The sequence below is a fragment of the Pseudomonas sp. Fl4BN1 genome (assembly GCF_009908285.1).
GTDB lineage: Bacteria > Pseudomonadota > Gammaproteobacteria > Pseudomonadales > Pseudomonadaceae > Aquipseudomonas.
This window is the reverse complement of record NZ_JAAARM010000020.1, coordinates 1-57,671: the sequence shown is the minus strand read 5'-3', so window position 1 is coordinate 57,671 and position 57,671 is coordinate 1. Positions and strand designations below refer to the sequence as shown.

41 protein-coding genes and 1 pseudogene (1 of these 42 running past the window's edge) are annotated in these 57,671 nt (G+C 64.8%); 23 read left to right on the top strand and 19 right to left on the bottom strand.

Annotated features, from left to right (window positions below):
* From GV818_RS21590 to GV818_RS21580, 3 genes are all read left to right on the top strand, one after another.
* Positions 1–2,595, top strand: the 3' portion of a protein-coding gene (locus tag GV818_RS21590) for an autotransporter domain-containing protein (protein ID WP_161777496.1). Its footprint begins 405 nt before the window's first position; the window shows 2,595 of its 3,000 coding nt (coding positions 406–3,000); its start codon lies beyond the left edge, outside the window; the stop codon is at positions 2,593–2,595.
* A 108-nt stretch (positions 2,596–2,703) separates the two neighbouring features.
* Complete coding sequence (locus tag GV818_RS21585; protein ID WP_161756383.1) at positions 2,704–4,557, top strand: polyurethane esterase; 1,854 nt, start codon at positions 2,704–2,706, stop codon at positions 4,555–4,557.
* 212 nt (positions 4,558–4,769) lie between these two features.
* The gene (locus GV818_RS21580) at positions 4,770–5,150 is read left to right on the top strand and encodes a hypothetical protein (protein ID WP_161756384.1); all 381 of its coding nucleotides are present in this window, start codon (positions 4,770–4,772) and stop codon (positions 5,148–5,150) included.
* A 14-nt stretch (positions 5,151–5,164) separates the two neighbouring features.
* On the opposite strand, the gene GV818_RS21575 is transcribed toward GV818_RS21580, so the two are convergent.
* Complete coding sequence (locus tag GV818_RS21575) at positions 5,165–5,389, bottom strand: YgdI/YgdR family lipoprotein (protein ID WP_161777468.1); 225 nt, start codon at positions 5,387–5,389, stop codon at positions 5,165–5,167.
* A gap of 202 nt (positions 5,390–5,591) precedes the next feature.
* On the opposite strand from GV818_RS21575, the gene GV818_RS21570 reads away from it, so the two are divergent.
* Entirely contained in the window at positions 5,592–7,244 is a 1,653-nt protein-coding gene (locus GV818_RS21570) for a VRR-NUC domain-containing protein (RefSeq protein ID WP_161777467.1), read from the top strand.
* Complete coding sequence (locus GV818_RS21565; protein ID WP_161777466.1) at positions 7,241–9,526, top strand: ATP-dependent DNA helicase; 2,286 nt, start codon at positions 7,241–7,243, stop codon at positions 9,524–9,526. The genes GV818_RS21570 and GV818_RS21565 overlap by 4 nt, the downstream gene beginning before the upstream one ends.
* Before the next feature lie 73 nt (positions 9,527–9,599).
* Here GV818_RS21565 and GV818_RS21560 read toward each other — a convergent pair whose 3' ends face one another.
* From GV818_RS21560 to GV818_RS21535, 6 genes are all read right to left on the bottom strand, one after another.
* Positions 9,600–10,013 (bottom strand): TIGR03067 domain-containing protein, encoded by a 414-nt coding sequence (locus GV818_RS21560; protein WP_161777465.1) that lies wholly within the window; start codon positions 10,011–10,013, stop codon positions 9,600–9,602.
* 26 nt (positions 10,014–10,039) lie between these two features.
* Positions 10,040–10,687: a response regulator gene (locus GV818_RS21555; protein WP_161756388.1), complete on the bottom strand. Its 648-nt coding sequence runs from the start codon at positions 10,685–10,687 to the stop codon at positions 10,040–10,042.
* A 75-nt stretch (positions 10,688–10,762) separates the two neighbouring features.
* The gene (locus tag GV818_RS21550; RefSeq protein WP_161777464.1) at positions 10,763–14,017 is read right to left on the bottom strand and encodes a hybrid sensor histidine kinase/response regulator; all 3,255 of its coding nucleotides are present in this window, start codon (positions 14,015–14,017) and stop codon (positions 10,763–10,765) included.
* Between the two features lie 109 nt (positions 14,018–14,126).
* Positions 14,127–15,317 (bottom strand): EAL domain-containing response regulator, encoded by a 1,191-nt coding sequence (locus GV818_RS21545; RefSeq protein WP_161777463.1) that lies wholly within the window; start codon positions 15,315–15,317, stop codon positions 14,127–14,129.
* Entirely contained in the window at positions 15,304–18,150 is a 2,847-nt protein-coding gene (locus tag GV818_RS21540; RefSeq protein ID WP_161756391.1) for an ATP-binding protein, read from the bottom strand. The genes GV818_RS21545 and GV818_RS21540 overlap by 14 nt, the downstream gene beginning before the upstream one ends.
* A 213-nt stretch (positions 18,151–18,363) precedes the next feature.
* Positions 18,364–19,185: an aldo/keto reductase gene (locus GV818_RS21535; RefSeq protein ID WP_161756392.1), complete on the bottom strand. Its 822-nt coding sequence runs from the start codon at positions 19,183–19,185 to the stop codon at positions 18,364–18,366.
* A gap of 243 nt (positions 19,186–19,428) precedes the next feature.
* Between GV818_RS21535 and GV818_RS21530 the strand changes: the two genes are divergently transcribed.
* The 5 genes from GV818_RS21530 to GV818_RS21510 are packed head-to-tail and all read left to right on the top strand — an operon-like array spanning position 19,429 to position 23,204.
* Positions 19,429–19,644, top strand: a complete 216-nt coding sequence (locus GV818_RS21530) for a TOBE domain-containing protein (RefSeq protein ID WP_009049200.1) — start codon at positions 19,429–19,431, stop codon at positions 19,642–19,644.
* 42 nt (positions 19,645–19,686) lie between these two features.
* Positions 19,687–20,724: an isopenicillin N synthase family dioxygenase gene (locus tag GV818_RS21525; RefSeq protein ID WP_161777461.1), complete on the top strand. Its 1,038-nt coding sequence runs from the start codon at positions 19,687–19,689 to the stop codon at positions 20,722–20,724.
* A 28-nt stretch (positions 20,725–20,752) separates the two neighbouring features.
* On the top strand, positions 20,753–21,562 hold the full coding sequence (locus GV818_RS21520; protein ID WP_161777460.1) for a MetQ/NlpA family ABC transporter substrate-binding protein: 810 nt from the start codon (positions 20,753–20,755) through the stop codon (positions 21,560–21,562).
* On the top strand, positions 21,559–22,536 hold the full coding sequence (locus tag GV818_RS21515) for a methionine ABC transporter ATP-binding protein (protein WP_161777458.1): 978 nt from the start codon (positions 21,559–21,561) through the stop codon (positions 22,534–22,536). Before GV818_RS21520 ends, GV818_RS21515 begins: the two co-directional genes overlap by 4 nt.
* Positions 22,533–23,204 (top strand): methionine ABC transporter permease, encoded by a 672-nt coding sequence (locus tag GV818_RS21510; protein ID WP_161756396.1) that lies wholly within the window; start codon positions 22,533–22,535, stop codon positions 23,202–23,204. The genes GV818_RS21515 and GV818_RS21510 overlap by 4 nt, the downstream gene beginning before the upstream one ends.
* Before the next feature lie 18 nt (positions 23,205–23,222).
* Here GV818_RS21510 and GV818_RS21505 read toward each other — a convergent pair whose 3' ends face one another.
* On the bottom strand, positions 23,223–24,134 hold the full coding sequence (locus GV818_RS21505; protein ID WP_161756397.1) for an AraC family transcriptional regulator: 912 nt from the start codon (positions 24,132–24,134) through the stop codon (positions 23,223–23,225).
* 104 nt (positions 24,135–24,238) lie between these two features.
* On the opposite strand from GV818_RS21505, the gene GV818_RS21500 reads away from it, so the two are divergent.
* The 5 genes from GV818_RS21500 to GV818_RS21480 are packed head-to-tail and all read left to right on the top strand — an operon-like array spanning position 24,239 to position 28,670.
* Positions 24,239–24,799: a carboxymuconolactone decarboxylase family protein gene (locus GV818_RS21500; RefSeq protein WP_161756398.1), complete on the top strand. Its 561-nt coding sequence runs from the start codon at positions 24,239–24,241 to the stop codon at positions 24,797–24,799.
* Between the two features lie 35 nt (positions 24,800–24,834).
* Entirely contained in the window at positions 24,835–25,905 is a 1,071-nt protein-coding gene (locus GV818_RS21495) for an acyl-CoA dehydrogenase family protein (RefSeq protein ID WP_161777457.1), read from the top strand.
* Positions 25,902–26,741 (top strand): ABC transporter ATP-binding protein, encoded by an 840-nt coding sequence (locus tag GV818_RS21490; protein ID WP_161777455.1) that lies wholly within the window; start codon positions 25,902–25,904, stop codon positions 26,739–26,741. The genes GV818_RS21495 and GV818_RS21490 overlap by 4 nt, the downstream gene beginning before the upstream one ends.
* Entirely contained in the window at positions 26,707–27,906 is a 1,200-nt protein-coding gene (locus GV818_RS21485; protein WP_161777453.1) for an ABC transporter substrate-binding protein, read from the top strand. Before GV818_RS21490 ends, GV818_RS21485 begins: the two co-directional genes overlap by 35 nt.
* The gene (locus GV818_RS21480; protein WP_161777451.1) at positions 27,906–28,670 is read left to right on the top strand and encodes an ABC transporter permease; all 765 of its coding nucleotides are present in this window, start codon (positions 27,906–27,908) and stop codon (positions 28,668–28,670) included. Before GV818_RS21485 ends, GV818_RS21480 begins: the two co-directional genes overlap by 1 nt.
* A gap of 483 nt (positions 28,671–29,153) precedes the next feature.
* Here GV818_RS21480 and GV818_RS21475 read toward each other — a convergent pair whose 3' ends face one another.
* From GV818_RS21475 to GV818_RS21425, 11 genes are all read right to left on the bottom strand, one after another.
* Positions 29,154–29,951 carry an ABC transporter ATP-binding protein gene (locus tag GV818_RS21475; protein ID WP_161777449.1) on the bottom strand — a complete coding sequence of 266 codons (798 nt, stop codon included), beginning with the start codon at positions 29,949–29,951 and terminating at the stop codon, positions 29,154–29,156.
* Between the two features lie 10 nt (positions 29,952–29,961).
* On the bottom strand, positions 29,962–30,723 hold the full coding sequence (locus GV818_RS21470; RefSeq protein ID WP_161756404.1) for an ABC transporter permease: 762 nt from the start codon (positions 30,721–30,723) through the stop codon (positions 29,962–29,964).
* 11 nt (positions 30,724–30,734) lie between these two features.
* The gene (locus GV818_RS21465) at positions 30,735–31,502 is read right to left on the bottom strand and encodes an ABC transporter permease (RefSeq protein WP_161777447.1); all 768 of its coding nucleotides are present in this window, start codon (positions 31,500–31,502) and stop codon (positions 30,735–30,737) included.
* A gap of 580 nt (positions 31,503–32,082) precedes the next feature.
* The gene (locus tag GV818_RS21460) at positions 32,083–34,554 is read right to left on the bottom strand and encodes a TonB-dependent receptor plug domain-containing protein (RefSeq protein ID WP_161777446.1); all 2,472 of its coding nucleotides are present in this window, start codon (positions 34,552–34,554) and stop codon (positions 32,083–32,085) included.
* A 620-nt stretch (positions 34,555–35,174) separates the two neighbouring features.
* Positions 35,175–37,445 (bottom strand): TonB-dependent receptor, encoded by a 2,271-nt coding sequence (locus GV818_RS21455; RefSeq protein WP_161777445.1) that lies wholly within the window; start codon positions 37,443–37,445, stop codon positions 35,175–35,177.
* Positions 37,446–38,072: 627 nt separating this feature from the next.
* On the bottom strand, positions 38,073–39,131 hold the full coding sequence (locus GV818_RS21450; RefSeq protein WP_161756408.1) for an ABC transporter substrate-binding protein: 1,059 nt from the start codon (positions 39,129–39,131) through the stop codon (positions 38,073–38,075).
* A 37-nt stretch (positions 39,132–39,168) separates the two neighbouring features.
* Positions 39,169–40,221 carry an ABC transporter substrate-binding protein gene (locus GV818_RS21445; RefSeq protein ID WP_161777444.1) on the bottom strand — a complete coding sequence of 351 codons (1,053 nt, stop codon included), beginning with the start codon at positions 40,219–40,221 and terminating at the stop codon, positions 39,169–39,171.
* A 19-nt stretch (positions 40,222–40,240) separates the two neighbouring features.
* On the bottom strand, positions 40,241–41,398 hold the full coding sequence (locus GV818_RS21440) for an LLM class flavin-dependent oxidoreductase (RefSeq protein ID WP_161756410.1): 1,158 nt from the start codon (positions 41,396–41,398) through the stop codon (positions 40,241–40,243).
* 452 nt (positions 41,399–41,850) lie between these two features.
* Positions 41,851–43,689, bottom strand: coding sequence for an ABC transporter ATP-binding protein (locus GV818_RS21435; protein ID WP_161777443.1), 1,839 nt, complete (start codon positions 43,687–43,689; stop codon positions 41,851–41,853).
* Complete coding sequence (locus GV818_RS21430; protein ID WP_161777442.1) at positions 43,682–45,463, bottom strand: ABC transporter ATP-binding protein; 1,782 nt, start codon at positions 45,461–45,463, stop codon at positions 43,682–43,684. Before GV818_RS21430 ends, GV818_RS21435 begins: the two co-directional genes overlap by 8 nt.
* A 568-nt stretch (positions 45,464–46,031) precedes the next feature.
* On the bottom strand, positions 46,032–47,279 hold the full coding sequence (locus GV818_RS21425; RefSeq protein WP_161777441.1) for an acyl-CoA dehydrogenase family protein: 1,248 nt from the start codon (positions 47,277–47,279) through the stop codon (positions 46,032–46,034).
* A gap of 866 nt (positions 47,280–48,145) precedes the next feature.
* On the opposite strand from GV818_RS21425, the gene GV818_RS21420 reads away from it, so the two are divergent.
* The 8 genes and pseudogenes from GV818_RS21420 to GV818_RS21385 form a co-directional block, all read left to right on the top strand.
* Entirely contained in the window at positions 48,146–49,201 is a 1,056-nt protein-coding gene (locus tag GV818_RS21420; protein ID WP_161777440.1) for an ABC transporter substrate-binding protein, read from the top strand.
* A gap of 15 nt (positions 49,202–49,216) precedes the next feature.
* Entirely contained in the window at positions 49,217–49,948 is a 732-nt protein-coding gene (locus tag GV818_RS21415; RefSeq protein WP_161777439.1) for a class II aldolase/adducin family protein, read from the top strand.
* Positions 49,949–50,317: 369 nt separating this feature from the next.
* On the top strand, positions 50,318–51,517 hold the full coding sequence (locus GV818_RS21410; protein ID WP_161777437.1) for an LLM class flavin-dependent oxidoreductase: 1,200 nt from the start codon (positions 50,318–50,320) through the stop codon (positions 51,515–51,517).
* A 10-nt stretch (positions 51,518–51,527) separates the two neighbouring features.
* Complete coding sequence (locus tag GV818_RS21405; protein WP_161777436.1) at positions 51,528–53,099, top strand: ABC transporter substrate-binding protein; 1,572 nt, start codon at positions 51,528–51,530, stop codon at positions 53,097–53,099.
* Positions 53,092–54,153, top strand: coding sequence for an ABC transporter permease (locus tag GV818_RS21400; RefSeq protein ID WP_161777435.1), 1,062 nt, complete (start codon positions 53,092–53,094; stop codon positions 54,151–54,153). Before GV818_RS21405 ends, GV818_RS21400 begins: the two co-directional genes overlap by 8 nt.
* Before the next feature lie 23 nt (positions 54,154–54,176).
* Entirely contained in the window at positions 54,177–55,022 is an 846-nt protein-coding gene (locus GV818_RS21395) for an ABC transporter permease (protein WP_161777434.1), read from the top strand.
* Complete coding sequence (locus GV818_RS21390; RefSeq protein ID WP_161777433.1) at positions 55,019–56,809, top strand: dipeptide ABC transporter ATP-binding protein; 1,791 nt, start codon at positions 55,019–55,021, stop codon at positions 56,807–56,809. The genes GV818_RS21395 and GV818_RS21390 overlap by 4 nt, the downstream gene beginning before the upstream one ends.
* Before the next feature lie 190 nt (positions 56,810–56,999).
* Positions 57,000–57,455, top strand: a pseudogene (locus GV818_RS21385) (REP-associated tyrosine transposase); the annotation flags it as partial.
* Positions 57,456–57,671 lie beyond the last annotated feature (216 nt).

Sequence of the window (57,671 nt, the reverse complement as noted above, 5' to 3'; positions counted from 1 at the left end):
GATGCGCAGATCATCAGCGCCGACAACGGTGACCCGGGCCCGGAGGATGGCATCGTCCTGGGCAATGATGGCGCGGTATACAAGGCGGGTTGGGACGGCCTGGTGGCCAGCGGCGCGCGAATCATCAACAACAGCTGGGGCATCGGCATTACTGACCGTTTCAGCCGGGACGGCCATAACCTGGCGCTCGCGCACTTCACCCTGGATGACGCGCGCGCCCAGTTTACCCAGATCCAGCCCTTGCTCGGGACCTTGCCGGGGGGCGCCTACGACGGCGCCATCGCCGCCGCCCGCGGCGGTGTGATGACGATTTTCGCTGCCGGCAACGACTACAACCTGAACAACCCGGACGCCATCGCCGGCCTGGCCTATTTCGTCCCGGACATCGCGCCCAGCTGGTTGACCGTGGCCGCCTTGCAACAGAATCCTGATAGCGCCAGTGCCGATCCCTACGTCATCAGCAGCTTTTCCTCACGCTGTGGCTACACCGCCAGCTTCTGCGTCTCGGCCCCCGGCACGCGGATCTACAGCTCGGTGATTGGCGGTACCAGCCTTGAGAACATGACCCTGGGTTATGCCAACAAGAACGGTACCTCGATGGCCGCGCCCCACGCCGCCGGCGCCGCCGCGGTGTTGATGCAGCGCTTTCCCTACATGAACAGCGCACAGATCGCCAGCGTGCTGCGCACCACCGCCACCGACCTCGGCGCCCCCGGCATCGACTCGCTGTACGGCTGGGGCATGATCAACCTGGACAAGGGCATCCATGGCCCGGGGATGCTGGTCACCGAGCAGGATATTCCCGAGGCGTTGCGGGTTGCGGGCGCTTATGGCACGACCCAGTTCGTCGCCGAGCTACCGGGGGTCGGCGCCCTGGTGGATGCGGGCAAGCCGACCGAGCGCCGCTGCAACGACATCAGTTGCGGCCTGGACTTCTGGAACAACGACATCAGTGGCCACGGCGGCCTGACCAAGCAGGGCATCGGCACCCTGGTGCTTGGCGGCAGCAACAGCTATTCCGGCCCGACCCTGGTCAACCAGGGGCGCTTGGCGGTCAACGGTTCGCTGGTGTCGGCGGTGACGGTCAACGCCGGCGGGATTCTCGGTGGTACCGGGCGGGTCGGCGGACTCACCGTCAACGCGGGTGCGACCGTGGCCCCGGGCAACTCGATCGGCACCCTGTACGTCAGTTCGGACGTGACCTTCCTGCCGGGTTCGACCTACGCGGTCGAACTGTCACCGAGCGCCAGCGACCGCCTGGTCACCGATGGCCAGGCGCAGCTCGGCGGGGCCACGCTGTCCCTGGTGCTGGAGAGTGGCCCCGGCCTGCTGAGTCAGCAACGGGTGCCGAGCCTGTTGGGGCATCAGTTCGAGATCATTGATGCTGTCGGTGGCATCCAGGGCAGTTTTGGCGTGGTCCAGGCCAACTCGCTGTTCCTTGGCGGCAACCTGGACTACACGGCCGCCGGCGTGCAACTGGCGGTGGTGCGCAACGCCACCTCCTTCAGCAGCCTCGGCCTGACGCCGAACCAGCGTTCAGTGGCCGCCGCTACCGAGCAACTGGGGGCCGGCAACCCGGTGTATGAAAGCCTGCTGCTGGTGGACTCGGCCACCAGTGCCCAGCAAGCCTTCCAGCAGTTGTCTGGAGAAATTCACCCAGCCATTGGCAGCCTGCTGCTCAACGACAGCCGCTACTTGCGCGATGCCGTGGGTGAGCGCCTGCGACAGCAGCCCGTGGCACTCACACGTGGCGCGCAAGGCCAGGATAACGGCGTCTGGCTCAAGACCCTGGGGGCCTGGGGCAAGGCTGATGGCGACGCCGCTCACGCGCGCTACAGCACCTCGATTGGCGGTTTGCTGGTCGGGGTCGATGGCGCCCTGGACGACGACACGCGCCTGGGGCTGTTCAGCGGCTACAGTGACAGTTCGCTGAACATGGGCGATGGCACTCATTCCTCGGCCAAGGTCGACAGCTATCACCTGGGGGCTTACCTGGGCCAGCAACTCGATGCGTTGCGCTTGGGCCTGGGCGGCAGCTACAGCTGGCACCGGATCGAGAGCAAGCGTGAGTTGCAGTACGACACAGTCGCCGATCGGCAGAAGGCCAAGCGCGATGCTCGCAGCGCCCAGTTGTTCGGTGAGGCAGCGTGGCAGTGGCAACTGGCCCCGGTGCTGTTGGAGCCCTTTGCCAATCTGGCCTATGTGCATGTCAGCAGTGACAGTTTCAAGGAACGCGGCGGCGCCACGGCGCTCAAAGGCTCTGACGATCAACGTGAGGCCTGGCTTTCGACCCTGGGGATGCGCGCCGGCCAGCGCCTGCCGCTGGCGAACGGGCAAGCGCTGGAGCTGTCCGCAACCCTGGGCTGGCAGCACAACCTGAGTGCCACCGGGTCCGATCAGCACTTGGCCTTTGCCGCTGGAGGAGGGGAATACAACGTACAGAGTCTGTCCCTGGAGCGTGACGCCGCAGTGATCGGTGCACGAGCAGGGGTTGCCCTGGGTCGCGGGGCCCGGGTCAATCTGGATTACAACGGCGTGTTGGGCAGCAAGGACAAGAGCCATGGGGTCGGGTTGACCCTGGACTGGGCGTTCTGAATCCAGCGCAACCGCTGAAAGGTGTTGTACCGCGTCACCCACGCTCGGCAACGGACGTGGGTGGCCGGAGCTATCTCTGACAATTCCAACAAATAGAGAGGCAATACCATGGGTGTGTTTGACTACAAGAACTTCACTGCAGATGACTCCAAGGCGCTGTTTTCCGACGCCATGGCAATCACCCTGTACTCCTACCACAACCTCGACAACGGCTTTGCCGAGGGCTACCAGCACAATGGCTTCGGCCTTGGCTTGCCGGCAACCCTGGTCACTGCACTGATCGGCAGCACCAGCTCCCAGGGGGTGATTCCAGGTATTCCCTGGAATCCCGACTCGGAGAAGGCCGCCCAGGACGCCCTGCATCAGGCTGGCTGGTCGACCCTCAGTGCCCAGCAACTGGGCTACACCGGCAAGGTGGATGCCCGGGGCACTTTTTTCGGCGAGCAGGCCGGTTACGGCACGGCCCAGGTGGAGATCCTCGGCAAGTACGATGCCCAGGGCCACCTGAGCTCCATTGGCATCGCCTTTCGTGGCACCAGCGGGCCGCGGGAATCGCTGATCAGCGACTCCATCGGTGATGTGATCAACGACCTGCTGGCAGCCCTGGGACCCAAGGACTACGCGAAGAACTATGCCGGTGAGGCTTTCGGCAAGCTGCTCGGGGATGTTGCCGCCTTTGCCCAGGCCAATGGCCTGTCCGGCAAGGACATCCTGGTCAGCGGCCACAGCCTGGGCGGGATCGCAGTCAACAGCCTGGCGGACCTGAGCACTGAGCGCTGGTCCGGGTTCTACAAGGACTCCAACTACATCGCCTACGCTTCGCCGACCCAGAGCGCCAGCGACAAGGTGCTGAATATCGGTTATGAAAATGACCCGGTGTTCCGCGCCCTCGACGGCTCCACCTTCAACCTGTCGTCGCTGCTGGTCCACGATGCCCATCAGGACTCGGCGACCAATAACATCGTCAACTTCAACGACCATTACGCCTCGACGTTGTGGAACGTGCTGCCCTTTTCGATCCTCAACATCCCTACCTGGATTTCCCACCTGCCCACCGGCTACGGCGACGGCCTGACTCGGGTGTTGGAGTCGAAGTTCTACGACTTCACCAGCAAGGATTCGACCATCGTCGTCGCTAACCTGTCAGATCCGGCCCGGGCCAGTACCTGGGTCCAGGACCTGAACCGCAATGCCGACCCTCACAAGGGCAGCACCTTCATCATTGGCAGCGACGGCAATGACTTGATCCAGGGCGGACGCGGCAATGACTACCTGGAGGGCCGTGACGGCAATGACACTTTCCGCGACGACGGCGGCTACAACATCATCCTTGGCGGCAAGGGCAGCAATACCCTGGACCTGCAGCAGTCAGTGAAGAACTACAGCTTTGCCAGCGATGGCGCCGGGACCCTGTATGTACGCGACGCCAACGGCGGGATCAGCATTACCCGCGACATCGGGGCGATCCAGAGCAAGGAACCGGGGTTCCTCTGGGGCCTGTTCAAGGACGATGTACTGCATCAAGTCACTGACCAGGGGTTGAAGGTTGGCAACCAACTGACCCAGTACGCCTCTTCGGTGAAAGGCGATGGCGGCGACAATGTGCTCAGGGCCCATGCCGGCGGTGACTGGCTGTTTGGCCTGGACGGCAACGATCACCTGATTGGTGGCAAGGGCAATGATGTGTTTGTCGGCGGCGCCGGCAATGACCTGATGGAGTCAGGAGGTGGCAACGATACCTTCCTGTTCAACGGGCATTTTGGCCAGGACCGGATCCTCGGCTACCAGAGCGGTGACAAGCTGGTGTTCATGGGCGTGACCGGCGTCCTGCCAGGCCAGGACTATCGGGCCCATGCCAGCAGCAGTGGCAATGACACGGTCCTGACCTTCGGTCAGGATTCGGTAACCCTGGTGGGCGTCAGCCTCGAGCATCTCAACGGCTCGGGCATCATCCTCGCCTGATGCACCCGTGGCGTGGGGCTCGCAATGGGCCTCGCGTCATCCATCGGGAAAAAAAGTGACCATTTGGTCAATTAAGGACTCCAATCCCCGTAAAGCTGAAGCCGGTCAGCGCGTTACTACAGGTACGCAAGATTCTGTAGCCGCTGCCTGCGGCAGTGGCGACAAGGATTCAGTAACAGTCGATTCAAAGTAATGGCAGGAGAGTATTGACAGTGAGTAATAGCAAGAGGTGTGCGAGCGGTCTGATGCTGGCCCTGTGGGCATTCATGGCATCCGCCGATGAGCTGCCTCACAGCTCGATTTTGAAACGTTATGGGATCACCGCGGATCAGTTACCGCAGGGCTTGCCCGCGCCAGCCATTACCGAGGAGCCGGCCCCCAGTCGTTTCCAGGTGGGGCCGGAACAACCCTGGGCGCAGTTTCGCCTGAAGGACGGCGAGGCGCCGGACCTCACTGGCAACATCAGCATCGACAACGCCAATGCTCGCGAGCGCCAGCGCTGCCACCAGGTGCGTGACGAGCTGTCAAAGCGTGGCCAGTTGCAGGGCTTTTTCTGTGAACCAGGGCAGGGGGCCTCTTCCTGGATGCACTGAAGCGCGTTGTTCAGTCATTTTCCCGGGCGGACGGTAGCCACATCGTCCGCCTTGACCCGGATGGTCTTGCCGGAGATGTCCTGGAATTCATAGAAACCATCCGCACTCTTGGTCTTGGGCTGGTCCCGGGTCAGGTACTGAGTACCGTTCTGCAGGGTCACCACGGTCGGTGAGGCACAGCCGGCCAAGGCCAGGGCGCCGAGCGTGGCCAGGAGCAATCCCAGGTTCTTCACATTCATACAGACCTCTTGTCGGTGGGGGTATCCGCGTTAGCCGGACACTATAGTCATGGCCCCTTGGTGTAGTGAAGACGACGAAAGTTCGCCAGGTCATTGGAAAAATCTTCTCCCCGCCATTTATCCAATAGTGTTTGCCAGGGCGGGTGCCGGCTGTTATCTGTACGCATAACCAGTATTGATCCAGCCGTGGCGTCTTCGTTCAGTGACTTCCAACCCTCTCGAAAATCCCCTCTATTACCTGCACAACTTCCAGCAAGTGCTGAACTGGCTGAAGCAGCGCTATGCCGATGTATTGAGCGCCGAAGAGCAGAGCTTTATCGACGAATTCGCGCTTCTGCCCCAGCCGTCCCAGGCATTGCTGGTGCGCATGGTGATGCGCAAGGGACGGCATTTTCGCCTGGGCAAGCTCAGCTACCCGGAGATCGGCGACAGCGCCCAGGCGCTGCAACCGCTGCTGCAACTGGGCTGGGTCGACGAGCAGGCGCCACTGACCCTGGAGGAGTTGTTCGGCCTGCTGCAGAAAGCCGAGATCCTCCAGAGCTTCAAGGCCGCAGGACTCCAGGCCAAGGCCAAGAAGAACCAGTGGCTGGAGTCGCTGCAGGCGCTGTATCCGATGCCGCAGGCTTTCTCCCAATGGTGCCCCGAGCTTGCAGACCGGCTCCTGAGCCTGACGCTGATGCCGTTGTGTGATCGCCTGCGGCTGATGTTTTTCGGCAACCTCTACCAGGACTGGTCGGAGTTCGTGCTGGCGGACCTGGGGATCTACAGCTACGAAACCGTCGAGATCAGCGCCGACGCCCGGGGCCTGCGCAGTCGGGACGACGTTGAAGGCTTCTGCTACTTGCATGAGTGCCAGGAAGCGTTCGAGGCCGGTACTGAACTGCCCCGAGTGCTGGAGCGCATCGCAGCGTTCAGGAGCGCCAACCCCTGGCTGGAAAAACGCCGTGGCAAGCTGCTGTTCCTGCTGGGCCAGCATTGCGAGCGCCTGGCGGACTGGGCACTGGCCCGAGAGATCTATCAGCAATGCGCGTACCCCGGCGCACGCCAGCGACTGATCCGGGTGCTGGAGCGCAGCGCCGAGTACCAGGCGGCCCTGGCGTTGGCGGAGCAGGCAGCGGCCGCGCCGCAGAGCGCCGCCGAGGCCCAGCAGCTGTTGCGCATGCTGCCCCGGCTGCGCCGCAAGCTGGGCGGGCCGCCCTTGCCCCGAGTGGTCAGTCGTGAAGTGGCGCGGCTGGATCTGTGCTTGCCCCGTGACGAGCAGGAGCGGGCGGTAGAGCTGCATGTCCAGGCCCATCTGCACCAGCCCCGGGTGCCGGTGCACTACGTGGAGAACAGCCTGATCAACTCGCTGTTCGGGCTGCTTTGCTGGCCGGCAATTTTCGCGCCTTTGCCGGGGGCCTTCTTCCACCCGTTTCAACGCGGGCCGGTGGACCTGTTGAGCGAAGACTTCCATGAGCGGCGCAGCGAACTGTTCCAGGCTTGCCTGCAGGAGTTGGATGATGGCCGTTATCGGGACAGTATCCGCCAGCGTTTTATCGCCAAGTGGGGCCTGCAATCGCCCTTCGTGTTCTGGGGCGCCTTGAGCGAGGCGTTGCTGGAGCAGGCCCTCGATTGTCTGCCGGCCGAGCATCTGAAGCTCTGGTTCCAGCGTTTGTTGCTGGACATCAAGGCCAATCGCGCCGGCATGCCGGACCTGATCCAGTTCTGGCCCGAGGAAAAGACCTACCGCATGATCGAGGTCAAGGGCCCGGGGGATCGCTTGCAGGATAACCAACTGCGCTGGCTGGACTTTTGCGAGGAGCACCAGATGCCGGTGGCGGTGTGTTATGTGCAATGGCAGGACCCTGCGACGTGAGCTACCGCATCGCGGTGCGCGCCTTGTGCGAGTTCAGCGCCAAGACCGGCGACCTTGACCTGCGTTTTACCCCGTCGCCGACCGCCCAGGAGGGAATCGCCGGGCATCGCACCGTGGCGGCCCGACGCAATCCCGGTTACCAGAGCGAGGTGGCCCTGGAGGGCCAATACGCTGAGCTGCTGGTCAAGGGCCGGGCGGACGGTTACGACCCGGCGCAGAACCTGCTGGAGGAGATCAAGACCTACCGCGGCGACCTGGCCCGCATGCCCGACAACCACCGGCAGTTGCACTGGGCCCAGGCCAGGGTCTATGGCTGGTTGCTGTGCCAGAGCCTGCAACTGCCGAGCATCCGGGTGTCGCTGGTGTATTTCGACATTCTCAGCGAACAGGAAACCGCGCTGGTCGAGGAGTGCAGCGCCCAGGCGCTGGAGGCCTTTTTCAATCACCACTGCGCAGTGTTCCTGCAGTGGGCACAGCAGGAGATGCGGCATCGTGCCGCCAGGGATCAAGCCACCCGCAGCTTGAGCTTTCCTCACGCCGAATTTCGACGAGGGCAAAGGCCCCTGGCCGAGTCGGTGTACAAGGCGGTCAGCACCGGCCGCTGCCTGCTGGCCCAGGCACCCACCGGGATCGGCAAGACCCTGGGGACGATCTTTCCGATGCTCAAGGCCATGGCCCCACAGCAACTGGACAAGCTGCTGTTCCTCACCGCCAAGACTCCGGGGCGGCAACTGGCCCTGGATGCGGCCCGAGTACTGTTCGCCGGGCAGTCCGAGTTGCCATTGCGAGTGCTGGAGTTGGTGGCTCGGGACAAGGCCTGTGAGCACCTGGACAAAGCCTGTCACGGTGAGTCCTGCCCGCTGGCAAAGGGCTTCTACCTGCGCCTGCCAGCGGCACGCCAGGCCGCCAGCCAGGTGCCGATGCTGGATCGCCAGGCCTTGCGGCAAGTGGCCCTGGAGCATCAGGTCTGCCCTTACTACCTGAGCCAGGAAATGGCCCGTTGGAGCGACCTGCTGGTGGCCGACTACAACTACTATTTTGACTTCAGCGCCTTGCTGTTCAGTCTGGCCCAGGCCAATCAATGGCAGGTCGCGGTGCTGGTGGACGAGGCGCATAACCTGGTGGAGCGCGGTCGTGGCATGTACAGCGCCAGCCTCGATCAGCAGCAACTCGACAGCGTGCGCAAGAGTGCGCCCCAGGCGCTGAAAAGCTCGCTGCAACGGCTCAACCGGGAATGGAATGCCCTGCACAAGGAGCAGCTCGCGGCGTATCAGGCCTACGACCAGCTACCCACGGCGCTGCTCAAGGCCCTAGGGCTCTGTGTGGCAGCCCTGGGGGATTACTTCAACGAACAGCCGCAGGGCCTGGACAGTGGGTTGCATGGGTTGTATTTCGAACTGCTGCAGTTTGCCCGGGTGGCCGAGTTGTTCGACGAGCAGCAATTCATCTTCGATATCAGCAAGCGCTCGCTGAGTGCCAAACGCAGCCTGTCGCGCCTGAGCCTGCGCAACGTGGTGCCGGCGGCGTTGATCGGGCCACGCTTGACGGCGGCCCGCAGTACCGTGCTGTTTTCCGCCACCCTCAATCCCCGGCATTACTACGCGGACCTCTTGGGGCTGCCGGAGACAACGGTGTGGCTGGATGTCGAATCGCCGTTCGCCGCCGAGCAACTGGAGGTGCATATCGTCAGCCGCATCTCCACTCGCTACGTCCACCGGCAGGCGTCGCTGGCACCCATTGTCCAGCTGATGGCCCGTCAGTTCGCGGCGCGGCCGGGTAACTACCTGGCATTCTTCAGCAGCTTCGACTACCTGCAGCAGGTGGCCGAGTTGCTGGCCCGCGAGCACCCAGGAATTGCCTTGTGGCTGCAATCGCGGGGCATGGATGAAGCGTCGCGCCAGGGGTTTCTCGAACAGTTTCGCGCCGATGGGCAAGGCATCGGTTTCGCGGTGCTTGGCGGGGCCTTTGGCGAAGGTATCGACTTGCCGGGGTCGAAGCTGATTGGCGCCTTCGTCGCCACGCTCGGCCTGCCGCAGCTCAACCCGTTGAATGAGCAGATGAAGCAGCGCATGGCTGCGCTGTTCGGTTCGGGTTATGACTACACCTACCTGTACCCCGGGTTGCAGAAGGTCGTGCAGGCGGCAGGCCGGGTCATTCGCAGCCAGGCGGACCGCGGGGTGGTGCTGTTGATCGACGACCGTTTCGCCGAGCCCTGGGTGCGTCAGCTCTTGCCGAGCTGGTGGGCAGTCGATTCCCTCCGCGTGCCGTTGGCCTCCAGCTAGAGACCTGAGCACGCGGGTGCTGGAACGAGGTGGCAAAGGAGGGTTGCAGCGGGCTTGAGGCCGAGTGCGAAGTTCAGCGGCCCTGAGGGGCTCGGACAAAGCGGCGCAGGGTCTGGCCCGGGCCGGTGCTGAATCGGGTCGGCCGTGGCTGGCCCTCATCGGCGGCGATGAACACGAAGTCATCGCCCGTCAGTTGGTAGCTGGCCGGCAACGGCTTGCCCGCATCGGCCCCGATGGCGTCGATCCAGGTGATCGACTTGGGTGTGGTGCTGCTGTCGAGGGTGAAACACCCGGCCAGCAGCAACTCACCCTCAACCGTTATCACGCGAAACTGATTGCCCTCGAACAGGGTCAGGGCCCCTGGAGCACTATGCTCGTCCGGTGGGTTGCTGACGCCGCTGTCTTCCATGCCGGTCTGCTCCCAGGCACCTTGCAGGCGCTCGAGGTCCAAAAGGTCGTTGGTTTTGCGTGATGACGAAATATCCATTTTCGATGGGTTTCCAAAGGGGCAGTTCAGTTGAAGATGTTGCGGCCAATGCAGTAGGTCAGCAGATCCTGGTCACTCTGCACTTCCAGTTTACGCATGGCGGAGATTTTTTGTGCGCTGATGGTTTTCGAACTGCGGTTCTGGCTCCGGGCGATATCGCTGACGCTTTTTCCGGACACGAACAGGCGGAGGATCTCGAACTCCTTGGGTGACAGGGTGGAAATACGTTCGTCGATCGCTACATTCGATTCCATGACCGAGTTGGAGGCGGGCTCCAGGCTGCGGTAGACGCCGTTCTGGGCAATGGCCTTGAGGGCGACCTGGATTTCTTCATGCAGCTGGCTCTTCTGGATCACTCCCACCACCCCCAGTTCGTGCAGGCGAGTGAGGATCAGTTGATTGGAAATCATGGTCAGGATCAGGATCTGCAAGCTGGGGAAGTTGCGCTTGATATATTCCACCAACTTCAGACCGTCGCCGTAAGGTGAGTCTCCAGGCATGTTGTAGTCGGTGATGACGATGTCGACCGGTTGCGCCTCCAGCAACTGGATCAGGCCTTCGGAACACATGGCTTCACCGACTATCTCGAAGCGATCGTTGCGCTCCATCAGCTCGCGAACTCCGAGAAGCACAATGGGGTGATCGTCAGCAATGACTACTTTCAGTTTTTCCATGGCAAACACACCCGTGTAATACGCTAATTAGTTAAGGAAACGTGAGGCTGCCGGTACATTAAACCCTGGCGGCCATTATTCAAGGGGCAACAGAAGTCCGGACAAGCGCAGCATCAGTTGCCTGACTTGCCCCTCCAGGGCCGGAGTCAGCGGGGATTCCAGCAATTGACACTCCAGTTTGGCGCAGGTCTTGGCCAGCGTAGCGGCCTGCACTGCGCCCATGGCCCCGGCAATGCTGTGCAGGCGCTCGGCGGCGGTCTTGGCGGCGCCGCTTTCCAGGGCATCATTCAGCCGCTGCAGATCTTCGTGCATGGTGCTCAGGAACAGCGGCCGCATCCTCTCTGAAACCTGAATATTATCGTCTGCGGGGCCTGCTGCCACAGGCTTGATCTGGGCCACAGGTGGTTTTTTTACCAGCGGCGCGGCCTTGATAGGCGCTGGATTGCGCCGGGTGGGGGCATCGCAGAGTTTCGACAGCTGTCCACGCAGGGTCTGCAGGTTCATCGGTTTGACGATCCAGGTGTTCATCCCCGCGGCCAGGCAGCGGCTGCCTTCCTCGCGCAGAGCATTGGCGGTGACCCCGATAATCGGCAGCCGGGGATCGCGTCTGCGCAGTTCCCTGGCCAGGTCGTAGCCGTTCATGATCGGCATATTGACGTCGGTCACGGCGATGTCGAACCGCTGTGGTTGCCACAGCTCCAGGGCATGTTCGCCATTGTCCGCCAGGGTCACCTGGCACCCCAGGGCTTCCAGTTGCTCCTTGATGATCGCTTGGTTGATCGGGTTGTCTTCCGCCACCAGGATGCGCAGGTCCAATTGTTGCAACGTGCCGTTCTCCCGGCGGTTCATGTGCAGGGGGTGCCCCTGGCGAGCCAGGGATGCAGCCAGGGCGATGGCGCGGATATCGTGGGCGTCGACGGCCCATTCTGTTGCTTGATCATTGTGTTTGTAGTGTCCAGTGGAGTCTGCATTGACGCAGGGGCCGGGCCAGCGGGGCATGGTGTCCCGGGGCAGCATGTCGATGAGCAGCCGGTCCTGCGGTTTGTCTTCCCAGTTGACCGGTGCCGGAAACGCCTGGATACCCAGGCGGTTGAGCCAGTCGCAGGTGCTTTTCATCAGCTCTGGCACGGGGGCCCGCACATACACCGGCGGCCCATCGGGCAAGGGCTGGGTGCCGGGCAGGGGGCCTGGCAGGTATTGCAGGCCCAGGCGCAGAGAAAAGCTACTGCCCAGTCCCGGTTCGCTGACCACCTGCATCTGCCCATTCATCATTTCGCAGAGGCGCTGACAAATTGCCAGCCCTAGTCCAGCCCCGGCTTCGGTAGACGCGTCGCGGACCTGATAGAAGGGATCGAACAGTTGCGGTTGCTGCAAGGATGAGATGCCGATGCCCGTGTCGGTGACTTGCCATTCGATCTGGGCTTGCTGTTCTTTGAGTTCCAGCACCCGGACGCGCAACACCACCCGGCCGCTGTCGGTGAACTTGATCGCATTGCTCAGCAGGTTGTTGAGAATCTGGCGGATCCGCGTGGCGTCGCCCAGCATCAGGTTCGGCAGGTTCGGATCGATACAGGCATAGAGCATCAGCCCGCAACGCTCGGCAAAGGCCGCGTAGGTGTGCAGGGCATCCTCCACCATGTCCAGCGGGCAGAACTCCAGCGGCTCGATGCTCATCTGGCCGGCCTCGATCTTGGACACATCGAGAACATCACTGATCAGCTGGAACAAGGTGCTGGAGGAGCGCTGAATGGTTTGCAGGTAATCGCTCTGGCGTGGGTCCAACTGGGTCAGGCCGAGCAGTTCCAGGGTGCCGAGCACGCCGTATAGTGGCGTGCGGATCTCGTGGCTCATGGTGGCCAGGAACAGCGTCTTGGCTTCGTTGGCGGCATCCGCCGAGCGCCTTGCCTGTTCCAGCGCCTGGACGTCCTCAACGTGATGGGTGACATCATTGAAGGCACAAAGCAGAACGTCCTGGCCCTGGTAGCGGGTCGAGACCAAGCCTACCTGCAGGTGTCGCCCGCTGACGTCCAGGGCGGTTTCGCTGCTGTCGATCATGCTCGGGTCTTGCTCCAGCAATGACAACAGTTCGGCCGTACCTTGCCATTGTCGGGCCTGATGGTTTTCCAGCAACACCTTGAAGTTGTCGCGGCGCATCACGCACAAGCCCGCGGGGGCAGTATCGATAACTACCCGGCTGAAAGCTTCGCTCTCGGCGATGGTCTGGTGGGCCAGTTGCGCCGGCGCCACTACCTTGTCGCGGTACCAGCGGCTGGCGGCCCAGCCGCAGGCCACAGCGCCCACCGCCAGGACCAGCAGGCTCAGCAGGGCCCACAAGGCGTAGTCGAAATAGCTCTTGTAGCTGATGGTGTAGAGCCCGGTCCAAAGGGCTGGCGTGTGGCTGGTTACCTTGAGGATCATCCCGTGCAAGCCGAAGTTCAGGCCCTCATGCAAGACCTTGGCCGGGTCCTGGGAGCCGGTGAGGACGATGCCGGAAGGCTCGATAAGGGTGAACTCATCGTAGATCGACCATTCCAGGAGGCGTTCGATGTTGTTGACTTCGTCCAGGTTGAGCAGCGACGCCACCACCATCCAATTGTTCGCCCCACGGATCTGCAACTGGTTCGGTGCCAGGTGCAGGTTGATGTACGCCAAGAGCTTGGGAGCGACATCCGTCGAGGAGGGCAGGTGGTATTTTTCCCAGTAGACCTGGTTGTCCGGGAAACCATTGTTCTTCACCGCCAGATGCCGTAGCACCCGTTCCACTACGCTGTTGTAGCGGGCATCGCTTCTCCAGGGATTACCGCGCATATGCCGCGCCGCGGGCACGCTGATGTCGAAATTGCCGAAGGTATTGAACACAAAGGTACGGGGCGCGGGATAGTGCGAGGTCGACCAGAAGGCGCTGTAGAAGGTCGACAGGTGCATGCCCAGGGTAAAGACCTTGGGCAGTTCGCTGGCGGCCAGTTGCTGGTGATTGAAGTTGAGGCTGAAGGGAATCGAATACGGGTACTCCTGGCCTTCATAGCTATCGTGTCCTTCACCGGGCAGGGGCTGTTGCAGGTACAACGGACGCTGATCGCCAGCCATCAGCGAATTGATTGAACTGCTTGCTGCCACTCGCCGGAGAAACAACTCCTGCTCCTGGATGTTTTCCATCAGCCGGGCGAAGTGAAACCGTACCGTGCTGTTCTGCTCTTCGACCAGCCGTTGGGTGGCCCAATAGAGTGTCGCGAGCAGTAACAACGCCAGGCCCAATAGAATCAGCAGCCCCCTGTTCAGCCGGATCGAGCTTCGAGTCAGGTTCTCCAGGAAGCTGTTGCTGTATGTCATCACTGATTTCCCAAACACATATAAGGGTCTCGAACCGGAGAGTCCTACCTCTGGAACAAGACCTGTCAGCGATGAGCGACTGTTGCGCGGGCGGGCAATAGTTCATCGATCAATACACTGTCGCTGGTCCGTCTTGGACCAGCAGTTGCTGAAACTGGTGCGAGGATACGGCGTGAGAAATCAGGAACCCCTGAACCTGGGTGCAGTCGATTTTCCTCAGCAAGGCCAACTCCTGTGCGCTTTCCACACCTTCGGCGACCACCGTCATGCCCAGTTGCCGACCCAACGCAATGATGCTCGTCAGCGCCTGGGCTATTTCCTCATTGTTGTGGCAGCCCTGGACCAGGGCGCGGTCGATCTTCAATTCGGTGAACGGCGTTGACACCAGATTCATATAGGAGCTGTAGCCCTTGCCGAAATCGTCCTGGGACAGGCCGAAACCCTTGATGCGCAGGCGGCAGGCCCCGGCGTAGAAGTTGCTGATGTGTTCGGGGGTGGAGCATTCCATGAGCTCGAAGCAGATCTTGCCCGGGATGCCGTTGCGCTGGACCACGAAGTCATACAGGCGGTCAGCCAGGTCGGCGCTGTTGAGCAAGTGGGTCGGCAGGTTGATCGACACCGGGATGTCGTAACCGTCCTCGCGCCAGCATGCCTGGGCGGTGAGGGCCTGTTCCAGAATCAGCCACAACAGCTCCTCCTCAAGACCTGCCTCGTTGAGCTCCGGCAGGAAATCGCAGGGAAGCAGCATGCCGTGTTGCGGATGCATCCAACGCACCAGCGCCTCGGCGGCAACGATCCGACCGTTGTTGAGGGCCTTCTTGGGCTGGAACCAGGCCTGAATCTGCGCGTTGCCCAAGGCTTGCTGCAGGGTTTCCCGGCTGCACTCCACCCAGATTGCCGGGGCTGACGCGCTCGCGGCCAGGTCTGGCAACTGTGCGGTCAGGTTACGCAGCGCGGCGAGGTTTACCGGTTTGGAAATCAGGCCGATGACCCGCAGGCCCAGGTTGCGGGCCACCAGGCTTGCGCCCATCAACATCCGTCGGGAAGAGGCACTCATGATCGCCAGCGCCGGGCGTGCGCGCTGGGAGGCCAGGCCCTGGATGAACTGCACGCCATCCATGCCGGGCATCAGCAGATCTGTCAGTACCAGGTCGAAATGGCGTTGCTTGAGACGCTCGAGAGCTTCGATGCCATTGCTCGCGACTTCCAGATGATAAGGGCCCAACTCGCTGAACAAATGTTGCAGGTACATGTACTGAAACGGCTGATCTTCAACAATCAATATGCTACAGGACTTCATGAGAGGCTCTTTCATAAGGCGCCAGGTAGTTGAACAACGCTCTTAATGCAAAGGGCTTCACCAGACAGTGGTTCATCCCGGCTGCAAGACAGAGCTCTTCTTCTCCGCGCATTGCATTGGCCGTCGCCCCGATGATCGGGATCGAACAGCCTTGACGTCGAAGCCTCTTGGCCAGTTCATAGCCGTTGAGCTTCGGCATGTTCACATCGGTCAACACCACGTCGAAGTGACCTGCTCTCCAGATAGACAGGGCTTCTTCTCCGTTTGAAGCCAATTCCACGCTGCAGCCCAGTTCCTCCAACTGATCCTTGAGGATCAACTGATTGATCACGTTGTCTTCGGCTACCAGCACATGCAGGCTGAGCTTTTTCAGCTCGCGGCTGTCGGGGCGCTCTTCGCTCTGGGCCACCCAGACGCCTTGTGCCTGGCTGACGGCCTGGTGAATCGCCCGCAGGTTGTTGGTATTGACCTGCCAGCTGCCGCCGTGAATCCGCGGCTCGTTGTGACCGTCGCCACTGGCCAGTATCAGTGGCCCCTGCCAGTCGGGTTCCAGGCGTTGCTCTATCGCGCCAGGGTGCAGCTCGATCAGCACATTGCCACGGCTCCGATCCGTTTGGGTGGGCAGGCTGAACTGGGCTCGAGCGCCCCAGCGGCGTAACCAGCCCGCTACCGATTCGGCCACTTCACGCACCGGTGACACCACGTAGATCATTTCCGGCAGCAGCGGGCTGATGACCGGAGCGTTGGTCAGCGTGGATGAGGCCTCGAGGGGTAGGGTGAGGGTAAAGCTGCTGCCCAACCCGAGCTCGCTGACCATGCGCAGATTGCCGTTCATCAACTGCGTCAGGCGCTGGCAGATCGGCAAGCCCAGACCGGTACCGGCGATGACGTTGGTGTTGCCCTCGGTCTGGTAGAAGGGTTCGAAGATCAGTGTCTGGTCGTCCTGGGCGATGCCTCGGCCAGTGTCGGATACCTGCCAGAGGATGTTGCTGCGCTCGCCATCGCGGCTGTCCACCCGGACCCGCAGGACGATGCGCCCGGAGTCGGTGAATTTGACCGAGTTGTTCAACAGGTTGCTGAGGATCTGGCGGATCCGCGTGACGTCGCCCAGAAGAATTTCCGGCAACTGTGGATCCACGCAGGCATAGAACTGCAGGCCCTTGGCCTGGGCCGCCGCGGCATAGCCATGGATGATTTCATGCACCAGGTCCAGGGAGCAGAACTCGCTGAGTTCCAGGGCCAACTGGCCGGCTTCGATCTTGGACACATCGAGCACGTCGCAGATCAGTTGCAGCAGGGTGCCGGAGGAACCCTCGATCGCCCGTAAATAGTCCTGCTGCTGGTTGTCCAGATGGGTGCGCGAGAGCAACTCCAGGGTGCCGAGGACACCGTACAGTGGCGTGCGGATTTCATGGCTCATGGTGGCCAGGAATAGCGTCTTGGCTTCGTTGGCGGTGTCGGCCAGGCGCTTGGCTTCCTCCAGGGCGGCCTCGATCTGCTTGCGTGTGCTGATATCGCTGAAGGCACAGAACAGCACGTCTTCACCGTTGTATCGGGTGGGCGCCGAACTGAGGTAGAGATGGCGCCCATCTGCGGTTTCAAAGTAGTCCGAGCTGTTGGGGCGGTTGGGGTCGAAGGCCTGTTCGATCCATCCCGCGCACAGTTGATCGCGCTCGCTGCCATCGCCCAGCCATTGCTGGGACAGGGTGTTCTCCAGCACCACCTGACCATCGCTGCGCCGCAGCACGCACAAGGCCACCGGGGCAATCTGGATCACGTCGCGACTGAAGGCTTCGCTTTCGATCAGGGCCTGGATCCGGTGCAGCGCTGGAGCGATCAGGCGTACTTCGATCCAGTGAGTCAGGAAGCCGATCAAGGCGATGCCGAACAGGCTGATGAGCAAGGCGCTGAGCAACTGCGGCAAGAGGCTCTTGAGCAGCGTGTGCAGCTCGAAGGAGTACACCAGTTGCCAGTCCGATGACCCCAGTTGCTTGCGGATCACCAGATGGTCGGGCCACCAGCGGCCGCCAAGAAAGCCGAAGAAACTGCCGCCCTGGACCTGTTGCACCGCTGCGCTCAATTGAGCGCTGGGGGTGCTGCTGAAGATCAGCCCGCCTTGGGAATTGAACATCATGAAGTCCCCGGCGCTCTTGTCGCTGAGGGCTGCGGAAACACTCTTGCCATCCATCTCCAGGCCGAGCCAGCCGGAGTTGCTGAAGCGCTCGTCCAGGCGGGTAAAAATATACAACCGGGCGGCGCTGGAGGAGTGATCCATCAGCCACACTTCTTCACCCACCGGAATCGCGGTGAGCTTCAGGCTGGCCAACTGGGAAAGCAACAATTCGGGAAGCTGTGCCGTTTCGGGCTGGGTGCTGAACAGGCGTTGCACCTGAGGTGTTTCCTCGCCGTGCACATACAGCAGGTTCAATTGCTTGCTTTTGAGGTAGTCACGCATGCGTTGGGTGAGCCAGACCCCCCATTGATTTTCCCCTTGCATGCCCAACAGCAGGTGAATTTCCTCACCGGGATCGCCGGTGGGCTTGCCGTTGCCGTTGCCGCTTTCACTCAGCCGGGACTTATGCACGGCGGACAGGCTCAGGCTCTCCAGCAAGGCTTCGCGGCTGGTGAAGAAGGTCTGGGCTTCGGCGATGGCGCTGCTCATGTAGCTGCGCCGTTGTGACAGTTCATTGTTGATGCTTGAGCGCAGGAAGTTGTAGACAGCGCCCAGCAGGCCGATCAAAAGGATCAGCGCCACGAAACGAAGCAGCCGACGGGCTGCTTCAGGACTGGAAAAAAGGGGATTGATCTGATGCAGGTAGCTTTTTAATCTCATGCGCCAACTGTAATTGGGGGCATGCCAAGCAGGGATCAGACAATTCTTAAATAACCGAAGATAAGTGGCTTTATATCCTCGCTACTCTATTGCTTATTTCGAATAGTGCTGAAACAGCAACTTGTAACTGATAACTAGTTGTTTTAATTGATAATTAATAACGTTCTCCCAGGTTGAGAATTGCTCTTTATCCTCGTTCCAGCGGTTGCGGTTTCAGACTATTTCCAGGCGTTGTTTGCGTCGGGGTGGAGTAAAAAACTGATCGATGGCTTGCAGGTCTTCCGCTGCCAATTGCAGCTCGCAGGCCTTGGCATTGAGTCGCACATGAGCCGGGCGCACGGCTTTGGGGATGACCACTACCTGGTCCTGGCGCAACAACCAGGCCAGGGCCACCTGGGCCGTGCTGACCTCGTGCCGCTGGGCGATTTGCTGCAGGGTCGGCTGCGCCAGCAAGGCGCCACCCTGGCCGAGCGGGCAATAGGCCATGAGCGGCATCCGCTGTTGCTGGCAGGCGGGCAACAGGTCGAACTCGATGCCCCGCGACTCCAGGTTGTACAGCACCTGATTGGTGGCGCAGGCGGGTGCGTCGAGTTCATCCAGGTCTGCCAGATCAAAATTGGAGACACCCCAGCGGCGGATCTTGCCGGCCTCACGCAGGCGCTCGAAGGCTTCGATGGTTTCCGCCAGCGGGTACTGGCCGCGCCAGTGCAGCAGGTACAGGTCGATGACTTCGCAGCCCAAGCGTTTCAGGCTGCGCTCGCAGGCCAGGGGCAGGCCTTTGCAGCTGGCGTTGTGGGGGTACGCCTTGCTCACCAGGAACACCTCGTCACGGCGCCCCGCAATGGCCTTGCCGACCACTTCCTCGGCGCCGCCTTCACCATACATTTCCGCGGTGTCGATCAGGCTCATGCCCAGTTCGATACCGGTACGCAAGGCGGCGATTTCCTGGTTCCGTTGCTGGCGGTCCTCGCCCATCCGCCAAGTCCCCTGGCCAATGACCGGAACCTGCCGATCCGCGAGCTTGAGCGTGCGCATGCCGATCTCCTGGTATCTGTCGAGCGTTGTCTGTGGAGGGCACAGGGAAACAAAGCTGCCGGTAGCGGTCAAGAGCGCGGGAGTGAGTGCCACAACGGCAAAGCCGCTGAGCAGGTGAAAAACTCATATTCCATAATGGTATAAAATACTAATTATTTATTCCTTTAAAGGTGTTTTCCAAAGGCGCATGTTAATCACCAGCCGCTCAATTCGTGAGTCCGGTGCCAGCAAAGGATTTCCAGCATGACCATTAAAGCGATCAACGTGCGCAACCAGTTCAAAGGTGTGATCAAGGAGATTCATGAAGGTCAGGTGGTCTCGGAAATCGACGTACAGACTGCCTCGGGCATCGTCACCTCGGTGATCACCACCCGCTCAGTGCGCGACCTGGAGCTCAAGGTCGGCAGCGAAGTGATCGCCTTCGTCAAATCCACCGAAGTGTCCATCGCCAAGCTCTGAGCCGCGCAGTCTCGGACGTGGTCATTCACAGGGGAGTGAAACATGCCGCATTCGCTGGAGATCACAGCATTACCTGTTCTTGACCTGGCCCAGCTGGATGGCACTGCGGCCCAGCGCCAGGCCTTTCTCGAGGGCCTGCGCCAGGCCGCCCGGGACGTCGGTTTCTTCTATCTCAGCGGTCACGGCATCGATCACCGGCTGCTGCGCCGGGTGCAACAACAGGCCCGGGAGTTGTTTGCCTTGCCCGAGGCTGACAAGGCCGCGGTGGGGATGATCCATTCGCCACATTTTCGCGGCTACACCCGTGCGGCCTCGGAAATCACCCGGAACCAACCGGACCTGCGTGAGCAGTTCGACCTCGGGGCAGAGCGCGAGGCCTTGCCCCTGGATGCGCAAAGCCCGCCCTGGGCCCGTCTGCAGGGCCCCAACCAGTGGCCGCCGCAACTGCCAGCACTGAAACCGCTGTTGCTCGAATGGCAGCAGGCAATGACCCGCATGTCCCTGCGCCTGTTGCGCGGTTTTGCCCAGGCCTTGTCGCTGCCGGAACAGGCCTTCGACCCGCTGTACGGCGAGCGGCCCAATGAGCACATCAAGCTGATCCGCTATCCCGGTCACGTGCCGGGGCAAAGCAACCAGGGTGTCGGCGCTCACAAGGATTCCGGCTTCCTGAGCTTTGTATTGCAGGACCAGCAGGCCGGCCTGCAGGTGGAAGTGGAGGAGGGCCGCTGGATCGACGCGCCGCCTCGGGAGCACACCCTGGTGGTGAACATCGGCGAGTTGCTGGAGCTGGCCACCCACGGCTACCTGCGGGCCACGGTGCACCGCGTGCTGTCGCCGCCAGCGGGTCGCGAGCGTTTGTCCATCGCCTTTTTCCTAGGCGCGCAACTGGATGCCCGGGTGCCGTTGTACCCGTTACCCGCAGCGCTGCGGCAAGCCGCCCGGGGCCCGGCCAGTGATCCCGACAACCCGTTGTTTCGCGAGGTCGGCTGGAACTACCTCAAGGGGCGGCTGCGTTCGCACCCGGACGTGGCCCGGCGTTTCTACCCCGACGCCCTGGTCCCCAAGGCCCTGGGTGCCTGACCTTCATTCGCTGAGCAAGGACACTGCCATGTTGAAGAAAAACCTGTTCACCCTGGCGCTGCTGGCCAGCCTGGCTCATGCCCTGCCGGCCAGTGCAGCGCAGCCGTTGCGGGTCGCCGCCGACCCGGTGCCCCACGCGCAGATCCTCGCCTATGTGCAGAAGCTTGATCCGCAGCTGGCGCTGAAGATCATCGAGATTCCCAATGGCGTGAACTCCAACGAACTGCTGGCCCACGGCGATGTGGATGCCAACTACTTCCAGCACCTGCCGTACCTCAAATCCCAGGAACAGGCCCTGGGCCAACCCTTCGCGGTGGCTGCCAGCGTGCACATCGAACCGCTGGGCATCTATTCGCAACGGCACCAGGGCTTCGACCAGGTGCCCCAGGGCGGTACGGTGGCGGTGCCCAACAATGTCACCAACCTCAGCCGTGCCCTGTACCTGCTGCAGGATTACCAACTGATCCGCCTCAAGCCCGGTTTCACCGATCCGGCTCGCGACCAGGCCACCCCCAAGGACATCGCCGACAACCCCAGGCAGTTGAAGATCCTCGAAATCGAATCGCCGCAGATTCCCCGGGCCCTGGAAGACGTGGACCTGGCCGTAATCAACGGCAACTACGCCCTGGAAGCGGGGCTGCTGCCGGCCAAGGATGCCCTGGGGCTGGAGAAGGCCGAGCACAACCCTTACGCCAACATCCTGGTGACCACGCCCAAGCTGGAGGGCGATCCACGCATCCGCCAACTGGCCAAGGACCTCAATTCCCCTGAAGTGGCCAAGTTCATCACCGAGACCTATTCGGGTTCGGTGATTCCGGTGGCGGACCGTCAGCCATGATCCAGGTCGAGCAAGTCAGCAAGGTCTATGGCGATGGCCAGCCGCCGGCACTGCAGCAGGTTTCGCTGAGCATTCCGGATGGCGCGGTGTACGGCATTCTCGGGCGCAGTGGCGCCGGCAAGTCGACCCTGCTGCGCTGCCTGAACCTGCTGGAGCGTCCCAGTGCCGGGCGCATCCTGATCGACGGCCAGGACCTCGGCGCCTTGTCTGCGGGTCAGCTGCGCAAGCAGCGCCAGCGCATCGGCATGATTTTCCAGGGCTTCAACCTGCTGCATTCGCGCACGGTGTTCGACAATGTCGCGGTGCCCCTGGAGATAGCCGGCCAGGCCAAGGAGCAACGCCGGGCCCGGGTCCTGGAGCTGCTGGAACTGGTGGGGCTGAGTGACAAGACACAGGCCTTTCCCTCGCAATTGTCCGGCGGCCAGAAGCAACGGGTGGGCATTGCCCGAGCCCTGGCCGCCGGTCCCCGGTACCTGCTGTCGGATGAAGCCACCAGCGCCCTGGACCCGCAAACCACGGCGTCGATCCTGCAGCTGCTGGCGCGGATCAACCGCGAGTTGGGGCTGACCATTGTGCTGATCACCCATGAACTGGAGGTGGTCAAGTCGATCTGTTCCCACGCCGCTTCCCTGGCCCAGGGCCGGCTGGTGGAATGCGGTCCGATCGCGCAACTGCTGGCGGACCCACAGTCGGAACTCGGCCGCGCGTTGCTGCCGGGCTACAACCTGCCGTTCAGCGGCGGCCAGCTCCAGGCCGAACTGACCTTCTTCGACAACCAGCGCGCGGCGCCGCTGCTTGCGCAACTGAGCCGCCAGCAGGCGCTGGAGCTCAAGGTGCTGGCCGGTGGTGTCGAGTCCGTGGCGGGCCAGCGGGTAGGGCGCCTGCGCATTGCTGCCGCTCCGGGCGAGGCCGTGAAGTTCCATCAACTGCTGGCCTCCCTGGCCCAGCGGGGCATCCGCAGTGAGCGCCTGTGAACCGCAGTGTTGATTGGCAGGAACTGGCGCAACTGCTGTTGATCGCCACCGGCGAAACGCTGTACATGGTGTTCCTGGCGTCGCTGTTGACCCTGTTGATCGGCCTGCCGCTGGGGGTGTTGCTGTTCGTCAGCCGCAAAGGCGGGCTGTGCCCGATGCCACGCCTTAATCGCCTGTTGGGCGGGCTGGTCAATCTCGGCCGCTCATTGCCCTTCGTGGTGTTGTTGATTGCCCTGATTCCCCTGACCCGGCTGGTGGTGGGCACCACCCTGGGCAGCACCGCCGCGGTGGTGCCCATCACCATCGGCGCCTTTCCGTTCTTTGCGCGAATTGTCGAGAACGCCCTGGATGAAGTGGACAAGGGGCGAATCGAGGCGATCCTGGCCATGGGTGGACACATCGGCCATGTGATCTTCAAGGCCTTGCTGCCCGAAGCCTTACCGGCGCTATTGGCAGGGTTGACCCTGACCCTGGTGATGCTGATCGGCTTCTCTTCCATGGCCGGAGTCATTGGCGGAGGTGGGCTGGGGGACCTGGCGATCCGCTATGGCTATCAGCGCTTCAACAACCAGATCATGTTGGCCACGGTGCTGGTCCTGGTGCTGCTGGTCCAGGGCGTACAGAGCTGTGGCGACCGGCTGGTGCGGGCCCTGGCTCACCGGCGCTGAGCCTGGTGCCGGTGTGGCTCAGCGTCCTTCATGCTGCTTGCGGTAGGCCCCCGGTTGCAGCCCCACCGCCTTGGTGAAGGCCCGGGTAAAGGCGGCAATCGACTGATAGCCCACGGCAGCCCCGACTTGCTCCACGGTCTGGTTGGCCTTGAGCCGTTGGCAGGCATGGCGCATGCGCAGGGCCAGCAGGACCTGCCCCGGGGACTGTCCGGCAAGCTCATTGAAGCGTTTGAAAAACGCCGACCGCGAGAGCCCGGTGAGGGCCGCCATGCTTTCCAGGGGCCACGGCTCGCCGGGCCGCTGGATCAGTTGCTCCAGCAACGGCGCAAACGCCGGATGCCGGGCCAGGGCCACCAGGCCGCCGAGGTCCTGGTTATCGCTGACCTGCTGGCGCAATACATACAGAAACAGCAGGTGACTGAGACGTTCGAGCAACGCCTGGGACGGTGCCGGGAGCCGTTGGCATTCGTCGAGAATCAGCTGGAACAGCGCCCGCGCGGCACTCAGCGAGGGGTCACCGGCCTGCAGGATGATCCAGCCCGGCAGACCGTCGATGATCAGCGAGGACAGCCCGGACTTGAAATGGAAAAAGCCGCAGACCAGCCCGACGCCGTCCTGGGCAGTCGGGTCCAGCGGGCCCATGGCCAGGCGTGGCAACTGCTGGGCAACTTCGGCCTGCTGCGCGCTGGACAGCCGATAACCCAGGTCCTGCAGCAGGAAAACCGCATCCCCGGCATTTAGACACTGGGCCTCGGGCACGCCATCGATATGCAACCAGCAATGACCCTGCACAACCAGGTGGAAGCTGGCCCGGGCCAGGCCCTGGGTGCTGGCGTGCCAGCCGCCGCAGTAGCGACCGATGTGAAACAGGCTGGCATCGAGTTCCAGTCCTTCTAATAACCAATCAACCAGCGGGTTTGACGAAATCATCTAAGGGAAACACTCAGGAGCAAGTAATTGCTACTTTAGAATATGGATCGAAATTCTTATAACCAACAGACTTGACGCACACCCACACAGCAGGAGTCCACTCCATGTCCCGCGTCACTCTACACACCTTGCACAGCGCCCCAGAAGCGGCTCGGCCGTTTCTTGAAAATGCCTTGAAGAACTCCGGGTTCATTCCCAATCTGCTGGGTATCCTGGCCAACGCCCCGGCGGCCCTGGAAACCTACGTCACGGTCTCGGCGCTCAACGGCAAGGCCGAGCTGAGCCTGGCGGAGCGCGAAGTGGTGCAGTTGATCGCGGCCACCACCCATGGCTGCGACTTCTGTGTCGCAGGTCATACCTCGGTGGCCCTGAACAAGGCCAAACTCCCGGACCCGGTGGTCAGCGCCCTGCGTGAGCAGAGCACCTTGCCCGAGGCCCGGCTGGAAGCCCTGGCGGCGTTCGCCCGTGAAGTGATCGCCACCCGGGGCAAGGTCAGCGACCCGGGCTATGCCCAGTTCAAGGCCGCAGGATACAGCGAAGGCAACGCCCTGGAAGTGATCCTGGGCATCAGCCTGGCGACCTTGTGCAACTTTGCCAACGTGTTCGCCGGCACCGAACTGAACCCCGAGCTGGCCAAGTATCGCTGGTCCGCGCAAGGTCAATGAGTCAGGGCGACAACGCCCTTCAAGGAGTAAACGACATGCTCAATCCGCTATTGAGTGAGTGGCTGGACGCCCAGGCCCAGGCACTCGACCAGGGCCAGTGCGACCCGCAGCAGGTTCTCGCCCGGCTGGCGGGCGCCCAGGTGCTGCGGGTCGGCATCGACCCGGCCCAGGGCGGCAGCGGCGGTGACCTGACCGACGCCCTGGAAGTCATGGCCACGGTGGCCAGCCATTCCCTGGCGGCGGCCTTTGTCTGCTGGGGCCAGCGGGCCTTTATCGAATACCTGCTGCACAGCCCCAACAGCGGCTTGCGCCAGCGCCTGCTGCCGTCGCTGCTCAGCGGCGAACTGGCCGGGGCCACCGGGCTGTCCAATGCCATGAAATTCCTCTCGGGGATCGAAGCCTTGCAGGTCAAGGCGCAGGCGCAGGACCACGGTTGGAGCCTCAATGGCCGCCTGCACTGGGTTACCAACCTGCGTAAAAGCGGGTTCGTGGTGGCGGCGGCCATCGAGCGCGAGGAGGGCGGTGCCCCCTTTATCCTGACGATCCCGGATGCCTTGCCCGGGTTGCAGCGTTCTGACGACCTGCAACTGATGGGGCTGCAATCGAGCAACACCGCGGCCCTGGAACTGAACCAGGTGGCGGTGGCCCGTGACTGGCTGCTGCACGACGATGCCCGGGTGTTCCTGCCGGCGGTGCGCCCGGCCTTTCTCGGCCTGCAATGCGCCCTGGCCATCGGTCTGGCGCGCCGGGCCCTGAGCGAGGTGGAAAAACATGTCGAGGGTTCCCGTTCGATCCTTCAAGAGCCCTTGCTGGAGCAGCGCCAGCTTCTGGAACAGACTGTCGGCGAGCTCAAGAGCGGCCTGCTCGACGGGCGCTTCCTGAGCCAGCCCGGGGCGCTGTTCCGGGTTCGCATCGCCTTGGCCGAAGCCACCGCCAACGCCGTGCAGCTGGAGTTGCAGGCCAGCGGCGGCAAGGCCTACCTCAGCGAGTTCGGCAGCGGTTTCGCCCGGCGCTGGCGGGAGTCGGCGTTCGTGCCCATCGTTACCCCGAGCCTGGTGCAACTGCGCGCCGAACTGCAACGCCAGGCGCGGAACGCGGCAGCATGAGTGGCCTGTTGAACGCACAGGCAATCAGCCTCGGCTACCCGGCAGCAGATGGCTGGCACAGCGTGCTGGAGGACTTCGACCTGCAGCTGCAGGCCGGCGAAGTGGTGTCCATCCTTGGCCCCAGCGGGGTCGGCAAGTCCAGCCTGCTGCGGGTCCTGGCCGGCCTGCAGAAGCCCCATGCCGGGCAGGTCAGCCTGCTGGGGGAAACCCTCGACGGGCCTCATCCGCGGGTCGCCGTGGCGTTCCAGGACCCCAGCCTGCTGCCCTGGCTGAACCTGGAGCACAACGTCGCCTTCGGCCTGGATTTCGCCCGCCAGCCGCACCTGAGCCCACAGCAGCGCAAGGAGCGCATCGACCAGGCGATTGCCGCGGTGGGCCTGGAACACGCCCGCCAGCGCTACCCGGCACAGCTCTCCGGCGGCATGGCCCAGCGCACGGCGCTGGCCCGCTGCCTGGCTCGCCAGCCCCAGGTGCTGCTGCTGGACGAACCCTTCGGCGCGCTGGACGAGGTGACCCGCGCCGACATGCAACAACTGCTGCTCAAGGTAATCGGCCAGCACCAGACCGCAGCGCTGCTGATCACCCACGACATTGACGAAGCCCTGCTGCTGTCGGACCGGGTTCTGCTACTGGGTAACAGCCCGGCGCGCACCCTCGGCCAGTGGCACATCGATTTACCGGCGCCACGTGCCGAGCGGATCGAGGAGCTGGGCGCCCTGCGTATCGAGATTCTCAAAACCCTTCGGCGGGCGAGCCGCAATCCGCTTAATTCCCCTTTGCCTGCACCGTCGGAGATTGACCATGTGCCTGGACGACTTCACTCACACGCGTCGTGACTTTCTTAAACTCAGCGCACTGCTGACAGCTGGCGGCGCCTTGCCGCTGCTCAACAGCCTGCAGGCCCGCGCTGCCCAGGAACCGGATGCGCCGGTGCGCATCGGCTACCTGCCGATCACCGACGCCACGCCGTTGCTGGTGGCCCACAACAATGGCCTGTTCGAGGCCGAAGGGATCAAGGCCGAGCGCCCGGTGCTGTTGCGCAGCTGGGCCCAGGTAATCGAGGCGTTCATTTCCGGGCAGGTCAACGTCATCCACCTGCTGTCGCCGATGACCGTCTGGGCTCGGTATGGCAGCCAGGTGCCGGCCAAGGTAGTGGCCTGGAATCATGTCGGCGGTTCCGGCCTGACCGTGGCCCCGGGCATTACCGAGGTCAAGCAACTGGCTGGGCAGTCGGTGGCGATTCCGTTCTGGTATTCGATCCATAACGTGGTGGTGCAGCAGCTGTTCCGCGACCACGGCCTGGTGCCGGTGAGCAAGGCCGCTGGCAGTGCCCTGGGTGCCAACGAGGTCAACCTGCTGGTGCTGCCGCCTTCGGATATGCCGCCAGCCCTGGCCAGCCAGCGGATTGCCGGCTACATCGTCGCCGAGCCGTTCAACGCCCTGGCCGAGGAACTCAAGGTCGGACGGGTGCAGCGCTTTACCGGGGATGTCTGGCGCAACCACGCCTGCTGCGTGGTGTTCATGCACGAGCATGACCTGAACAACCGTCCCGAGTGGTCGCAGAAGGTGGTCAACGCCATCGTCAAGGCCCAGCTGTGGACCCGTGATCACCGCGCCGAAGCGGCCCAGTTGCTGTCCAAGGACGGCGCCAACCGCTACACCCCCCATGCGCCCCAGGTGCTGAAACGGGTGCTGGCCCCGGCGGCCGAGGATCGCGAGGCCTACCTGGCCAGTGGGGCGATCCAGCACAGCCACTGGGACGAACAACGCATCGACTTCCAGCCGTATCCGTTCCCCAGCTACACCGAGGAATTGGTCAAGCGCCTCAAGGACACCCTGATCGAGGGCGACAAGGGCTTCCTGGCTGGCCTTGATCCGGCGCACACCGCCAAGGACCTGGTGGATGATCGCTTCGTGCGCAACGCCATCGCTTCGGTGGGCGGGCTCAAGGCCTTCGGCCTGGCGGACAGTTTCGAACGCAGCGAGGAGTTCGGTCTTTGATGGGCAAGCAACCTTCCTCCCTGAGCCATTGGGTCCTGGGCCTGGCCGGGCTATTGAGCCTGCTGCTGGGCTGGTGGCTGGGGGTGCACCTGCTGGGCGGCGGCAATGGCCTGGCGGCGCGTTTCTCCCCCGAGGCGACCTTCGCCAGCCTGGTGGAACTGCTGGGGCGCGGCGAGCTGTATGAGCATGTGCTGGTGAGCCTCAAGCGCATCCTGGTGGGGCTGTTGCTGGCCCTGCTGATCGGCGTGCCCCTGGGCCTGCTGGTGGGCAGCTACCGGCACCTGGAGGCGGCCACCACCCCGGCGTTCCAGTTCCTGCGGATGATCTCGCCGCTGTCCTGGATGCCGGTGGTGGTGATGCTGATGGGGGTAGGAGACCAGCCGATCTACTTCCTCCTGGCATTTGCCGCGCTGTGGCCGATCCTGCTCAACACCGCGGCTGGCGTACGCCAGCTCGACCCACGCTGGCTGCAACTGAGCCGCAGCCTTAGCGCCACCCGCTGGGAGACCCTGCGCAAGGTGATCCTGCCCGGTGTCCTGGGGCATGTGCTGACCGGAGTACGGTTATCCATCGGCATCTTGTGGATCGTCCTGGTGCCTTGCGAAATGCTTGGTGTCAGCGCTGGCCTGGGCTACTTCATTCTTGATACCCGGGACCGCCTGGCCTATTCGGAACTGATGGCCATGGTCCTGCTGATCGGCGTATTGGGTTTCGCCCTCGACGCCCTGGCCCGCGGCCTGCACCGGCGCTGGTCCCACGCCTGAGCCCCCGTATTGCCGGCGCAACACCGGCTCCCCTTGTAGGAGCCGGCTTGCCGGCGAAGAGGCCCGCAAGCCTTGCACCGCCTCGGCCGACGCCTTCGCTGGCAAGCCAGCTCCTACAGCCCCAGCGCAATCGCAACGCCACCTGTGTAGGAGCCGGCTTGCCGGCGAAGAGGCCCGCAAGCCTTGCACCGCCCCGACCGGCGCCTTCGCTGGCAAGCCAGCTCCTACAGCGCCCACGTAATCGCAAGGCCACCTGTGTAGGAGCCGGCTTGCCGGCGAAGAGGCCCGCAAGCCTTGCACCGCCCCGGCCGACGCCTTCGCTGGCAAGCTAGCTCCTACAGCCCCAGCGCCACCGCAAGGCCACCTGTGTAGGAGCCGGCTTGCCGGCGAAGAGGCCCGCAAGCCTTGCACCGCCTCGGCCGACGCCTTCGCTGGCAAGCCAGCTCCTACAGCCCCCACGTAATCGTGGTGCTACCCCGACCATCAATGCCCGACCAATTCCTCCAGCAACTGCTCCTTGTAGCCCTGCAGCACCGGGGAGCTGCGGTCCCGCGGATGGGGCAGGTCGACACGAATCTCATGCTTGATCCGCCCCGGATGGGCGTCCATCACGATCACCCGGTCCCCCAGGTACAGCGCTTCTTCAATGTCATGGGTGACCATGATCACCGTGCAGCGCTGCTGCACCCAGATCCGTTGCAGTTCGTGCTGCAGGTGCACCCGGGTCAGGGCATCCAGTGCCCCCAGGGGTTCATCCAGCAACAGCACCTTGGGCTGGTTGATCAGCGCCCGGGCAATCGCCCCCCGTTGGGCCATGCCGCCGGACAGTTGATGGGGGTAGGCCTGCTCGAAGCCTTGCAGGTTGACCAGGGCAATGTGCTCGGCCACCCGGCGCTGTTTCTCGGCGGCGGACAAGGGGTGGTTCTTCAAGGCCAGGGCGATGTTCTGGGCCAGGGTCATCCAGGGAAACAGTCGGTGGTCCTGGAACACGATGCCCCGTTCCAGGCTGGTGCCGGTCACCGGCTTGCCGTCCAGCAGCATCTGCCCCTGATAGTCGCCCTCCAGGCCGACGATCAGCCGCAGCAGGGTGGATTTGCCGCAGCCGCTGGCGCCGACGATGCTGACGAATTCACCAGGCTGGACGTCCAGGTCGATGCCTTGCAGCACCGGCAGGGCCTGGCCCTGGATCCGGTAGCTCTTGTTCAGGCCGCGGATCTGCAGGGCCCCGGGCGGTGTGTGGTGGTGGCTGTAAAGCGGGGCGTGTTGGGCGATTGCATTCATGGAGGGGGCCTTAACGGGTAGGGCGCCAGCGCAGCAGGCGGCGGCTCAGAAGGGTCAACAGCAGGGTCATCAGGTAGCCGCACAGGCCGATGCACAGCACGCAGAGCACGATGATCTCCATGCGCGAGCCGGCCTCGGCGTTCATCATCAGGTTGCCCAGGCCGGCACCGGAGGACAGGAACAGCTCGCTGCCCACCGCCGTCACCCAGGCAAAGGCCAGAGCCTGCAACAGGCCGGTGGCAATGCTCGGCAGGGCCGCCGGCAACAGGATGTGCCGCAGCCGCTGCACCGGGCCGAGCACCAGCACCTGGCCGACCTCGCGGTAGCGCCGTTCCACCTGGCAAAAGCCCTGGTAGGTGTTGAGCACCATGGGGTAGAAGGCCGCGAGGCTGACGATCAGCATCTTGGAAAACTCACCGTTGCCGAACCACATGGCGATCAGCGGAATCCAGCCGAGCATCGGTACTTGGCGGATTGAATGGAACAGCGGGCCGATCAGGCGGTTGGCCAGGGCTGACAGGGCCATCAGGCCCCCCAGCAGCACCCCGGCCAGGGTGCCCAGCAGCAGGCCGCCGCTGGCCCGGCCCAGGCTGGCCAGCAGGTTGACCGACAATTCGCCGTTGCCCAGCAGTTCCAGCAAGGCGCTGCCAATGGTGGACAGCGGCACGAAGGCATAGGCCCCGGCGGCGTCCTGGCGCGACAGGTATTCCCAGCCGCCGATCAGCAGCAGGGGCAGCAATAGACCGCGAAACTTGGTCAGTAGGGTGGTCATGCAGGGGGCTCCTATCGGGTTTGCCAGCGCAGCACGCGCTGTTCCAGGCGGCGGAAGGAAAAGTCCAGGGCAAAGCCGATGACGCCGGTGACCACTATCCCCACCATCACCACATCGATGCGCAGCATCTGCCGGGCCATCTCGATCATCTGCCCCAGGCCGCTGTCGGCGGCCAGCAACTCGGTGGCCACCAGCACCACCCAGCACCGGGTCAGGCCGATGCGCAGCCCGGTGATGATCGGCGGCGCCGCGGCGGGCAGGGCGATTTCCCGGACCAGGGTCGGCCAGCGCAGCCGGTAGACGTCGGCCACCTCGAAGTAACTGCGGGGAATGGCCTTGACCCCCTCACTGGCGGCCAGGGCCACGGGGAAGAACGCGGTCTTGGCGACGATGACGATCTTGAAGGTTTCATCGATGCCCAACAGCAGCACGAACATCGGGATCAGGGCGATGCTGGGGATCTGCCGCAGGGTATGGAACAGCGGCGCGCAGTACGCCTCGACGGTTTTCGACAGGGCCATCAGCACCCCGAACACCAGGCCGCCGAGGGCCCCCAGGGCAAAGCCCAGGCCCAGGCGTGACAGGCTGTTGTGCAGGTGCTCCAGCAACTCGCCGCTGGCCAGCAGGGTTTCGAAGGTTTGCAGCACCTGGGCCGGCGGCACCAGCAGATTGCGCGGAAAGATCCCGGCCTGGGCCACCAGGGTCCAGAGCAGCAACAGCGCCAGGGGCGAGATCAGCCAGGTCAGGGAAGTGAGGATGCAGCGCAAGGAATGAGCCATGGCGGTTCTTATATCGGCGAAGTACCCGATGCCTATCGCAAGACCTGTGCCATCCCCCGTCGTAGGAGCTGGCTTGCCAGCGAAGGCGTCATCCGGGGCGGTGCAAGGCTTGCGGACCTCTTCGCCGGCAAGCCGGCTCCTACGGGGAACTGCACGGTTTATCTGACTGCTGTAGGAGCTGGCTTGCCAGCGAAGGTGTCGGCCGGTGCGGTGCAAGGCTTGCGGGCCTCTTCGCCGGCAAGCCGGCTCCTACGGGGAACTGCACGGTTTATCTGACTGCTGTAGGAGCTGGCTTGCCAGCGAAGGCGTCATCCGGGGCGGTGCAAGGCTTGCGGGCCTCTTCGCCGGCAAGCCGGCTCCTACGGGGAGCTGCACGGTTTATCTGACTGCTGTAGGAGCTGGCTTGCCAGCGAAGGCGTCGGCCGGGGCGGCGCAAGGCTTGCGGACCTGTTCGCCGGCAAGCCGGCTCCTACGCAAGGAGCGGCGTTGTGCGTGGGTTGTGGGCGCTGGCTTGCCGGCGAAACTGATGCCTGGGCAGCAGTGACTGCTGCCAGGGCAACACCTCGGCAGCAGTCGGGCCTCAGAAGTCGTAGCTGAGGCTGGTGTAGTAGAACGTGCCCTGGGCGCCCTCGGGGCTGGTGATGGAGTATTTGGGCACGCCATACAGTTGCGCGCCCGCAGCTTTGTCCGGGTGGGTGTCGAACAGGTTGATGGCGCCCACGGACAGCTTCAGCGATTTGTCGAAGCGGTAGGCGATGTCCAGGTCGGTCACCCATTGCGCGCTGAAGGTCTGGTCCAGGGTCGGGTTGCTGGCGTTGAGGCTTTTCCATTGCCCGTACCGGCGCTGGGCCAGGGTCACGCCCCAGCTGTCGTACTGCCAGTTGGCGCTCAGGATCAGCTTGTTTTTCGGCGTGCCGTCCTCGATCAGGCCCTGGGTGGTGCGGCCGACGATCTGTGAGCCGGCGATGCCGCCCACATCCCGCAGGGCGGTGATCCTGGTGTCGTTCTGGCTGTAGCCGCTGGACAGGTTCAGGCGCCCCCATCGCTGCAGGTCCAGTTGGTAGTTGCCGGTCAGCTCGACGCCATCGGTGCGGGTGTCGGCGACATTGGTGTAGAACGCCGCGCTCTGGATGTTGGCGTACGGGGTGCCGGCGAAGATCGGCGTGACCACCGCGGCCGGCAATTGGTCGGACAGGGTGATGCGATTGTCGATGTTGATCCGGTACGCATCCAGGGTCACCGAGGCGTTGGCCAGCGGGCGCCAGACCAGGCCCAGGGAGTAGTTGGTGGATTCCTCCGGCTTGAGTGCCTTGCCACCCAGCAGCCTGGCCTCCGCGCTGTCGGCCCTCAGGGTGCGTTGCTGTACCTCGACGTAGTTGCCGCTGCCCGGCGGCTGTTCCACCACCTGCACGCTGAACGAGGACAGCCCGCTCTGCACCAGGGACGGTGCCCGGTAGCCGGTGCTGGCGGTGGCCCGGGCGGCGAGTTGCGGGGTGAAGTCGTAACGCAGCGACAGCTTGCCGTTGGTGGTGTCGCCAAAATCCGAATAGTGCTCGGTACGCACCGCGACTCCGGCCTGGAACTTCTCGGTGATCTGCCCTTCGACGTCGATGTAGGCGCCCCAGACCTTGCGCTCCAGAGAGGCCGCGTCGACCTGGGTGATGCCCGAGTAGTAGCCGGGAATGCGCCGGCCGGTGACCGGGTCGGCGGTATTGAACAGCGGCCCGTTCTGCCAGCCCGCAGCCTCGCCGGCGCTGAGCTCGTAGTTCTCCTGGCGCCAGGCCAGGCCCGCCGACAGGATCAGGGGCTTGAACAACAGGTCAGTGGGAAAGTCCCGCACCCAGTCCAGGGTCAGGTTGGTCTGGTCGGCCTCGCGCTTGCCGGTGTAGATCTTCGCCGGGCTGGCGTCGCCCCAGCTGGGGTTGATGGCGTTGCGGTCGGTGGACTTGAGGCTGTTGTCGCCGTGGTTCAGGGCCAGATCGAACTTGCCCAGGCGCTCGTCCTCATAGCGCAGGCCGCCGGTCAGGGCGTAGTCCTCCAGCGCGTAGCGGGTGATCGGCAGGCGGCCGTCGGGGTAGCGTTGCAGGGCGTCGCTGCCGTAGTTGTTGCGCAAGGTGGTGGGCGGGTCGAAGAAGCCTTCGGCGTCGGTGTTCTTGTGGGAGTAGGTGGCAAAGCCGTAGGCGGTCAGCCCTTCGCTCAGGCCGAACTCGCTGTTGGCGGCGAAGTTGTACTGGTCCGAGACATTGCCCGAACCCCAGCGCCAGGTGCGGTAGCGGTTGTTCTGTTCCCTGGGGGTGCTGGTGTTGGTGGAGCCGGGATAGAAGATTCGCTTGTCGGGATTGGTGTCGCTGGCTGGGTCCTGGCTGCCGGCGTCGAAACTCAGGGTCAGGAAGCCGTCGTTGGGCAGGCTGAAACCCTTCCAGCCGCTGAGCTTGCGCTGCAGGCCGTCGCCCTTGTCATAGCCGCCGAAGCGGTAGCCGAGGTTGCCGCCGTCGTCCTTTTCCTTGAGCACGATATTGATCACCCCGGCGATGGCGTCGGAGCCGTACTGGGCCGCGGCGCCGTCGCGCAGGATTTCCACCCGCTCGATGGCGCTCAGGGGGATCAGGCTCAGGTCCACTGCGGCGGCGCCACGGCCGTTGACCAGGCTTTGGCGGGTGACGTTGGCGCTGGTGTGGCGGCGTTTGCCGTTGACCAGCACCAGCACCTGGTCCGATGCCAGGCCACGCAGGGAAGCGCCCTGGGCGATGGAACCGGCGAAGGCGCCCTGGGGCGATTGCGGGTAGCTGAACGACGGCGACAGGGCGGTGAGGGCGCCGGACAAGTCACTGGCGCCGGTCTGCTGCAACTGCGCGGCGGACAGCACGTCCACCGGCGCGGCGCTTTCCAGGGCGGTGACATCACTGCGCCGGGTGCCCACCACCACCACGGTGTCCAGGTGCTCGGCGCTGGCGCCGGGGGCATTGCTTGAGGCTTGGGCAGCGAACGCGGGCACGGCAAGGCTGCCGACGACCAGCGCCACGGCGCCGGCCAACGGATGGCGATGGAACATGGTTGGATTCCTTCTGAAATGGATGGCCCGGCCACCCGGGTAGGAGCTGGCTTGCCAGCGAAGGCGTCCTCGTGGACGACGCAGGGCTCGAGGGCCTCTTCGCCGGCAAGCCGGCTCCTACAGGGTGGCTGTGGGTGGTTGGGGATACCGGCGGCCCGGAAATCAGGGTTCGGGTTTCACCCCGTAGGAGCTGGCTTGCCAGCGAAGGCGTCCTCGTGGACAACGCAGGGCTCGAGGGCCTCTTCGCCGGCAAGCCGGCTCCTACAGGGTGGCTGTGGGTGGTTGGGGATACCGGCGGCCCGGAAATCAGGGTTCGGGTTTCACCCCGTAGGAGCTGGCTTGCCAGCGAAGGCGTCCTCGTGGACAACGCAGGGCTCAAGGGCCTCTTCGCCGGCAAGCCGGCTCCTACAGGTGGCTGTGGGTGATTGGGGATACCGGCGGCCCGGAAATCAGGGTTCGGGGTTTCACCCCGTAGGAGCTGGCTTGCCAGCGAAGGCGTCCTCGTGGACAACGCAGGGCTCGAGGGCCTCTTCGCCGGCAAGCCGGCTCCTACAGGTGGCGGTGGGTGGTTGGCGATACCGGCGGCCCGGAAATCAGGGTTCGGGTTGTCGCCGCGGGCGTCAGAAGCGGCTGGTGACGCTCAGGCCCACGGTGCGCGGGTCGCCGTAGGTGATGACGTACTGCCCCAGGGTGCCGTTGGGCCGGCCATGGACCTGGTAGCGGCGGTCGGTGAGGTTGTTGACGAAACCGGTGACGCTGAGCTTTTCATCCGGGCTGAACCAGGTCAGGCGGGTGTTGGCCAGGGTGTAGTGGGGCTGGCTCAGGGTCTTGTCGGCGCTGCTCTGGCGGTCGGCGAGGAAGTATTCCTTGTCGCGGAAACTCACGTCGCCACCGGCCACCAGCTTGCCGCCGATCTCCAGGGGAATGGTGTAGTCGCCCCCCAGGGACACCACGTTGCGCGGCGAGCGCACGAAGCTGTTGCCGCTGTAGTCGCCGGTGATCGCGCCGGTGTTGGGGTTGGTGTTCTTGAAGTCGGTGTACTCGGTATCCAGGAACGAGATCGCCGCCCGCAGGTGCAGGTAGTCGGTGGGCTGGCCTTCCAGCTCCAGCTCGGCGCCCTTGACCTTGCCCTTGGCGCCGTTGGTCAGGGCGGTGGTGAGCACGCCGTTGTTGACCGTCAGCAGGTTCACCTGGATGTCCGAGTAGTCGTAGTAGAAGACGTTGGCGTTGGCCGTCAGGCGGTGGTTGAACCATTCCGACTTGAGGCCGATCTCGTAGGCGTCCAGCTGTTCCGGGTCCACCGTGGTCAACTGCGCCAGGCTGGTGGACAGCCCGGTATTGAAGCCCCCGGAGCGGAAGCCGTGGGCATAGCGGAAGAACACCCGGACGTTGTCGTTGATCCGGTATTCCGGGGTCAGGTCGTAGGTCCAGGCTTCCCAGGTCTTGCTCTCATCGCGGCTGCCGTTGCTGCCGGCGGCGCCCAGGGGAATCAGCGGGCCGTTGGCCGTGGCCCGGGTCAGCTGGGTCAGGTCCAGGTCGATGTCTTTCTTTTCCTGGGTCCAGCGCAGGCCGCCGGTAACGGTGAAGTTGTCGGTGAAGTCGTAGGTCAGGTTGCCGAACAGCGCGTAGCTGTCGGTGGTGTGCTGGTAGTTGAGGTCGCGAAAGTCGGTGGCACCGCCGGTCTGGTTGGAACCGCTGCCGTTGGGCGTGGGGCCCGGGGTGATGAGGCGCTTGGCCGAGCTGTCCAGGTCCTCATGGAAGTAGTGCACCCCCGCCAGCCAGCGCAGGGTCTCCTGCTGCGGCGAGGCCAGGCGCAGTTCCTGGGAGTACTGGTTGTAGCGGTTGTCGCTGATGGCCGCGCCGTTGACCTCGTAAGGGGTGTAGTCGGCGTCGCTGGTGGACTGCCCGCGAATGTAGTCGTAGGCGCTGATGGACGTCAGGGTGTAGTCCCCCAGGCGCCAGTTCAGGGTCAGCGAGGTGCCGTCGTGATCGAGCTTGGCGTCCTCGTTGACGTTGAGGGCGACATTGCGTCCGTCGGGCCGCTGGTAGCCGACGTTGTAGTAGCGCCCCACCGGCAGTGAGCCGTTGCTGCCATCGCCCTTGTATTCCCGAGCGTGGATCTTCAGCAGGGCGTCCAGGTCCGGGTTGAGCTTGGCCAGGAACTGCAGGCGCACGGCTTTCTTGTCGACGTCACCGTAGGTGTGGTCGTCGGTGAGGTTCTTCTGGAAGCCGTCGCGTTCTTCCGAATACAGCGACAACCGCGCCGCCAGCTTGTCATCCACCAGGGCTCCACCGATGGCGCCATTGAGGATGCGCTCGTTCTTGCTGCCGATGCCCAGGGTGCCGTAGCCGTCAGTGTCGAAGCCGGGCTTCTTGGAAATCACATTGACCGCACCGGCAGTGGTGTTCTTGCCGTACAGGGTGCCCTGGGGGCCACGCAGGATTTCGATGCGCTCCAGATCGAACAACGGCCCGCCGCCGGCGATGGGCGCGTTGAGGTAGACGTCATCGGCGTAGATGCCCACCGGGAACACCGTGGCGGCCCCGGTATCGCCGGTGCCCAGGCCACGGATATACCAGCGCGGCCGGCCGTCGCCATCGGGGTTCTTGGCCGAGGCGTTGGGGATGAAGGTGGTGATATCGCCCATGTTGCGCACCCCGTCGGTCACCAGGCTGGTGCCCTGGACCGCCGACACCGCCACCGGAACCTCTTGCAGGGTTTCCTCCCGGTGCTGGGCGGTGACGGTCACGGTCTTCAAGGCCGGCTCGGTGCTGTTCCTGGTGGTGTCGGCCTCGGTGGTTTCAGCGGCCAGCGAAGCCTGGCTGAATGAGCCCCCGGCGAGGGCCAGTGCCAGCCATAGACTCTTGGTGATCGGATTAAGCTTATGCATGTGAATCTCCCCCATTTAAAGTTTCGCTAAAGGGGCAGGAGCAGAGATCGTGCCAAGAGTTTTTCCTGGCTGTTTTGATTTGCTAGGTGATTGAAAATAAAGGGTTAAATTCAAAGGCTTGACCCGTGAAAACTGCAGGTTGCGCCGAGGCGAACAGGCGCATTTGAGAGGGGGTAAAACACCTGCGGTGGATTCAGCAGAAGTTGCTGGGTGGCTGCTGCTGGAGCAGCACCGCGTACCCCGCGAAATGCTGCCCCACCAACACAAGCGCAAGAGCCGGCTTGCCGGCGAAGAGGCCTTTGAACCTTGTGCCGAACTGGCGGACGCCTTCGCTGGCAAGCCAGCACCTACAGGTCCCATGTGATTGCGGCGTTCCCACCCCGTAGGAGCCGGCTTGCCGGCGAAGGGGCCTTCGAATCTTGTGCCGAACTGGAGGACGCCTTCGCTGGCAAGCCAGCTCCTACAGGTCCCAGGTGCTTGCGGCGTTCCCACCGTAGGAGCCGGCTTGCCGGCGAAGAGGCCTTTGAACCTTGCGCTGAACTGGAGGACGCCTTCGCTGGCAAGCCAGCTCCTACAGGTCCCAGGTGATTGCGGTGTTCCCTGCGCAGGAGCCGGCTGGCCGGCGAGTCAGACGGCGACTCGGGAGGTGGAGCCGATGACGGTCTCCAGTACGCTGAAGTCGATCCATTCCCGTACGTCGAAACGCCGGGGAATGAATTGCCAGCGATGGAGGAAATCGGTGAAGTCCTGCAGGGCTTCGATGGAGCGGGCATCCAAAGTGGTACGTAGGCGTCGATGGGCATCCTCGCCGTAGGCGGCTGCCACCCAGTACTCGCTGGTGTTCAGCTCTCGGGCCAGAAAGCGCCGGGTTTCCTCGGGGTTGGCCCAGGCCCACTGTTCGGTGCGCAGCACGGTGTCGACGATTTTCACGCTGGCGTCGAAGTGCTCGCGCAGCAGGTGGGTGTCCACGGTCAGGGTGCGCGGGGTGCCGTTGTTGGAGCGGATCAGCGGGTCGGGGTGGGAGCCGGTGTCCACCACCACCTGCAGGCCGAACTCGTTGGCCAGGTGCACGGCGTGGGCGCCCTTGAGGAAGATCGCGTCGATGTCGCCGCGCAGCAGGCCGATCAGTTCGTTGTTGCGGCGGCTGAAGCGGGTCACCCCCAGGCTGACTTCGGAGCCGTACAGGTGTTGTTTCTGTTCGTCGCTGTAGGTGCCGCCGTAGGGGTAGTCCACCAGCTCGACGTCACTGACCTCCAGGCCTTCCAGCTTGAGGGCGTTTTCCAGGCCGCGCAGGGCTTGGGCGCGGGTGAAGTCGATCTGCACGTTGGCCCATTTGGGCAGGCCGAAACGCCGGTTCTTCAGGTCGCGGATGCTCTTCACGCCGCTTTCCGCGGTGGTCAGGATCAGCTGCACCTCGTCGCTCCAGGACAGGCCCAGGACCCGGGTCTGCACACCGCTGGAATAGGCCCAGATGGCCGGGATATTGCCGCCGTGGCGCACCGAGTTCTGCAGGTGGTGGTCGTAGTGGGCCTCGCGCACTTCGCGTTCGCTGGATTCGCGCAGGGACTGGATGTTGGTGCCGAACGGCAGGAAAGCCTCGGCCAGGCGTCCGGACTGTACCGCGATGCCAAGCCCGGTGGGCACCGGGCTGTGGGTGTACCAGAGGGTATCGAGTGGTTTGCTCATAAGGGTCTTCAGTTCGAATCCATGAAACCTGGCGCGGTCAGCCGGCCAGAGCGGTAGGGGTGGCCAGCAGCGCATCCAGCGGCCGGCGGTCGATCCATTGGCGCACGTCCACCGGCTGCGCAATGAAGCGCCAGCGCCGCAGGAAGGCGCTGAAATCCTCCAGCGCGTCGATGGCCCGCTCATCCAGGCCGGTGCGCAGGCGCAGGTGGGCATCTTCGCCATAGGCGGCGCTGATCCAGTACTCGCTGCTGTTGGTTTCCCGGGCCAGGTAGCGGCGGGTGTCCTCCGGGTGGCGGTGGGCCCAGTCTTCGGCCCGCAGCACGGCGCCGAGAATCCCGGTGGCGACCTCGAAGTGCTGCTCCAGCAGGTTCAGGTCGACGGTCAGGGTGCGCGGGGTGCCGTTGTTGCAGCGGATCAGCGGGTCGGGATGGGCACCGGTGTCGATCAGGGTGCGCAGGCCGAATTCATGGGCATGGCGGGCGGCGCTGGCGCCCTTGAGGAAGATCGCGTCGACCTCGCCCCGCAGCAGGCCTTGCAGCTCCAGGTTGCGGCCGTCGGTGGGCTGGGCGCTGACCGGGGTATCGGCCAGGGTCTGCACCTGGGGGTCGCTGAAGGTGCCGCCGTAGCGGTAGTTCACCAGTTGCAGGTCGCCCACCTGCAGGCCGTCCAGGTTCAGGGCGTTTTCCAGGCCGCGCAGGGCCTGGGCGCGGGTGAAGTCGATCTGCGCGCCAGCCCAGTCCGGCAGTCCGAAGCGCCGGCCCTTGAGGTCCTGGATGCGCTGGATGCCGCTGTCGGCGCGGGTCAGGAGCAGTTGCACCTCATCGGCCCAGGACAGGCCGATCAGCCGGGTTTCCCGACCCTGGGCCCGGGCCCAGAGGGCTGGGATGCTGCCGCCGTGGCGCACCGAGTTGCGCAGGCTGTGGTCGAAGTGCGACTCGCGCACGGCCTGGTCGCTGGACTCGCGCAGGGACTGCACCTGGGTGCCGAGGGCGCCGAGGCTGTCTTGCAGCCAGCCTTTCTGCACGGCAATGCCCAGGCCCGTGGGGACCGGGCAGCGGGTGTACCAGAGGGTATCCAGAGGATGGGACATGAACGGGCTCCTTATGGGCTCAGGCGCGTGCCTGCTGGGGCGCCGCCTGGGCGACGGGGCGTTGCTGCACCAGGGGCAGGACTTCCTGGCCGATGCGCAGGGCTTCCTCCAGGTGCGGGTTGCCCGCCAGGATGAAGGTGGAGAAACCGGCGTCGCGGTATTCCGCCAGGCGCTCGGCAACGTTCTGGTGGCTGCCCACTAGGCCCACGGTGGGTCCCGGCTTGGCCTTGGCGAAGCCGGCCCAGAGGTTGGGGCCGAGGATCAGGTCATCGAAGCGGTCGACGTTCTGGTGGTAGGCGGTCTGCCGCGCAGCGCCCACCGAATCCGAGCCGCTGGTGAAGTTCTTGGCGATCAGGCTGCCTTTGCCTTCGAGCTTGTCGAACTGGCGGCGCAGGTCGGCCCAGGCCTGCTCTTCGGTTTCCCGGGCGAACAGATCGACCCGCAGGCCGAAGCGCACCGTGCGCCCCTGTTTGTCCGCCAGCTCGCGGACCCGCTCGATATGCGGCTTGAGCTGGTCGATGGGTTCGGCCCAGTTGAGGTAGACGTCGGCGTGCCGCGCGGCCACGTCCAGGGCGGCGTCGGAGAAACCGGAGAAATACACCCCCGGCTTGCGTTCCTGCTGCAGGCCCGGGGGCAGGGCGCCGTTCTCCAGCTGGTAGATATCGCCGTCATAGGAGAAGCGCTCGTTCTGCCACAGGCCCTGGATGACGTCGAGGAACTCGCCGGTGCGCTGGTAGCGCCGGTCATGGTCCAGGTAGTCGCCATGGGCCCGCTGGCTGATCGGATTGCCACCGGTGATGATGTTCCAGTCCAGGCGTCCGTGGCTGAGGTTCTGCAGGATCGCCGCCTGCTGGGCGGCATAGGCGGGTAGGGTCCAGGTGGCCTGGAAGGCAATCAAAAAACGGATGCGCCGGGTTTCCCGGGCCAGGGCCGCCGCCACCACCCAGGGCTCGGGGCCGGTGGGCAGCAGGGCGCCTTCGAAGCCGGCCAGCTCGGCCGCCTTGGCCACCTGGGCGATGTAGTCGATGTAGGTGAAACCGTCGGGCTCGCCGGTGGCCAGGCGCCCGGGGGCGATATGCCCCGGGCGGGGTTGGGGATTGCCGCGATTGTGCTTGTCGGTGCTCAACTGCGGACCGTCGGTGCCCAGCGGCAGGCGCCAGAAAAATTCAGTGCTCATGGGTGCTCCTGATTCAGTAACGCGTTGCGCCGCGCGGGTGCGAAGACGCCTGACGGAGGCGATTGCAACGGCCATGCCATGGCTGGCACAGCCTGCAGGCATGGGCCTTGAGCGGCTATTCAGGATGCGCTGGCGACAGCGAATGCTGCTGTAGCAGCACCCCGTCAGCAGCGGTTGCTGGGCGCGCAACAGATTTGCCGCCCCCCATATCAACGCTGCCCGTGTAGGAGCCGGCTTGCCGGCGAAGAGGCCCTAAGACATGCGCCGCGCTTGAAGACGCCTTCGCTGGCAAGCCAGCTCCTACGGTTGGCGCAATATCGGCGCTGCCCGTGTAGGAGCCGGCTTGCCGGCGAACAGGCCCGTAAGACATGCGCCGCGCTTGAAGATGCCTTCGCTGGCAAGCCAGCTCCTACGGTTGGCGCGATATCGGCGCTGCCCTTATGGGCGGGTGGTCAGGCCGGGGCGGTCTCGGCGCTGCGCAGGTAGGCCTGGTACAGCGCTGCATAGGCGCCGTCGCGTTGCATCAGTTGCGGGTGCGTGCCCTGTTCCACCAGCCGGCCATGACGGATCACGGCGATCCGGTCGGCGTCGCGGATGGTCGCCAGGCGGTGGGCGATGATGATCGCGGTGCGCCCCTGGCACAGCCGGCGCAGGGCGCGCTGGATGCGCCGCTCGGTGTGGATGTCCACCGCCGAGGTGGCTTCGTCCAGCACCAGCACCGCCGGGTTGGCCAGGTAGGCCCGTACCAGGCACACCAGTTGCCGCTGGCCGTGGCTCAGGTGTCCACCCAGGGGGCCGACCTCGCTGTGGTACTGGTGGGGCAGGCGTTCCAGCACTTCGTCCGCTCCCAGTTCCCGGGCCGCGGCAATCAGCGTCCCATCATCGGCGCCGGGGGCCGCCAGGCGCAGGTTGTCGAGGATGCTGCCGCTGAACAGCACGTTGTCTTGCAGCACCACGCCCACGGCCCGACGCAGGTCGTGCTGGGCCAGGTGGCGGATGTCCACGCCGTCGAGCGTCACGGCGCCGCCCTGAACGTCGTAGAAACGGGTCAGCAACTGCACCAGGGTGCTTTTGCCATGGCCCGAGGGGCCGACAATCGCCAGCACTTCGCCGGCCTTGATCTGCAAGTCCAGGTCCTGGATCACCGCATTGTTGCTCTTGGGGTCGTAGGCGAACCGTACCTGCTCGAAGCCGACCTCGCCGCGGGCCCGTGGCACGCGCCGTGGGTGGGCTGGATCGAGGACCTGGGGCCGGGTGTCCAGCAACAGGAAGATCCGCTGCGCCGAGGCCGAACCGGTGGCGTAGCGTTCGAACAGGTCGGAGAGCTCCTGCAACGGGCCAAGAAACAGAAACACGTAGAACAGGCTTTCCGCCATCTGGCCAACGCTGATCTGGTTGCCGGCCAGCCCATAGCCGCCCACCAGCAACAGCACGGCCATGCCGGCGGCACTGAGCAGGGCGGTGAACGGGGCGAACCAGCTGGAGCGCAGGCTGCCGCGAATCAGCGCCTGGTTGAAGTCATCCAGCAGGCCGCGATAGCGCTGCAGGTTGGGTTCCTGCTGCCCGCATTGCTGGAGCATGCGCGCGCCGCTGACGCTTTCCACCAGGTGCGCGGTGAAGCGGCTGCGGTTCTCCGCGACCCTGGCCCAGTTGCGCTGGGAGATGCGCTTGAAACCCCAGGTCGCCAGCACCAGCAGCGGCACCGTGGCCGCCAGGCTGAGGAAGAACCGCGGGTCGATGCGCCACAGCATCAGCGCCGCCAGGCCACAGCGCAGCAGGGCCCCCAGCAGCTCCGGCGGGCCCTGGATCAGCAGCGGCTCCAGGCTGTCGACGTCGCGGTCGGCGCGGGAAATGATGCGCCCGGCGCGGGTCTGGTCGAAGTAGCTGACGCTCAGGGCCTGGATATGGGCAAAGACCTTGACCCGCAGGTCGTTGAGCACCCGGATCGCCGCACTGCCGGCGACCAACTGCGACAGCCCGGCCAGGACGAAGCGCCCCAGCCAGCTGGCCGCCAGCCCCAGGCCCAGCCACAGCACCAGGGATTCATCCAGCAGCCAGTGGCCCTGGTCCGGGACCAGCCCGTGGTCCAGCAGTTCGCGCACGAACCAGGGCCGCAGGAAGACGGTGAACACCAGCAGCAGCTCGATGCCGATCACCGTCAGGATCGCGCCGCGGATCGGCCGCAGCAGAGGCAACAGGCGGGACAGCATGCTGCGGTCCAGGGCCTGGCGGGCGAGCATTTCCTCGATTTCGATATCGCTCAGGGCCTTGCCGGCGATTGGATTAGCCATGATCGATTCCCAGCAGGTCGCGGTAGTGCGCGTTGGTTTCCACAAGGTCGGCGTGAGCGCCGTTGGCACTGATGCGCCCGTCCTGCAGCAGCAACACCCGGTCCGCCAGGAGAATGGTCGAGAGCTTGCTGGAGATCACCAGCAGGGTGGTGGCCCGGCCCTGGTCTCGACGCAATTGGCGGATGTTGTCCAGCACCTGGCGTTCGCTGATGGCGTCCAGGGCACTGGTGGCGTCGTCGAGGCAGAGAATGTCCGGTTCTCCCAGCAGTGCCCGGGCCAGGCTCAGGCGCTGGCGCTGGCCACCGGAAAGAGTGACCCCGCGGTCGCCGAGGCGGCTGTCCAGGCCTTGGGGCAAGCGTTCCAGTACATCTTCCGCGGCGGCCAGGGCCAGGCCCTGGCGCAGTTGCCGGTGGCTGGCCTCGGGGGCCGTGAGGCGCAGGTTGGCCGCCAGAGTGTCGGAAAACAGGAAACTTTCCTGGGGCACCACATGCACCCGGCGCCGTAGCTGTTGCAGATCCAGCTCGCGCACGTCCTGCCAGCCGCTGTGCTCGGAGCCCAGCAGCACCCGGCCGGCACCGGCCTCGGTGAGGCGCGGCAGGAGGCTGGCCAGCAGGCTCTTGCCGGTGCCGGTGGCGCCCACCAGGGCCACCACCTCGCCGGGTTCAAGGCTCAGGGAGCAGTCATCGAGAATCTTCCGGCCCCCGCCGGGGGCGCTGACGCTGACCCCCTCCAGGCGTAACCCCAGGGGCGCCTGGGGCAGCCGGGCGTTGCCACTGCGAATGTGCAGCGGCTCGTCCAGCAACTGCCAGATGCGCTCGGCGCTGGAGCGGGCGTCGGCAAACGTCTGCATCACCCGGCCGATGCCTTCGATGCGAAACACCAGGGTGGTGACGATCAGCAGGGCGCTGACCAGCTCGCCGATCCCCAGTTGCCCGGCCGCCACCCGATGAGCGCCGTAGACCAGGACCCAAACATGGCTGAGGGCGACCACGGCCTGGGGCAGGGGGATTCGCGAACTGGAGTAGGCCAGGGCCCGGCGTGCGTGCTCGGCGAACAGCCCGACCTGGGCGGCAAAACCCTGGATGCGGCCGTGTTCCAGGGCGAAGGACTTGATCACCCGCACCCCACCGATGCCTTCGCTGAGGTCCTGGTTGACCCGGTCGTAGGCGGCGCCCACTGCGCGATCGAGGCTGACCAGGTGCTCGGTCTGGCGCACGAAGATCCACAAGCCGCAGGCGGTGAGCAGCAGCGGCACCACTGCCAGCCAGGGGCTGTACCAGGCCAGCAGGCCCACCGTGGCCAGCACCACCAGGGGCGTTTCCACCACCTGGCGCCAGAAGCTGATGAGGGCGTCGCGGACCTTGTCTGCATCGCGGGTGGTGCGGGTGATCATCTCGCCCATGCCGTGCTGCCAGTGGTAGCCCAGGTGCAGGCCCTGGACCTGCTGCAGGATGCGCTCGCGCAGGCGGGTCAGCAGCTCCTGGCTGAGCACCAGGGACAGCACGGTGGCGGCGTACTGCAACACGCCCCGGCCCAGGGCCACCGCCAGCAGCAGCCACAGCCAGTACCAGCCCAGGCTGGCATCCAGGCTGCCGTCGGCCAGGCGTCTTACCGCCTGCCCACTGCTGACAGCGTTGACCGCATGACCGATCAGCCACTGCTGCCAGACCAGCCCGAGGTTGACGGCGACATAGAGCAGCGCCACCAGGGCGAAGCGCCAGGGCACTTCCCGGTAGATCGCCAGCGCGCGCAAGAGAGGGTGTTTTTCGATCATGCAGGGCTCATTCAGGGAAATATTGGCCATTGGTCGTAGGAGCCGGCTTGCCGGCGAATGGGCCCTTGAACCTTGTGCCGGGTTCGAGGACGCCTTCGCTGGCAAGCCAGCTCCTACGGTGCGGGGTGACACGGTGTTTCTTCGTAGGAGCCGGCTTGCCGGCGAAGAGGCCCCCAAGCCTTGTGCCAGTCTTGCGAACGCCTTTGCTGGCAAGCCAGCTCCTACGGTGCGGGGTGATACGGTGTTTCTTCGTAGGAGCCGGCTTGCCGGCGAAGAGGCCCCCAAGCCTTGTGCCAGTCTTGCGAACGCCTTTGCTGGCAAGCCAGCTCCTACGGTGCGGGGTGACACGGTGCTTCTTCGTAGGAGCCGGCTTGCCGGCGAAGAGGCTCCCAAGCCTTGTGCCGGTCTTGCGAACGCCTTCGCTGGCAAGCCAGCTCCTACGGTGCGGGGTGATACGGTGCTTCTTTGTAGGAGCCGGCTTGCCGGCGAAGAAGCCCCCAAGCCTTGTGCCTGTCTTGCGGGCGCCTTCGCTGGCAAGCCAGCTCCTACAGGCGGCGGTGGTTGGCCGTCAGGGCGCCGGGCGGGTCGCGCCCTGTTGCTCCTTGGCATTGAGGGTCGAGGTGTATTCGCCCGGGTCGACGCCGTTGAGGTAGTAGTTGCCCACGTGGTGCAGGCGCCAGCGGATCGGGTCGTGGGTGGTGTGCACCCGGGCGTTGCGCCAGAAGCGGTCGAGGTTCCATTTGCTCAAGGAGGAACTGGCCCCCAGCAGCGAGAAAATGTCGCTGGAGATCTTCAGCGCGGCGCTATCGGAATGGGCCCGGGCGGTGGCCACGCTGAGGATCAACTGGTCCTGCAGTTCCTTGTTGTCCGGGTCCTGCTCGTGTTCGTCGAACACCCGCGCGGCATCGCGCAGCAACGACTCGGCGGCGCGCAGGGCCACGGCGTATTCACCGATCTGCTTGATGATGTGCGGCTCTTCGCTGGCGTGGTCGACGCCGCTTTCCACCCAGGGCCGGGCGTGCTGCTTGAGGTAGTCCACCGCCGCTCCCAGGGCGCCGGCGGCGATCCCGGTGTCGATGGCCGCATGCAGGATCTGCGGGAAGGTCAGGCCGGTACGCTTCATCGGGCCCTTGCGCGGCGAGACGAAGTCTTCGTCCAGTTCGATGTTGTCGAAGATCACCGTGCCGCTGACCGAGTTCTGCTGGCCGAAGGCGTGCCAGTCGTCCACCAGGGTCAGGCCCGGGGTGTTGCGGTTGAGCAGCACCCCGGCACCGCCGTCCTCACTGGCGGCGGTCAGGGAAATCCACTCGGCCAGGTAAGCGCCAGTGGAGTAGAACTTGCTGCCATTGAGGATCAGCTTGCCGTCGGCGCGACGTTCGATGCGGGTCTTGAGGGCGAACTTGTTCTTGCCGCCGACTTCCGCCAGGGCGTTGCCCAGGCGCTTGCCGGCCAGCACATCGCCGATCAGGCGGTCGCGCACGGCATCCGGATAGCCGTTGAAGATGCCCCGCAGCATCACGTTGTGGATCTGCAGCAACTGGCCGACGCCGCCGTCGGCCACGGAGATCAGGCGCACCGTTTCGACGATGGTAGCCACCGAGGCCCCCAGGCCACCGAAGGCCTTGGGCACGCCGATGGCGGTCAGGCCGCTGGTGGACAGCAGCTCGGCCTGGCGCCGGGGCAACTGGCCGTTGGCCTGGGGATCGGCGGCGATTGCAGCGATTTGCGTGGCGATCTCCCGCGCGGCGGCGATGGCTTCGGCCTCGCTGCGCAGGACGCGTACCGGCGCGATGCTAAGGGTTTGTACGCTACTCATGTGTCTACCTCTATCAAAGGAATCGATCCACCGCAGGAGCCGGCTTGCCGGCGCAGGGGCCCTTGAGCCTTGCGCCAGTCCTGGCGACGTCTTCGCTGGCAAGCCAGCTCCTACAGGGGGCGTGTGTATCGGCCTGGTCTGTAGGAGCCGGCTTGCCGGCGAAGAGGCCCTTGAGCCTTGCACCAGTCCTGGTAACGCCTTCGCTGGCAAGCCAGCTCCTACAGGGGGCGTGTGTATCGGCCTGATCCGTAGGAGCCGGCTTGCCGGCGAAGAGGCCCTTGAGCCTTGCACCAGTCCTGGCGACGCCTTCGCTGGCAAGCCAGCTCCTACAGGGGGCGTGTGTATCGGCCTGATCCGTAGGAGCCGGCTTGCCGGCGAAGGGGCCCTTGAGCCTTGCACCAGTCCTGGCAACGCCTTCGCTGGCAAGCCAGCTCCTACAGGGGGCGTGTGTATCGGCCTGGTCCGTAGGAGCCGGCTTGCCGGCGAAGGGGCCCTTGAGCCTTGCACCAGTCCTGGCAGCGCCTTCGCTGGCCAGCCAACCCTTGCAGCAGGTGTTGAAAGGGGCTTGAGCAAGTTCTGCGCCAGGGCCTTTTCAGCTGGCGAAAAATCCGTTGCAGGCCTTGTGCAACAAGGCCTTCGGGCGGGTGATCAGGCGCGGCCAAAGCATGTATTGCTGCTCCAGCAGCAATGCCCGTCGGCCCGTTGCTCCAACAGCAGCAGTCGCCGCGCAATGCTGCTGGCCGGGCAGCAGTCGGCCTCGCGTCGATTTCGCCAGCAGCGGCGCAGGCCCCGTAATCCGGGGCCTTGTCCAGTTGGCACGGGCGCTGCAATGGCCCTGGCAACAGCCATTGCCCAGGAGTTCGTTGATGACCCTTGCCGCCACATTGCCCCTATCCGCTGCCCAGCCCGAGCTGGAGCAGATCTGGTTCACCCGTTGCCCGGTGCCCACCGCGTCCGGAATCGCCTACAAGCTGGGCTGGCTCAGCGAGGAGTTCGCCGCCGACGGCCTGCCGGTGGCGACCCTGCAGGAAGCCCGGCAACTGGGCCATCACCACTACGATCACCAACTGCCGGGGCTGTTTCGCGAGGGCGGTAACGTCCCGGCCCTGGCGGCCCGCGCCGCCGGTTCGCCGAGCCGGTTGATCGGCCTGACCTGGATCGAGGAATGGCAGACCCTGCTGGTACGCCCGGACTCCGGCATCCGTCGCCCCGAGGACCTCAAGGGCAAGCGCCTGGCCCTGCCGGCCTGGGGCGAGAATCGTCCGGGGAGCATTGCCCGGGCCATGAGCCTGCACGGCTACAAGGGCGCCCTGAGCCTGGCGGGCCTGGGGTTTGACGATGTCGAACTGGTGGAGGTTGCGCTGCAGGACCAGGAGCGAGCAGCCAACCCCCAGGAGGGTTTGCAGCGCCTGTGGTCCGGCCTGGACTACCTGGTGCGCGGCGAGGTGGACGCGGTCTACGTCAAGGGCGCGGCTGCCGCCGATGCCGCCCGGCGCCTGGGGCTGGTGGTGGGCATCGACCTGGACCTGATCGCCGAGCCGCACTACCGCATCAACAACGGCACCCCGCGGCCGATCACCGTGCACCAGAGCCTGCTGGACAACCACTTCGACCTGGTGGTGCGCTTTCTTGCCCAGACCCTGCGCGCCGCCGATTGGGCCGCGCACAACCGCCCGGCGCTGAACGCCATTCTTGAAGAGGAAACCCGTGCCGGCAGTGCCGGCGTGAATGAGGCCTACCGCGGCGATTTCCATACCACCCTGGCGCCGGACCTGTCGCCCCAGCGTCTGGAGTTTCTCGATATCCAGAAAAACTTCCTCTACCGGCACGGCTTCCTGGAACGGGATTTCGCCATTGCCGATTGGGTCGATCCACGCCCATTGCTCGCCGCCCACGAACTGCTGGCCAAGCGCCGCGCCTGAACCCGGAGAATCGCCATGACCGTATTGATCAACGAAACACCCATTACCCAGGAACTGCAGGCCTTCATCGACCAGGTGCTGCTGGAGGCCGAACAGGCGTTCACCGTGTTCCGCGAAACCCGGACCATTACCGCCAACGGCACCGTGGGCTTCATCGAGCGGGTGCCGGGCCAGGAACTGCTGGTGTCGGTGAACTATGGCGGCCCGTGGAACTACCACAAGCCGTTGCAGGCGACCGTCACCGACTTTGCCGGCAAGGTCATCCTTGGCCAGGGCAAGGGCGGCCTGGGGCGCTACACCAAGCTGTTCCAGCAACATGCCGACATCACCACGGTGTCCCACGTGCATTCGCCGTACCTGGGGGCCTGGGCCCAGACCCACCGGAGCCTGCCGTTTCACTACGTGCCGGTGCAGCGCTACCAGTTGGCCAGGGAGTTGCCGGTGTACATCGACCGGCGCCAGCCCGAGGTGGATTTCATCCTCGACAGCATTGTCCAGAACCCCTTCAACCTGGCGATTCTCGAAGCCAATGGCGGCTCCACCGTATGGGGCAAGCAGGGCCTGCGGGCCACGGCGGAATTCATCCTGCTGCTGGAAGAGGGCGCGCAACTGCAACTGCTGGCCGACGCCTTGGGCGGTTCCCGCCCTTATGGCCCAGGCGTACTGACCCAGCAATGGAAAATGAGCGGCCTGTACGAGCGCGCCACTGAATTGGGCCTGGTGCCGGCCATCGACCGGCGCAATTGATCTGACGCCCCACGGGATCGCACCGCGCCGGGCCCCTACGGGATTTATCCGACTGCTGTAGGAGCTGGCTTGCCAGCGAAGGCGCCCACAAGAGCGATGCAAGGCCTGAGGGCCTCTTCGCCGGCAAGCCGGCTCCTACAGGGACTGGGGGATCTATCTGGCGGCTGTAGGAGCTGGCTTGCCAGCGAAGGCGTCCGCCAGGGCGATGCAAGGCCTGAGGGCCTCTTCGCCGGCAAGCCGGCTCCTACGGGGACTGCGGGATTTATCTGGCGGCTGTAGGAGCTGGCTTGCCAGCGAAGGCGTCCGCCAGGGCAACGCAAGGGCAATGCTCAGGCGCTAAAGGCGTTCAATCATTCAAGGAACAGGCACATGGCCGTCAAGATTCTCTGGTACCTCACCACCCCCGATGGCCCCTATCCTTGGGAGCCGGAAGGGCGCTGGAACACTGATTTTCAACACCTCAAGCAGCTGGCGGTGGCCAGTGATCGCCTGGGTTACTACGGCTCGCTGCTGGGCTCGAGCCCCAATGAAAGCCTGGCCGTCTCGGCGGCGCTGATCGATGCCACCCAGCGCTTGCGCTTTCTGGTGGCCCAGCATCCGGGGGAGTTGTCACCGGCGGTGCTGGCCAAGTGGGCGCTGACCTTCGATCATTTCTCCAACGGTCGCCTGCTGTTCAATGTGGTCAACGGCAGCGACGCCGGGCTGGCCACCCTCGGGGTGCACTATCCCCACGATGAACGTTATGACTTCAGCCTGGAGTATTGGCGGGCCTTTCAGGGCTTCTACGCCGGCGATACCGCCGGCTACGACGGTCGCTACGTCAGGCTGGCGCCGCGCTCGCCGGCTGCCGCCAGCCATCCCCTGGGAGGCTGGCATGCGCCGCGGCAGCGCCCCGGCATCCCGCTGTGGGGCGCCGGCACTTCCGGCCCGGGAGTGGCGCATTCGGTGCAGTTGCTGGATGTGTACCTGAGCTTTGCCAACACCCCACCGAAGCTTGGCGAGAAGTTTCGCAAGGTGGCCGCCGAAGCGGCGAAGATCGGCCGCGAGCTGAGCTTTGGCACGCGCCTGCAGATCATCGTCCGGGAAACCGAGGAGGAGGCCTGGGCCCACGCCGAGAAGCTGCTGCAGCGCACCTCGTTGCAGACCGCCCGGGCCTCCATCGAGCGCCAGTTGCCGCCGGGAGAAACCCTGGACAGCTTCCACAGCGACGATCCGCAGATCCAGCGCAATGTCGAGGCCATCCGTGCCGGGCGCCTGCCCAGGGCCCGGGACCTGGAGATCTACCCCAATGTCTGGCTTGGCCCGAGTCTGTTCGGCTTCAACATCCTCGGTCCGGCTGCAGGCACCTACCTGGTGGGCAGTGCCGAGCAGGTGGCCGAACGTATTCGCGAATACGAAGAGCAGGGCACTTCGGCCTTCATTCTCTCGGGCTTTCCGCTGATCGACGAGGCCCATCGGGTGGCGGACCTGCTGTTCCCGCTGCTGGACCTGGATCACGGTTTCGAAGTACCGCGCCTGGGGGCCACTGCGCCGGCCAGAGAGCCGGCGGTTGCCAGCGAGCAGGCCTGAGGAGCGAGCCATGAGCGAGGTGTTTTCCCGCCGGGAGTTTCTCGGCAATTCCCTGGCCGTGGGTGGCGGCCTGTTGCTGGGCACCAGCCTGCTCGGCGGCTGCGACAGTGGCGCGGCGCTAAGCGCTGCGGCGCTGGCGTCCAGCACGCCGGTGCGCGGCGGACGCCTGCGGGTAGGGATCATCGATGGCGACCAGTCCGGCAACCTCGATGCCCATAAACCCGTGGGCGGCGGGATCATTCGTGGTTGGGCGCTGTACAGCAAGTTCTGGGAGTGGAACCCGGACGTCAGCACCCGCCTGGCCCTGGCGGAGTTCGCTGAACCCAATGCCGATGCCAGCGCCTGGACCATCCGCATCAAGCCGGGGCTGGAGTTTCACCACGGCAAGAGCATCGGCGCCGACGACATGCTGTTTTCCATCCTGCGCCTCACCGATCCGCAGCTGGCGTCACCCTTCGCCGGGCTGGTGGGGGCCATTGACCGCCAGGCCTTGCGCAAGCTGGACGAGCGCACCATCGAGATCCGCTTCAAGCAGGGCCAGAGCTTCTTTCCCCTGGACGAGACCCTGATCAGCTTCGGCGGCATCGTGCCCACCGACTACCACCCGCAGACCAACCCGGTGGGCGCCGGCCCTTACCGGCTCAAGCGCTTCATTCCCGGCCAGCGTTCGCTGTACAGCCGTTTCGAGAACTACTACAAGCCGGGGCAGCCCTATGCCGACGAGCTGGAAATCATCGAGTTCAAGGATCAGGTGTCCCGGGCCGCCGCCCTGCGAGCCGGGCAGATCGATGTGGCCAGCGGGGTCCAGGCCGAGCACAGCGCGCTGTTCAAGGCCGATCCGCGGCTCAGGTTCTATGCCTCGCCGAGCACCTCGTTCACCGGCTTCAATCTCAATCTGGCCAAGGCGCCGTTCCAGGACGAGCGGGTACGCCAGGCGTTTCGCCTGCTGGCCGACCGCCAGGAACTGGTGGATCGCGGCCTCAACGGTTTCGGGCGGATCGCCAATGACCTGTATTCGCCCCACGACCCGACCTACAACCACGGCATTGCCCAGCGCCCCTACGACCTGGACCAGGCCCGCTCGCTGTTGCGCCAAGCCGGGCACAGCGACCTGCGGGTGGAGCTGACTACCACCCCGGGCCCTGGCGTCAATGCGGCCCTGGTGTTCGCCCAGCAGGCGAAGAAAGCCGGGGTGCAGATCAAGGTGACCCAGGTCGACGGCTCGGTGTTCAACGGGCCCCAGCGGGAAAACTGGCTGCTGTCGCCCGGGTCGACCCCGGCCCGGGGCTTTCTTGCCTCGGCGTTGCACAACGACGCGCCCCAGGCCATCTACAACCGCAGCAATTTCCATGATCCGCGTTTCACCGAGCTCTACCGACAGGCCCTGGCCCAGCCCGACCTGGAATTGCGCAAACCCCTGGTGCACCAGGCCCAGGCCATCCAGCACCAACGTGGCGGGCTGTTGATCTGGGGCTTCAACGATGTGCTGGACGCCGCCTCGGTGCGGGTCGGCGGCCTGACGCCGGAACAGACCACCTTCGCCTCCTGGCGCTTCGACGAGTTGTGGTTGAACCATGTCTGAACCCTGCGCAAAAGCCTCCAGAACCCCAGCCTGGCTGTCCTGGTTCATCGGTCGCCTGGGCTATGGCCTGCTCACCGCCTGGGTCATCAGCCTGGTGGTGTTCGTCGCCACCCAGGCACTGCCCTCGGACCCGGCGCGGGTGATCCTCGGCCCGGATGCGCCCCTGGACAGCATCCTCACCCTGCAACGCCAGCTGGGGCTGGACCGGCCGCTGCTGGAGCAATACCGGCACTGGCTGGGGCAGACCCTGGCCGGTGACCTGGGCCAGTCCCTGGATTCCAATGCCCCCGTGGCCGAGGTGCTCTTTGCCCGGCTGGGCTACACCCTGGCGCTGCTGGCCGGGGTCATGGCCCTGGTGGTGCCCGTGGCCCTGGGCCTGGGGGTGGCCCTGGCCCTGCGCCGGGACAGCCGCCTGGATCGCTGGAGCCTGTCGCTGCTGATCTTTCTCAAGGCAACGCCGGGGTTTCTCCTGGCCATTGGCCTGGTGCTGCTGTTCTCCATGCCTCACATGGACCTGCTGCCGGCGGTGTCGATCCTCGACCCGCAGTTGCCGCTGTGGCGGCAGTTGCAGTTCCTGGTGCTGCCGGCGCTGGCCCTGGCGCTGTCGGCCTTGCCCTACCTGACGCGCATGCTGCGTGCGGCGATGATCGAGGCCCTGGAGTCCGACTATGTGATTGCCGCGCGGCTACGGGGCATCCCGCAGTGGCGCATCGTCTGGCGCCACACCTTGCCCAATGCCCTGGTGCCGGCGATCCAGGGCCTGGCCCTGACCCTGCGCACGCTGATTGGCGGGGCCCTGCTGGCGGAAGTGGTGTTCAGCTACCCGGGCATCGGCACCTCGCTGAACTCGGCGATCCAGATGCGCGACCTGCCGATGATCCAGGCCATCGTGCTGGTGATCACCCTGGGAGTGGTGCTGATCAACCTGCTGGCGGACCTGGCCACGGTATTGCTCACCCCGAAACTACGTACCGCGAGACGGGTCGGCCTGATTCGCCGCAACCGGCGCGGTATCCAGCTCTGGTGGCGCCGCTCGGCGCCCAAGGCCCCCTGAACCTGCGGCATGAGAACTGATCCATGAGCGATTTACGTATTTCCCGCTGGCGCCTGTGGCTGGCCGAACCGCAAACCCGCAAGGGCGCCCTGATCACCTTGCTGGTGGTGCTGCTGGCGCTGTTCGGCCCCTGGCTCGCGCCCCGGGGCAGCACCGAGATGCTCGGCCCGGTCTACGGTGCGCCCGCTGCCGGCGCCTGGCTCGGCTATGACTTTCTCGGCCATGACGTGCTGTCGCGCCTGCTCAGCGGTGGCCTGTCGGTGCTGTGGATGTCCCTGGCGGCGGCGTCCATCGCCTTGCTGGTGGGGGGCACCCTGGGGTTGCTGGCAGGCCTGTCGCGGCGCCGCCTGGACCAGTTGATCAGCTGGCTGGCGGACGTGTCCCTGGCCTTTCCCGACCTGATCCTGGTGCTGCTGATCGTCTCCATGCTCGGGCGTGCGCCCTGGTTGATCGTGCTCACCGTGGCCATCGCCTTCACCCCTGGGGTGGTGCGCCTGGCCCGGGGCAGCGCGGTGGCGGTGGCCGGCCAGGAGTTCGTCGAGGCGGCGCAGATGATGGGGTATTCGCAATGGCGGATTGTGTCCCGGGAGATCCTGCCCAACATCCTCACGCCCTTGCTGGTGCATTTCGGCAACATGCTGACCTGGGGCGTGGGCATGCTCTCGGGCCTGAGCTTCCTGGGGTATGGCGTGGCGCCGCCGGCCGCCGACTGGGGGCTGATGATCAATGAAAACCAGGCCGGGCTGCTGGTCCAGCCCTGGGCGGTACTGGCCCCGGCGGTGCTGATCGGGATCTTCGCCTACGGCACCAACATCCTCGCCGAGGGCATTGGTCGCAGCCAGTCGCGGATCGGGGAGAAGCGCCCATGAACGCGGTCGCGGAAATTGCCCGGGACGTGCGGGTGCTGCAGGTCGACGACCTGCGGGTGGAACTGGCGCCCGAGGTGGATGTGCTATCGGGGGTGTCCTTCAGTGTCGCCGCCGGGGAGATCCTCGGCCTGGTGGGGGAGTCCGGATCGGGCAAGACCACCCTGGCCACGGCGCTGCTGGCCCATGCTCGCCAGGGCGCGCGGATCGTCGACGGCCGGGTCGAAGTGGCCGGTCAATCGTTGCTGGAACTCTCGGGCCAGGCCTTGCGCCGGGCCCGGGGCAGCCTGATCGGCTACGTCGCCCAGGACCCGGCCACCGCCTTGAATCCGTCCCTGCGCATCGGCAGCCTGCTACGGGAAACCCTGGCCGTGCATCAGCAGCACCTGGCGCGGGGTGCGCAGCAGCAGCGGATCGTCGAAACCCTGGAGAATGTCGGGCTGCCGGCAGACCCCGAGTTCCTTCGGCGCTTTCCTCATCAGCTGTCCGGTGGTCAGCAGCAACGGGTGATGCTGGCCCTGGCCTTTGTCCTGCGGCCCAGGCTGATTGTCCTGGACGAGCCGACCACGGCCCTGGATGTGACCACCCAGGCACACATCCTCGCGACCCTGCGCCAGCTGTGCAAAAGCCAGGGCGTGGCGGCGATCTACGTCTCCCATGACCTGGCGGTGATCAAGGACCTGGTGGACCGGGTGCTGGTGATGTATGCCGGGCGGATCGTTGAAAGCGCATCCCGCCAGGCGCTGTTTCGCCAACCGGCCCATCCCTATACCCGGGGCTTGCTGGCGGCGATTCCCGATGTCGGCCAGCGCCGGCCTTTGCTGGCGATCCCCGGGCAGGCCCCGGCGCCGGGGCAGCGCCCCCGGGGTTGCGCCTTCGCCCCCCGGTGCCCGCGTCGCGGCCCGCAATGCAGCGTGCTCGAACCGCCATTGCGCACCCTTGCCCCCGAGGTCCAGGTGGCCTGCGTCGATCCGCATCGACAGGCACTGCCGGAGCCTGTGCCCGGGCCCGCGCTGCAACTGGCGCCCGGAGCCGGGCTGGTGCCCTTGCTGGAGGTCGAAGACCTGAACCTGGCCTACGACCGCCAGGTGCTCTTTGATGTGTCACTGCAGGTGGCGCCTGGAGAGTGCCTGGCCCTGGTGGGCGAGTCCGGCTCCGGCAAGACCAGCCTGGCCCGGGCCCTGGCGGGACTGGGCGACAACGCCCAAGGCCGGGTGCGTTATGCCGGCCGGCCCTTGAGCCTGTCGGCGCGCCAGCGCGAGAAAGGCCTGCGGCACCAGATCCAGTACATCTTCCAGAACCCGTACCGGGCGCTGAACCCGCGGCACACGCTGTACCAGACCCTGAGTGCACCCCTGGAGCATTTCTTCGGCATCCAGGGCGCCGAGGCCCGGGCCCGAGTGGACGCGGTGTTGCAGCGAGTGTCGCTGTCGCCGGCCCTGGCGGACCAGTATCCCCACAGCCTGTCGGGGGGCGAACGCCAGCGGGTGGCGATTGCCCGGGCGCTGGTGTGCGAACCGAAACTGCTGATCTGCGATGAAGTGACCTCGGCCCTGGATGTGTCGGTGCAGGCCTCGATCCTCGCGTTGTTGCGGCAACTGCAGGAAGAGGGCCTGACCCTGCTGTTCGTCACCCATGACCTGGGCGTGGTGCGCGCCATTGCCGACCGAGTGCTGGTGCTCAAACAGGGACGGGTGGTGGAGCAGGGCACGGTGGACCAGGTACTGGACCGGCCCGAACATGCCTATACCCGGACCCTGCTGGAGAACTCGCCGCGGCTTGGGGGATGAACGACATCTTCAGAGACCATTGCACCGCCTTCGCTGGCAAGCCAGCTCCTACAGGGTCTGCGCGCATCCGTAGGAGCCGGCTTGCCGGCGAACAGGGCGCCACAGACACACCCCGTCCCACAATCTGCCGTCGCAATAGCCCTCACGCATTAGCCTTCCAATGTCACCCCGGCATTTGGAGGGCAACAGCATGCCCCAGCGTTTTCACGGCAACCGGCTGCGCATCGGGCGCTACTCGCAAACCGGCCAGATCTACCTGCTCACCGCGGTGACCCACCGCCGAGAGCGGATCTTCGATGATTGGCGCATCGGCCGCCTGCTGGTGCAGCAACTGCGTCAGGCCGAGCTCCACGGGCTGGCTCATTCCCTGGCCTGGGTGGTGATGCCGGATCATCTGCACTGGCTGCTGGAGTTGGGCCATTGCTCACTGTCGAGCCTGATGCGCAGGATCAAATCCTGCAGCGCAGGGGACATCAACGCCCACCTGCACCGTAGCGGTCGGCTCTGGCAAAAGGGTTACCACGACCGCGCCCTGCGTCGCGAAGAAAACCTGCGCCTGGTTGCCCGTTACCTCATCGCCAACCCGATCCGCGCCGGCCTCGTCACCCGCGTGCACGACTACCCCCTTTGGGACGCCATCTGGCTTGCCGGCGAAGAGGGTCGCGAGTCTCGTATTGCCCGTGCGGACGCCTTCGCTGGCAAGCCAGCTCCTACAGCAGCCAGATAGGTCGTGCCGTTTCCTGTAGGAGCCGGCTTGCCGGCGAAGAGGCCCTTGAGCCTTGTGTTGCCCTTGCGGGCGCTTTCGCTGGCAAGCCAGCTCCTACCGGGATGGGTGGGGCGCGGGGGAGCGGCGGGCGGCAGC

What these genes read in the sequence shown, in the direction of transcription:
- GV818_RS21550 (WP_161777464.1), bottom strand. Translation starts at nt 14,017, where the DNA reads ATGACATACAGCAACAGCTTCCTGGAGAACCTGACTCGAAGCTCGATC.
- GV818_RS21505 (WP_161756397.1), bottom strand. Translation starts at nt 24,134, where the DNA reads ATGATTTCGTCAAACCCGCTGGTTGATTGGTTATTAGAAGGACTGGAA.
- GV818_RS21430 (WP_161777442.1), bottom strand. Translation starts at nt 45,463, where the DNA reads ATGATCGAAAAACACCCTCTCTTGCGCGCGCTGGCGATCTACCGGGAA.
- GV818_RS21390 (WP_161777433.1), top strand. Translation starts at nt 55,019, where the DNA reads ATGAACGCGGTCGCGGAAATTGCCCGGGACGTGCGGGTGCTGCAGGTC.
- GV818_RS21540 (WP_161756391.1), bottom strand. Translation starts at nt 18,150, where the DNA reads ATGAGATTAAAAAGCTACCTGCATCAGATCAATCCCCTTTTTTCCAGT.
- GV818_RS21410 (WP_161777437.1), top strand. Translation starts at nt 50,318, where the DNA reads ATGGCCGTCAAGATTCTCTGGTACCTCACCACCCCCGATGGCCCCTAT.
- GV818_RS21515 (WP_161777458.1), top strand. Translation starts at nt 21,559, where the DNA reads ATGATCCAGGTCGAGCAAGTCAGCAAGGTCTATGGCGATGGCCAGCCG.
- GV818_RS21585 (WP_161756383.1), top strand. Translation starts at nt 2,704, where the DNA reads ATGGGTGTGTTTGACTACAAGAACTTCACTGCAGATGACTCCAAGGCG.
- GV818_RS21555 (WP_161756388.1), bottom strand. Translation starts at nt 10,687, where the DNA reads ATGGAAAAACTGAAAGTAGTCATTGCTGACGATCACCCCATTGTGCTT.
- GV818_RS21425 (WP_161777441.1), bottom strand. Translation starts at nt 47,279, where the DNA reads ATGAGTAGCGTACAAACCCTTAGCATCGCGCCGGTACGCGTCCTGCGC.
- GV818_RS21460 (WP_161777446.1), bottom strand. Translation starts at nt 34,554, where the DNA reads ATGTTCCATCGCCATCCGTTGGCCGGCGCCGTGGCGCTGGTCGTCGGC.
- GV818_RS21535 (WP_161756392.1), bottom strand. Translation starts at nt 19,185, where the DNA reads ATGCGCACGCTCAAGCTCGCGGATCGGCAGGTTCCGGTCATTGGCCAG.
- GV818_RS21405 (WP_161777436.1), top strand. Translation starts at nt 51,528, where the DNA reads ATGAGCGAGGTGTTTTCCCGCCGGGAGTTTCTCGGCAATTCCCTGGCC.
- GV818_RS21470 (WP_161756404.1), bottom strand. Translation starts at nt 30,723, where the DNA reads ATGACCACCCTACTGACCAAGTTTCGCGGTCTATTGCTGCCCCTGCTG.
- GV818_RS21395 (WP_161777434.1), top strand. Translation starts at nt 54,177, where the DNA reads ATGAGCGATTTACGTATTTCCCGCTGGCGCCTGTGGCTGGCCGAACCG.
- GV818_RS21455 (WP_161777445.1), bottom strand. Translation starts at nt 37,445, where the DNA reads ATGCATAAGCTTAATCCGATCACCAAGAGTCTATGGCTGGCACTGGCC.
- GV818_RS21465 (WP_161777447.1), bottom strand. Translation starts at nt 31,502, where the DNA reads ATGGCTCATTCCTTGCGCTGCATCCTCACTTCCCTGACCTGGCTGATC.
- GV818_RS21500 (WP_161756398.1), top strand. Translation starts at nt 24,239, where the DNA reads ATGTCCCGCGTCACTCTACACACCTTGCACAGCGCCCCAGAAGCGGCT.
- GV818_RS21420 (WP_161777440.1), top strand. Translation starts at nt 48,146, where the DNA reads ATGACCCTTGCCGCCACATTGCCCCTATCCGCTGCCCAGCCCGAGCTG.
- GV818_RS21440 (WP_161756410.1), bottom strand. Translation starts at nt 41,398, where the DNA reads ATGAGCACTGAATTTTTCTGGCGCCTGCCGCTGGGCACCGACGGTCCG.
- GV818_RS21415 (WP_161777439.1), top strand. Translation starts at nt 49,217, where the DNA reads ATGACCGTATTGATCAACGAAACACCCATTACCCAGGAACTGCAGGCC.
- GV818_RS21450 (WP_161756408.1), bottom strand. Translation starts at nt 39,131, where the DNA reads ATGAGCAAACCACTCGATACCCTCTGGTACACCCACAGCCCGGTGCCC.
- GV818_RS21400 (WP_161777435.1), top strand. Translation starts at nt 53,092, where the DNA reads ATGTCTGAACCCTGCGCAAAAGCCTCCAGAACCCCAGCCTGGCTGTCC.
- GV818_RS21520 (WP_161777460.1), top strand. Translation starts at nt 20,753, where the DNA reads ATGTTGAAGAAAAACCTGTTCACCCTGGCGCTGCTGGCCAGCCTGGCT.
- GV818_RS21435 (WP_161777443.1), bottom strand. Translation starts at nt 43,689, where the DNA reads ATGGCTAATCCAATCGCCGGCAAGGCCCTGAGCGATATCGAAATCGAG.
- GV818_RS21575 (WP_161777468.1), bottom strand. Translation starts at nt 5,389, where the DNA reads ATGAATGTGAAGAACCTGGGATTGCTCCTGGCCACGCTCGGCGCCCTG.
- GV818_RS21490 (WP_161777455.1), top strand. Translation starts at nt 25,902, where the DNA reads ATGAGTGGCCTGTTGAACGCACAGGCAATCAGCCTCGGCTACCCGGCA.
- GV818_RS21485 (WP_161777453.1), top strand. Translation starts at nt 26,707, where the DNA reads ATGTGCCTGGACGACTTCACTCACACGCGTCGTGACTTTCTTAAACTC.
- GV818_RS21560 (WP_161777465.1), bottom strand. Translation starts at nt 10,013, where the DNA reads ATGGATATTTCGTCATCACGCAAAACCAACGACCTTTTGGACCTCGAG.
- GV818_RS21495 (WP_161777457.1), top strand. Translation starts at nt 24,835, where the DNA reads ATGCTCAATCCGCTATTGAGTGAGTGGCTGGACGCCCAGGCCCAGGCA.
- GV818_RS21480 (WP_161777451.1), top strand. Translation starts at nt 27,906, where the DNA reads ATGGGCAAGCAACCTTCCTCCCTGAGCCATTGGGTCCTGGGCCTGGCC.
- GV818_RS21525 (WP_161777461.1), top strand. Translation starts at nt 19,687, where the DNA reads ATGCCGCATTCGCTGGAGATCACAGCATTACCTGTTCTTGACCTGGCC.
- GV818_RS21475 (WP_161777449.1), bottom strand. Translation starts at nt 29,951, where the DNA reads ATGAATGCAATCGCCCAACACGCCCCGCTTTACAGCCACCACCACACA.
- GV818_RS21445 (WP_161777444.1), bottom strand. Translation starts at nt 40,221, where the DNA reads ATGTCCCATCCTCTGGATACCCTCTGGTACACCCGCTGCCCGGTCCCC.
- GV818_RS21545 (WP_161777463.1), bottom strand. Translation starts at nt 15,317, where the DNA reads ATGAAGTCCTGTAGCATATTGATTGTTGAAGATCAGCCGTTTCAGTAC.
- GV818_RS21530 (WP_009049200.1), top strand. Translation starts at nt 19,429, where the DNA reads ATGACCATTAAAGCGATCAACGTGCGCAACCAGTTCAAAGGTGTGATC.